Source organism: Streptomyces sp. NPDC037401 (assembly GCF_055602345.1).
The window spans coordinates 1-45,359 of record NZ_JBVJWO010000017.1 but is presented as its reverse complement, the minus strand read 5'-3'; the positions used below and the strand labels follow the sequence as shown (position 1 = coordinate 45,359).

Sequence of the window (45,359 nt, the reverse complement as noted above, 5' to 3'; positions counted from 1 at the left end):
CTCTTTTGCGCAACCCCGCCCCCCCATCCCCCTCCCCCCCCCCTTGCCCCCCCCCCCCCCCCCCCCCCCTCTTCCCCTTCCCCCCCCCCCCCCCCCCCCCCCCCCCCCCCCCCCCGACGCCGTCACGTCACGCGTTCCGTACGGCGCCGGGGTCAGGCGCCGCAGAACGGCATCGCCCGTACGTACCCGCCGAAGTTCTCGTCGTCGGTGCCCAGGAGGGCGTCGGTGGATCCGGGCAGGCACTCCACCGCCTCGATCTTGTACCGCGGGAAGGTCCCGAGCAGCACCGGGGCCGCCGCGAGCGTGACGCGTACGCGGCCCTCGGCCGACACGGTCACCCGGCCCGCGTCGCTCACCGCGGAGTCGAACGGCCCGTCGTCCCCCGCGTCCGCCGCCGAACTCACCACGATCCGGCCGGAGCCGGTCACCGAGATGTCGGAGATGTGCCGCGTGCCGCCGTCGACCGGGTACGGCGCCCGGTAGGCGCGGCGCGTGACGGCGCCGAACTGCGGCTGCCCCCACGGCGCGAACGCGAGCGGCGCCGCGTACAGCGTCACGGGACGGTCCGCGCCCGCTCCCCGGTCCGCCCACAGCGCGGCGAGCTTCCCGTTCTGGGAGACGAGCGCGAAGCTCTCGAAATCGTCTCCCTCGCCGATCGCCGGCAGCGGCGCGTAGTCGACGACCGTCGCGGTGGCTCCGTCGACCTTCAGGCGGTAGACGATCCCGCGGCCCACGACCGCCAGGTACTCCCCCGGCAGCCCGGGGATGGCCTCGATGGCCTCCAGGTCGACGGGTTCCGCCCCGTCCCACGTGATCGGGGAGATTCCGTCGGCCCCGTCCCAGTGGGTGATCCGGGACAGCCGCTGCTGGCCGGTGCGCTTGTTGTCGTGCACGGCCAGGACGTTCACCCCCGATCCGTCCCGGGTACGGCCCTCGAACGCCAGGCCGCTGACACCGCTGCGGGCGTCGCCGCCCACCTTCTGCCATGTGCTGTCCGCACCGGCCGGGGCGGCGCCGAGCGCCGTCAGCAAGGCGGTCGCCGCTGCGAACCAGGCCGTGCGCTGCACCATCGGGAGTCTCATCGGGCCGCTCGCCTTCTCTGTCCGGCAGACGCGAGGTCACGCGCCGGGCGCCACGCTATTGATCAACGGTCACCGCATCCCATCGCCGGTTACGCCGTTCGCCGGAGCGCGCGGGCGGATTCGACAGGCGCGCGGCCGGGCGAATCGCGAAGGGCTTCGACTGATGGCCGTACCCCTGTCCGCCGGTTGGACTACCTTTCTCCCGTGGACCAGTTGATCGCCGAAGACCCGCACCACATAGGCCCGTACCGGCTGATCGCCCGGCTGGGCGAGGGCGGCATGGGTCTCGTCTACCTGGGCCGTTCCGAGGCCGGGCGCACCGTGGCCGTGAAGGTCGTGCAGGCCGCGCACGCCGGGCACCCGGACTTCCGCAGGCGCTTCGCCCGCGAGGTGGATGCCGCGCGGCGGGTGGGCGGGAGCTGGACGGCGGCCGTGCTCGACGCCGATCACGAGGCGGACGTGCCCTGGGTGGCGACCCAGTACATCCCGGGGCCCGACCTGCACACCGTCGTCGCCAAGGACTTCGGGCCGCTGCCCGAGCACTCGGTGCACACCCTGGCCAACCGCCTCGCCCTCGCCCTGCAGGCCGTGCACGGGGCGGGGCTGATCCACCGCGACCTCAAGCCGTCCAACGTCCTGGTGACCGTCGACGGCCCCCGTGTCATCGACTTCGGCATCGCGCGGGCGATGGACAGCCTCACCACCGGGGACAGCCTCCTCACCCGCACCGGAACGCTCATCGGCTCGGCCGGGTTCATGTCGCCGGAGCAGGCCCGCGGCCTCGAACTCACCCCCGCCAGCGATGTCTTCTGCCTGGGTGCGGTCCTCGTCTACGCCGCCACCGGGCGGCTCCTCTTCGGGGCGGCGGACACCGGCCTGAACGCCCACCTCTTCCGGGTCGCCGAGGAGGAGCCGGACCTGACCGGCGTACCGGAGTCACTGCTCGGTCTCGTGCGCGCCTGCCTGCAGAAGAACCCGGCCGAGCGGCCCACCCCCGAACAGGTCGCCGCGTACACGGCGACGGATCGGGCACCGGAGTGGCTGCCGGGTGCGGTCCTGGCCCAACTCGGCCGTCATGCCGCCCAGTTGCTGGACTTCGCCCCTGCAGCACCGCCGGCGCCCGCTGGAGCCCCTGCCGGCGCGCCGGCCGCGCGGCCGCCGGACCCGCGGGTCTCGTCCGACAGGCCGGCGCCCCCGCCGCCCGCGTACGCCCCGACGGCCCCGGCGCACTTCGGCCCCATGCCGGCATTCGGACCGCCGCCGGGCACGCCGTCCGTGCCCCCGCCCCCGGCCTCCCCGGAGGACTCGGCGCCCCCGCACCCCAGACGCTGGTGGGGCCTGGTGGTCATCGCCCTGGCGCAACTGCTGGTGCTGTTCGGAACGACGACCTTCAACCAGGCCGTTCCGGTCTTCCAGGCCGACCTGGGCCTGTCCGCGGACACCCTGAACCCGATGTTCCGGGCCTACATGCTCGCCTTCGGCGGACTGCTGCTGCTCGGCGGGCACCTCGCCGACCTCGTCGGGCGCAGACGCACGCTCGTCGCCGGCCTGGCCGGATTCGCAGCGGCGGCCGCGCTCGCCGGCTCTGCCGGAGATGCCGACATGCTGATCTGGGCCCGCGCCCTGCAGGGCGTCTTCGGCGCGCTGGTCACGTCGTCCGCGCTGTCCCTGGTGGTCGCCGGCTTCACCGACCCGAAGGAACGCTCCCGGGCCCTCGGGGTGTACACCGCGGTGACCGCCGGCGGTTCCGCACTGGGGCTGCTGACCGGCGGATACGTCCTCGCGACGCTGAACTGGCGCTGGGCCCTGTACGCCGCCATCCCCGTTGCCGTGATCGCCCTGATCGGCGCGCCGGCCCTGCTGCCCGGCCGGCAGCGCGGCGCGGGTGCGCGCCTCGACGTGCCCGGCGTGCTGCTCGGCTGCGGGGGGCTCGCCGCGCTCACGTACGGCCTCGTCGAAGCCGAGCCGCGCGGCTGGACCGACCCCCAGGTGCTGGGCCTGACGGCGGCGGGCGTCCTCCTGCTCGCGGTCTTCCTGTGGTGGCAGACCATGGCGTCGAGCCCCCTGCTCCCGCCGTACGCCTTCAAGGACCGCAACCGTGTCGGCTGTTACCTCGCCCTGGTCCTGGCCTGCACCGGGATGCTCGCCCTGTTCCCGGCCCTCGCCTACTACCTGGGGAGCGTGCTCGGCTACGACCTGACCACGACCGGGCTGGCGTTCCTGCCCATGGTCGCCGCGATCGCCGTCGGCTCCACCCAGGTCTCCGCGCGCCTGATGCACCGGGCGCCGCCGCGCCTGCTGATCGTGGCGGGCCTGCTCACCGCGGCGCTCGGGCTGCTGCTCCTGGCGGGCCTCACGGTCGACGGCGCGTACACCACCCACGTGCTGCCCGGCATGCTCCTCACCGGCTTCGGCACCGGTACGGCCTTCATGCCGGTCTTCTCCACCGTGACCGCCGCCGTGGCGCCGCAGCACGCCGGTGCGGCCTCGGCCGCGGCCGTCACGGCCCAGCAAGTGGGCACGACGACCGGAGTGGCACTGCTCGGCGGCGTCATCACCGCCCACTTGCGCGATGCGGCACCGCCGGCCCACCTGCTGGCCGCAGAGCTGCTGCGCGCCTACACCACCACGCTGTGGTGGGGGGTCGGCAGCCTCGTCCTCGCAAGCCTGATCGCCGCCCTGCTGATCACGGCGAAAGCCCCGGGGGCAAGACCCCGCCCGTGACCGCCTGGACACCCACGCGATGCGCGCGCGGGGCGTACGGTGGTGCCGATCGTCCGCCCGACGAGCGAGGGGGCGCCATGCGGCCGTCCGATTCTGCCCAACGACCGGGACGGCGCGGCCCGTTCGCGGCGACCCGTGCGCGCTCCGGGTCCCGCGCCCGCGGCCGTACGGCCCTGGCCGGGTTGCTGACCGGTCTTGCGCTGACGCTCGGCGTCGCCGCGGCGCCCGGCGCGCCGCAGGCCGAGGCCGGGCCCGCTGCCGCCCCCGCCGCCCCTGCCGCGCCCGCGCTGAAGCTGTCGACGACCGCCGGGCCGGCCGGCACCGGGGTACGGGTCACGTCCACGGCAGCCTGCCCGCCCACGCCGCCCGGCGGCACCCAGGACGTGTACTTGACGTTCACCGATGCCGCCGGGAAGGTCGCCGGCAACGGCGCCGTGGGGTCCGTGCCGGCGGACGGCTCCTGGGAGTACCTCTACGACACCGTCCTCGGCCCGCGGGCCACGTCCCGCTTCCCCGACAAGCCCGTCCTCACCCAGGGCGCCGCCACCGGGCGGGGCCGGTTCGACGTGTACTGCCTCGCGTCCGACGGAAGGCGTACGGACTACCGGTCGGCCGTCTTCGAAGTCACCGGCCCCGCACCGGTGTTCGCGATCTCCGCCAAGCGCGCGGTCCCCGGCACCAAGGTGACCTTCGCTCCCCTGGCGGGCAGCCCCTGCCCGAAGGGAACGCTCGAGGCACACGCGGGGATCGGCAGGAAGCCGGCGGCCAACCGAAGCGAGTCCCTCGCAGTGCCGCTGCGCCCGAACCCCGCCACCGGCGCATGGACGGCGGCTTCCCTCACCGTCCCGCGCAGCTTCGGGGCGCCCTGGTACGTGGCGTTCGTCTACTGCGTGCTCGCACGTTCGCCCGAGCGCGGCAACGAACGCGTCAGCCACTACGCGAACGTCGTCCTCGACGGCGTACCGGCCGCAGGAGGCTCCCTCTACTACAACCCGTACGAGGGCGCGGTCATCAAGTACCCCGGCGTCCCCGCCGGAATCAAGGCGCCGTCCCCGGCGACCCTCACCCTCGCACGCAGCACGTGGACCTCGAAGACCGCCCGGTGCGACGGGTCCAGGGCGGTCCCCGCGGACGACCTGCTCCACGGACGCCGGGGCAGGCAGCTCACCACGCTCGCGGGCTGGAGCGCCGGCCGGCTGGGCCCCGTGTACTTCCTGGCGTCGGCCTCCCCCTGGAAGAGCCGCATCCGCCACATCGTGCTCATCGATCCGGGCTCGTCCGACTACCTGGACAAGAGCCCCGGCTCCTGCGACGCGCGCTACGACCAGTCCCGCCTGTTCGCGGAGTGGCTGGCCCGTTCCCCGCACAACCGGCTCACGATCCTGGCGGGCAACGTCACGGCCCACTGCAAGCGCGGCACCTGCGATTTCGCGGGCATCCGGGGCAAGCTCTTCCCCAAGATCGTCGCCCACCCGAAGGTGGCCGGGCGCAGCATCCGTCAGCAGGTCACCGTCTGCCACTACACCGGCCTGGGGCACGAGGACGCCTGGATCCTGCTGCGCGGCAGCATGCTGGCGCCGCCCCCCAAGCCTTCCACCTGCCCGGCAGCCCGGGGGCACGCGGTACGCGGCTGGCAGCCGTAGCCGGTGTCCGCGCAGAGTGCGGCCCCCTCGGCCGGGGTCCGGCGGAGCCGTCCGATTCGTTCAAGACCGCGCGCGGGCCGGAGGTCTAGCCTGCCGCCATGACCGTACGACTCGACATGATCGGCCTCGTCGTCTCCGACATGGCCGCCTCGCTCGCCTTCTACCGCCGCCTCGGCCTGGACGTCCCGGCAGAGGCCTACTCGGCGCCGCACGTCGAGGCCTCCCTCCCCGGAGGGCTGCGCATCGGCTGGGACACCGAGGAGGTCATCCGCTCCTTCGACCCGTCCTGGACCCGCCCCGCGAGCGGCGGCGACCGGATCGGGCTCGCCTTCCTGTGTGAGAGCCCCGCAGCGGTGGACACCCTGTACGCCGAGCTCACGGAAGCGGGCTACCAGGGCCACCTGAAGCCGTGGGACGCCGTCTGGGGCCAGCGCTACGCCGTCGTGCTCGACCCGGACGGGTGCGGAGTCTCGCTGTTCGCGCCCGCCGCGTAGCCGGTGAGGGAGGTCCCGGTCAGGGCGCGCATGTCGCGGGCGAGGTGCGCCTGGTCGGCGTACCCTGCCCCGGCCACTGACGGGGAGTCCCGCTCCTCGTACCCGGCCGTCACCGCACCGCCGTATCCCCGAGCAGCCGCAGCTGCGCCCGCACGGCCGGTGCAGCGCCCCGGTCCGGGCCTGCGCTCCGGGTCGGCCGGTGGGGCGCTGAGCGCCTCACCCGCCCCTCCTCACCGGTCCTCGGGGCCTTCCCACCGGGTGCCTCGCTTGCCGGGACGGTCCGGGTCCGCCGGGCGGTCGAGGCGGCTGGCCTCGTCCGTGTCCGCGGCGCGCGTCCCGCCGGGTGCCACGCGGGGAGGACGGGGGTGTGGCTTGCGGCGCCGCGCTTGCTCGTCGTCGCCGTGGAGCGGCGCGCCTCCGGCGCCTCCTTGCTCGTCCATGACGTGCCTCCTTCGTACGAGTGGCGGCTCTCGCAGGACAACGCGTCCGCGCAGGCCGCGGGGCTTGTGAAGCGGTCAGTGGGCCGGCTCCGCCCTGGTTTCGTTTGCCTCGCGCACCCGCTCGGGGTCCGCCACGGGCGAGGAGTTGCCGGTACCGGTGCGTGACGCGACCCCGGGGCGGCGGCCGTGTTCGTCCACCATCTCGCCCTCGTGCTGGAGCGCAGCACGGCGAGGTGCCGCCGGCTCCCGGGCCTGCTGCTCACGCTCGCTCACGCTCACCACTCCCTTCCCGTCCGTCCTCACCTGAGGCAAGGCGCCTGCCCGCCCCCGCCGGGCTCACACCTCGCCGGTCTCAGCGTCCTTCCTCGAGGACGGTGCGGATCAGCTCCCTCTGCTCCTCGGTGAGGCCGGGGTCCTGGAGGTCGATCATCTGGTGGTCGACGGTGATGCGGTAGTGGTAGGCGTCCGGCACGGAGGAGAGGGCCCGCCCGGCGAGTTCCTCCAGCTCGACGGCGTCCGTGCGGCCCGCGGTGTCGAGTTCGCGGGTCTTCTCCAGGCCTGCGAAGCCTCCGGAGCGCGTGACGGTGATCAGCATGGTCGTTTCCCTTCGGGGCTCGTGTGCTGCCGCAGGCCCCGGCATCAGCCACGGGCCGCGGTGGCGGAGCGCTGCCGCCAGGCTCGCGCCTGCCCCGGCCCGGCCGCCCCTCACCCGGCGAGGCCGCCACGGTCCGTGAACGACCGGATACCGCCGCTCCGTGGCGAAATCCGCGAGGCGTGGGGTGTCACGCGGGCCGCGATGAACCGCCGATTTTCAACTGTGCTGCCACTGGTCGATCTCGGTCCTGATCTGCGCCTGCAGGTCCGCCGGGGCGAAGCCGGCCGCCACCGAGGCACGGGCCAGGTCCGCCAGCTCGGCATCGCCGTACCCGAAGACCTGCCGGGCGTGCTCGTACTCCCGCGTCAGCGTCGTCTCCCCGTCGGTGTTCAAGGTGACCGTCAGCCCGGCCTCGACCAGGCGCGGCAGCGGGTGGTCGGCCAGCGACGGCACCAGCCCCAGCAGGACGTTCGAGGAGGGGCAGACCTCCAGCGGTACGGCGCGGGCGCGCAGTTCGGCCACCAGGTCCGGGTCCTCCAGGACGCGGATGCCGTGCCCGATCCGCTCGGCGTGCCCCACGGTGAGGGCCTCCCGGACGCTGGCCGGGCCGGCCGCCTCTCCCGCGTGGTGGACCAGGTGCAGGCCCGCCTCGCGGGCGGACTCCAGCACCTCGGCGAAGGGGGCCGCCGGGTAGGCCTCGTCCCCCGCCAGGCCGATGGCGATCACCTGCGGGTACCGGGTGGCCAGCTCGACGGTGTGCCGCAGCCGATCGACGGAACGGCGGCGCGAATGGTCCAGGACGACCCGGGTCCGGATGCCGTACCGCTGCTCGCCTGCGGACAGTCCCTCCAGCACCGCTTCCAGCGGCATCCGGGGATCACCGACGCGTTCGCCGTGGGCTGCCGCCGTGAAGGTGACCTCCGCGTAGCGCACGCCCTGCGCCGCCTCGTCCTGGCAGAACTCCTCCGCGATGCGCCGGAAGTGCCCGGGCTCGCGCAGCAGGGCGCGTACGGCGCCGCGCTGGTCGGCGAACTCCCGGAAGCTGGTGAACGGGCCGTCCTGGACGGGCGGTTCGCCCCCGAGATCACGAACCGTACCGGCGCGTACGGCGCTTTCCAGGTGAGTGTGCAGATGGGCCTTGGGCAAGCGGCGGAGATCTCTCACCCGGCGACTGTACTCGGGCCGAACTCCCGGCCGGGCAGCGGTTGTCGGAGGCGCACGCTCCGGTTTCGCCGGCGGTCACGGGCGGCCGGCGGCGGCCAGTTCCCGCCCCGCGAGCACCAGCAGCGCCGCGTCGGCCCCGGCCAGCAGCAGGACGACGCGGAAGGGCAGCCGGCTGCGTACGAGCGCGGGCGGACCGGCCACCGCCGGAAGGCACAGGGCCGCCGTCACCCCCGTCAGGACCCAGCCCGCGGGGGTCACGGGACCGGCCGGTCCGGCCGTCACGATGGCGCAGGAGGCGAAGGCCAGGATCGCGGCCAGCGCGGTCGAGCCGCGCCGCCCCAGTCGCTGCGGAAGCCCCAGCACACCGCCCGCAATGTCGTCGTCGATGTCGGGCAGGGCGTTCGCGCAGTGCGCGCCGGTGCCCAGCAGTGCGGCCGCGGCCGTCAGCCACAGCGGCGGCCACCCGCCCGGCCCGGCCAGCGTGACGAACGCCGGCAGCAGCCCGAAGGCCACGGCGTACGGCAGCCACGAGGCCGCCGTGTGCTTGAACCACAGGTTGTACGACCAGGCGGCGGCGACGCAGACGAGGTGCACCGAGCCCGCGCGGGCCCCGCAGGCCAGTGACAGCGGGATGCAGGCGAGCAGGGCCGCACCGGCGGCCGCGCCCACGGCTCCCGGCCGCACCGCGCCCGCGGCCAGCGGCTTGTCCCGGCGCCCGGCCGCCCGGTCGCGGCGAAGGTCCAGCCGGTCGTTGCTCCATCCGATCGACAGCTGACCGGCGGCAACCGCCGCCACCACGGTGGTGCCGACGGCGGCGCCGAGGCCGACGGCAGCGGCGAGCAGGGCCGTCAGGACGGTCACGGCGGCCGCCGGAAGCGGGTGACTGGCCTTCACAAGGCCCTGGAGCAGGGATGGTTGGGCCGGTGCGGTTTCCGCGGGCGCGGCGGTCGCAGCGGCTCCTTCGTCGGTGGTGGCGGGCACCGTCCCACGCTATGCGACGGCGCGCCCGCGGTGCCCGGGGTCAGGGCGGCGGCGTCCCGCTGTCCCTATGTTGGAGCAATGACACGCGTTCTTGCGGTGAGCACGGTCTTCCCGCCGCACCGCTACCGGCAGCAGGACATCACCGACGCCCTCGTTTCGTGTCTGCCCTCCGGTGCCGACAGCGGCCTGCTGCGCCGGCTGCACGCGTCGGCGCAGGTGGAGACGCGGCACCTGGTCCTGCCCCTCGACCGCTACCGGAGCCTCGGCGGCTTCGGCGAGACCAACCGCCTGTACGTCGAACTGGCCGTGGACCTGGGCGCCCGGGCGGTCGAGGAGGCGCTCGGCGAGGCGGGAGTGGCCGCCGAGGAGATCGACCTCGTCGTCTCGACGACCGTGACGGGCATCGCGGTCCCTTCGCTGGAAGCCCGGCTGGCCTCCCGGGTCGGCCTGCGTCCCGACGTCAAACGGGTCCCGCTGTTCGGACTGGGCTGCGCCGCGGGTGCCGCGGGGCTGGCCCGGCTGCACGACCACCTCACCGGACGGCCCGGCTGCACCGCCCTCCTGCTGGCCACCGAGCTGTGCTCGCTCGCCTTGCAGCCCGCGGACGTGTCGCCGGCGAACCTCGTGGCCGGGGGCCTGTTCGGGGACGGAGCCGCCGCGCTGGTGGCCGTGGGCGACGACCGCGCCCCCGCGCCACCGGACGGCACACCGGCACCGCCGGACCGTACGCCCGCCCCCGCCCCCGCCGCTGCGCCCGGACCCGGACCCGGACCCGGACCGACGGTCGTGGCGGCCCGCAGCCGCCTCTACCCGGGGACCGAGCACTTGCTCGGCTGGGACGTCGGCGACTGGGGCTTCCGGATGGTCCTCGGCCGGGAGGTCCCCGACCTCGTCCGGCTCCACGTCGCCGAGGAGATCGAGTCCTTCCTCGCCGCACACGACCTCAAGCCGCGGGACGTCTCGGCGTGGATCTGCCACCCGGGCGGCCCCAGGATCATGGACGCGCTCGCCGGACAGCTCGGCCTGCCGGAATCCGCCCTCGCCCCTTCGCGCCGCGCCCTGGCCGCTGCGGGAAACCTTTCCTCGGCCTCCGTGCTGCAGATCCTGCGCGACACCCGGGCCGCGGCGCCCGCGCCTGGATCCTTCGGCCTGATGATCGCCGTCGGGCCCGGTTTCGCCTCCGAACTCGTACTCCTGGCCTGGTGATCCCGTGATGACGCCGTACACCCTCCTGGTCCTGCTGGTCGTCGCCGAGCGGTTCGCCGAGCTCGCCGTGGCCCGCCGCAACGGCGCATGGAGCCACGCCCGGGGCGGCCTCGAACACGGAGCCGGGCACTACCCGGCGATGGTCGCCCTGCACACCGCACTGCTGTTCGGCTGTCTCGTGGAACCCGCGCTGGCCGGCCGGCCGTTCCTGCCCCTGCTCGGCTGGCCCGCCCTCGTCCTCGCGCTGGCCGCCCAGGGGCTGCGCTGGTGGTGCATCGGCACGCTCGGGTTCCGCTGGCACACGCGCGTACTGATCGTCCCCGGCCTTCCGCTGGTCGCCTCCGGCCCCTACCGCTACCTGCGCCACCCCAACTACCTGGCGGTCGCCGTCGAGGGCCTGGCGCTGCCCCTCGTGCACACGGCCTGGCTGACCGCCGTGGGCTTCACCGTGCTGAACGCCGCGCTCCTGACGGTGCGGATCCGGTGCGAGGACGCCGCGTTGGCCGCCGCACGTCCGCTCGTCGCCTCCGGCGCGGTGCGGTGATCGATCTCCTGGTCGTCGGCGGCGGACCGGCGGGCCTGGCCACGGCCATCCACGCGGCACTCGCCGGTTTCGACGTCGCGATCGCAGAGCCGCGCCCCGCCCCCGTCGACAAGGCCTGCGGCGAGGGGCTGATGCCCGGGGCGGTGCGCGCCTTGCGCGCCCTCGAGGTGGAGGTGCCCGGCCGCCAACTGCGCGGGATCCGGTACGTGGACGCTGCCGGCGGCCACCGCGCCGAGGCGCTCTTCCGGGCAGGACACGGCCTCGGTGCGCGGCGCACCGTGCTGCACGAGGCGCTCTCCGCCCGGGCGGCCGAGCTCGGCGTACCCGTCCTCGCGCGCCGCGTCGGCCGGGTGGTCCAGCACGACGGGCACGTGACGGCCGACGGGACGGCCGCCCGCTACCTCGTGGCGGCCGACGGGCTGCACTCGCCGACCCGGCGGTCGCTGGGGCTGGCCGTACGGCCGGCTGCTCCGCGGCAGCCGCCGCGGTACGGGCTGCGGCGCCACTACGCCGTCGAACCGTGGAGCGACCTGGTCGAGGTCCACTGGTCGGCCGGGTGCGAGGCGTACGTCACGCCGCTGGGTCCGCAGCAGGTCGGGGTGGCCGTCCTCACCTCCGAACAGCTGCCCTACGATGCCCAGCTGGCCCGGTTCCCGCTGCTGGCCTCGCGGCTCCGCACGGCCGGCGCGACGCCCGTCCGGGGCGCGGGCCCGCTGCGCCAGGAGGCCCGTACCCGGGTGGCGGGCCGGGTGCTGTTCGTCGGGGACGCCGCCGGGTACGTCGACGCGCTGACGGGCGAGGGAATCACCCTCGCCCTGACGGCCGCCGGGGAACTGGTCCGGTGCCTGCGCGCGGGCCGGCCCCGGGAGTACGAGCGCGCGTGGTGCAGGCTGTCCCGCAGCTACCGGCTCCTGACGAGGTCGCTGCTGTGGGTCCGCAACCGGCCCGGCCTGGCACCGCTGATCACCCCGGCGGCGGCCCGCTTCCCCGGGCTCTTCCAGCACGCCGTCGACCTGCTGGCCTGACCGGACGTCAGGCCGGGGGGCGGGTAGGCGGAGCTGCGGTCTCCGCGGGAATGCGGGTGCCGCGGGGGCGGCGGGTCCAGCGGTGCCACCAGTGGCGGCGGCGCCGGTGGACGGCACGGCTCATGCGGCGGCCGACGAAGAGGTATCCGAGCAGCGCGCCCGCGGTATTGAGGATGACGTCGTCGATGTCGAACGCGCGTCCGGTGACCAGGGCGCCCTGGATCAGTTCGACGAGCGTCATCACCACGGCAGTGGGCACCGTCACGCGCAGCAGCCCCCGGGTCTGCGGCAGCAGGACGGGAAGCAGGATCCCGAACGGCACGCCCAGCAGGAGGTTGCCGCCGAGCTGTTTGGCGGCGTCCTTGACGGACGTGCCGTCGAGGTAGGCGTCGATCGAGGCGCCCGGCCGGACGTTGCTGTGCACCAGCTCGGCGGAGGCCGCGGACGGCTCCAGGGTGACGCGGGCCAGGACGATGCTGAACAGGACGAGTCCGACCAGGCCGGCCAGCATCGCCAGGGCGCGGAGGGCCGGATGCACCGGATGCACCGGCCGTTGCGACGGGTCCGGCGCCGGCCGGCGGGGCTCCGCCGTGCCCCCGGACCCGTCGGGGGCGGCGGGCTTGGCGGGGGCGGCGGGCTTGGCGGGCGCGAGGGGATCAACGGGGTCGGGCGGAGAAGCAGGGGGCTTGGGGGCAGGGGGCTTCTTTCGCTTGTCCATGGGTCACTCCTTCGGGACCGCTCGAACGTCTAGCGCAGCACTCCCGTGGCCGCGAGCGTGAAGGAGTGGCCCGCGGGGTCGCTGAAGAGGCGTGCGGTGCCCGGTCCGGCCTCACTGTCGGACGACACCGGACGGGCGCCGAGCGAGACGGCTTCCCGCTCGGCCTCGTCGAGGTCGGCCTCGTCGACCAGGATCCGCAGGTGTGCCTGCTGCGAGTCCTCGGGGCGCGGCCAGCTCGGCGGGGCGTAGCCGTGGTCGCGCCGGATGGCGAGTTGCACGCCGCCGGCCGCGACGACCTCGACGAGGTCCGGTTCCCGTCCGGCGGCCGTCTCGGCGCCGAGCAGTTGTGCGTAGAAGTGGGCCAGGGCCTCGGGCTCTGCGCAGTCCAGTACGAGGATGCTCGTCTTCTTGACCGTCATGGCCCGCGCCTACCCCGCCGGTTCGGGCGCATTCCCCCTCCGCGCCCGCCCGTTGATACGACTACTGGTCGATCTCCTTGCCCTCGCCGGTCTCCCCGCGCAGCAGGACCCCCGGGGCCGGCACCGGCGAACACCAGGAGGGCGGCCGCCACGAGCGCGCCGGTCACGATGTCGACGTCCGGCTCCTCCATCCCCCGGCGCGCGGGCCGCGCCCGATGCGCCCCGCAGGGCGCCCGCGGCCACCGCAAGCGAATTCCGGCGCCCCTCCCCGCCACCGGCCGGTTCCGGCCAACCTCCCCTCCCGGAGCACGGCCGACGCCGGGTGCGCGGGCCCCTCGGGCCGGAGTCGCCGCCGGCTCCGAGTCGGCCAGATCGCACTGCTCCTCCCTGCGGGCTGCTGTGTACTCGTCCCTCCGGTTCCCTCCCGCAGACGCCGACCCTCCCCGCCCCGGGGACGGGTTCCTTCGTCGTGCCGTCCGGCGTCGCGGGTGCGTACCGGTCTTCCCTCACCGACGAGTTGGAGGAGCAGCATGGCCCAGACACCGGCAGCAGAACCGAAAGCCGCCGCACCGCCGGCGCCCCCGGAGCTCAAGTACACCTGGGGACAGCACAACAAGACGATGGAGCAGCTCTCGCTGGCGCAGATGGCGCGGCGGGTGCCGTCCGCGCTCGCCCAGACCGCCCGGCTGGCCTGGGCGGTGAACCGGACCGCCTTCGTCTGGCTCGTGTCCGCCCAAGTCCTCGGCGGCATCTGTACGGCAGGCGCGCTCGCCGCCGTGTCCAGGGCCATGGGGCCCCTGCTGGCCGACGGCACCGTGGAGCAGCGCATCTCGGGCGCCGCCTGGCCGCTGTTCGCCACGGCGGCCATGACGGCCCTGGCGTCCATCGTCTCCGGGAGCGCCGCCCGCCGGCTCAACCCCGGCATGTCGACCATCGCGGACCTCGCCATGGTGGACGCCCACATGGACGTCGAGCTCGCCGCCTACGACGCCCCCGACTTCACCGAGCGCTCGGAGGCCGCCGAGACCGGATCGGCCCGCTCCGGCATGCTGCTCCAGGACGCCCTCGGCTTCACCGGCGGCCTGATCGACATGGTCGCGGTGGCCTCGGTACTGTCCGTCGTCCACCCCGTGCTGCTGCCGCTCCTGCTGCTGTCCGTGGTCCCGCGCGGCCTGGGCTCCGTATTCGCCGCGCGGCTCGACTACCGCCTCCACAACGAGACGATCGCCTCCCGCAACATCCGCAACATGATGCGCTGGCACCTGACCACGCCCAAGCTCGCGGACGAACTGCGCGGCAACAGCATGCGGCCCTACGCCCACCACTGGTACGCGGCGGTCTGCGGCCGCATCGACGCCAGGATGGTCGGTTCCGCCCCGCGCTATCTGGCCGTGTACCTGGTCGCAGCCGTCGTCTCGGGCCTGTTCATCGTGCTCACCTGGGTCTCGCTCGCCGCGCTGGCGACGGGCGGGTACATGGCCCTCGGCGCCGCCGGCACCGCCATCGTCGCCATGCGGACCTCCACCGCGGCCCTGTCCCAGCTGGTCGTGTACGGGGCGGCGATGTTCCAGCACGCCCTGTACCTCGGTGACTACAGCTCCTTCATCGCGCAGGCCGCGGAGCAGTCCGGGCCGCGCGGTCCGCAGCAGCCGCAGGCTCCCGCGAAGATCCGCTTCGAGGCGGCCTCGTACACCTATCCGGGCAAGGACACCGCGGCGCTCGGCCCGGTGGACCTCACGCTGAACCGCGGGGAGGTCATCGCGCTGGTCGGCGAGAACGGCGCGGGGAAGTCCACGTTCATCCGCCTGCTCACCTCCCTGACGGCCCCGACCACGGGATCGGTGTCCTGGGACGGCGTGCCGACCTCCGAGTCGGACCAGCGCGCCGCCTGGAGGCACGTGGGGCTCGTCACGCAGTCCTACGGGCACTGGCCCTTCTCCGCCCGCGAGAACATCACGCTCGGGCAGCCGGACGCGCGCGGCGAGGAAGCGGTGTGGGACGCCCTGCGGTCGGTGGGCATGAAGGAGACGGTCGAGGAGTTCCCCCACGGCCTGGACACGCTCCTGGCCCGCTCGCTGTGGGGCGGGCACGAGCCCTCGGGCGGGCAGTGGCAGCGCCTGGCCTGCGGACGGGTCTTCCACCGCCGCCCGGCGCTGCTCGTCATGGACGAGCCGACCTCCGCCATGGACCCGCGCGGCGAGCACATGGTCTTCTCCGGGCTGCGCGACATGAAGGAGGAGCGCATCACGGTGATCGTCACCCACCGGATGGAGAACTGCCGCCTCGCCGACCGGATCATCGTTCTCGACCGCGGCAGGATCGCCGAGCAGGGTACGTACGACCAGCTGTCGCGGCTGGAGGGCGGGACGTTCGCCGAGCTGGTCCGGCTCTCCCTGGACCGGTAGGCGATGGCCTTCGCGGGTGGGGCGGCCGGGTCCCGGCGCTCCGCCCGCGAGCGGTTCGGACGGCCGCACAAGACCGATACGACTTCAGCTTTGGTTGATACACCATCACCTACGGTTGATATCTGTCGGCCGAGCGGCTAGCGTCTCCCTCGGAAGATCACCACCAACGGAGAGCAAGCGGGGGCTTGGGTGGGCAGGGCTGTCTCGGAGCCGATGGAGACGGCCGGACGCATCGTGGCGTTGCTGGAGCGCGCCGGACTGACTCGCGGAGACGTGTTGCGCGTCCAGGGCGAGGGCGGACTGTCGTTCGCGTCCGGCGTGCCGGTCGCGGACGTGGAACGCCTGCTGCGGGGGGAAGCCGTACCGGCCGTCGCGGATCCGGTGGAGCAGCGCCACCGGCAGGTCCGCGACCGGATCCTCTTCCTGCGGGCCACCCGGCTGTGGACGTCCCCCACCGGCATCCGCCGCACGTACTCGCTGGCCGAGATCGCGGCCGGAGCGGGCACGAGCGCCCAGTGGCTCGACAAGATGATCAAGACCGGCAAGGCCCCGAACCTCGACCACGCCGCCGGGATCGCCGCCTTCTTCGGCGAAGGGATCGAGTTCCTCATGGACCCGCCCGCCGACGCGCTGGACCGGGTCCTCCAGGAGATCCACAAGGACCTGCTCGAACGCATCGTGAAGCGCCAGGACGAAGACCTCCAGCGCCTCGAGCGCCGCAACGGGCGGGCACCGGACGGCGGGCTGAGCGCCTTCGGCCACGCTGCACGGGCACTGGCGGACGTACCCGAGGACACGGCGCAGCCGATCATCGCGCTGCTCGAGTCCATCACGAAACGATCGCGGGCCCCCGACAGCGGGTGAAGGGAGCCGCGCGTCCGCCGTTCCGCGTCACCCTGTCCGCGTCGTCCCGTTCACGTCATCCGACACGGTCGGGCTCGGCCGTACGCTCACGCGGGTGGGCGGACGTCCCGCGGCCGGGGGCCTCAGGCGTACGCCCGTACGGATCGGCGCGACCGGCACGGTCCGACACGTACGGCAGGGCCCTGGAGATCCACACCAGGAGGTCGCCGTTCTCCTCCTCGGCCGCGCGCACCGCACCTGCGGCCAGGACGCGCTGCTGCTCGTCGGCCGGCGCGGCGTGCGAGCGGGCCGCGGCCGCCGCCGTGAGCATCGCGGCGATGCCGATGGCGACCGCCTGACGCTCCTCGGCGCCGCGCTCGCGGGCTTCGCGGTGCGCCAGCTCGCGCACCTCGTCCGAGCAGTACGCGTACAGCCCGAGCATCCAGTCGTGAACGGCCGTGATCCGGTGCATCAGCAGGTTCTCGGGACCGAGGTGCCAGGGTGCGGCGGTGAACAGCGCGGGCCGGCCGGAGGCGGCCGGGGAGCTGGCCATGCGCCACAGCGGCCTCAGGGCGAGGACCTTCAGGAGCGGGCGCCAGGCGCGCTCGGTCAGCCTGGGCCCGAAGACCGGCGCGAGGAATCCGATGCCGACCGCCACGCCGCACAGCGACATGAAGGGCGCCATGCTCTCGTTGAGCGCGTCCCAGTTGCGGCCGGTCCAGCGGGCCGCGATGGCGGTGAGCTTGAACACGCCGTACACGATGTTGGCGAGGGAGCCGAAGACGAGCGTGTACAGCCCGACCTTCAGCCAGGTGACGACCGTCGAGTTCGCCCGCGCGTTCACCCGCGCGCCCGTCGTCACGCTCGCCGCCTTCGCCCTGCTCCGGTCCCTGCCGAGGTCGACGATCCAGTTCCAGCACATGACGGCCGTGGCGACGGCCGCCACTACGTAGCCGAGCAGGTAGAGCACGAGCATCTCGCGGATGAGCGGCGTGGTGGCGTAGTAGGTGTCGAAGTCCAGGGGCCGCTCGACGGGTGACTCCCCGAAAACGAAAAGGACCACGACGGACGCGATCACGAGGCCGTAGCCCACGATCCAGGCCCTCACGCGGCGCCGGAGCCCGGCATCCGCGCCCGAGTCCGCGCGCCAGTACTCGACGAGCACCACGGAGGCGCACGAGAAGGCGGAGAGGACGCAGTGGATGAAGAGGGCCGAGAAGTTGCTGATGCCGGTGACCCGGTTGACCTGGACGACCGTGAGCGGAGCGGAGAAGAAGAAGGTGATGAACGGCAGGAAGAGCATGGCGTTCACGGTGCGGACCATGGGGCTGCGCCAGCCCCGCACGAGGCCGGGAAGTTTCGCCAGCACGGCGATGCCCAGCACCGCGGCGGGTATGTGGTAGGTGGGTTCTACGTGCACGGTCAGCCTTCCAGGCAGGCCCAGATCCGGCCGACCGCCTCATCGGTGGGTGTTCCCTTGTGGGTGCCGTCCAGGTACGGACGGAACTTGGTCGCCAGCAGGCGGCCGAACTTCTCCGCGCGCCGCTCCTCGTCGAGGTCCGCGCCGGTGCGCGCGGCGACGTACGCGACCGCCTCGTCGATGCTCCACCGGTCGCCGAGCATGCGGGCCGCGGCCGATGCGCCGGCAGCGCTGCCGTGGTGGCCGCAGCCGCCCTCCTTGCGGTGCCACAGCTCGTGACCCATGATCACCATCTGGTGCAGCGGCGAGGTGTTCGCCTCCACGGCGATCAGGTCGTGGTCCCCCAGGTCGAGCCAGAGCCCGCTCACGGTGTTCGCGGGGAAGGGCTCCATCATCAGGCGTACTTCACGCCCGCTGCTCTGCGTCAGGTAGCGGCAGATCGACCGGAAGAGTTCGAGCGGCTTGTCGGGAACGGGGCTCCCGACGCCCGCGAACAGTTCGTCGCGATGCCGCTTCATATCGCGGGAGACGCCCACGGCGTCCCACCAGGCTTTCCCCACTGGACGCACCGGTCCCCCAAACATTCGTAGTCCCCCCTGCATTCGTTCCCCGCCGCCGGTCAGTCCGCTTCCCCCGCAGCGCGGGCCTCCCGCGCCCGGTCCTCCCGCGAGCGCCTGGCGATCGACTCGATCAGCGCGATGATCGGCTGAGCGGTGTCCTCGGGCACCTCGGTGAGGGCACGGGCCGCGTATCCGACCACGCCGACCTCGGACTTCAGATACGCGTCCGGGTCGTGCAGCCGGAGGCGCTGGAGGTCCTCGTCCTGGCGCTGGACGGTGCGCTCGAGCAGGTCCTTGTGGATCTTCTGGAGGACGCGGTCGAGCGCTTCGGCGGGCGGATCGACCAGGAACTCGATCCCTTCGCCGAAGAACGCGGCGATCCCGGCGGCGTGGTCGAGGTTCGGGGCCTTGCCGGTCTTGATCATCTTGTCGAGCCACTGCGCGCTCGTGCCCGCTCCGGCCGCGATCTCGGCCAGCGAGTACGTGCGGCGGGTGCCGTCCGCCGACGACCGCATGCGGGTGGCCCGCAGGAAGAGGATCCGGTCGAGGACCTGCCGGTGGCGCGCCGCCACCGGATCGGAGGCGGCCGGCAGCTGCTCGCCCCGCAGCAGGCGTTCCACGTCCGCTGCCGGCACGCCGGACGCGAACGACAGTCCGCCCTCGCCCTGGACGCGCAGCACGTCCCCGCGGCCGAGCCCGGCCCGGTCCAGCAACGCCACGATGCGCCCGGCCGTCTTCGCCGGGTCCGAGACAGCCCTGCCCACGTGAACCCCCACTGACCGTGTCGACATGACCGGATGCTTCTTCGACCGGGTGAGCGTAGCGACTCAACCCTGCCCCATCAAACGCACCTTACGACATCGGCCCAGGTGACAGGCCCGTGACGGGGGAAGCGGCTGCCGGGGCGCGGCCGACGGGGCGGTCGGGGCCGCGGCGGCTCCGACATCCGGACTCTGGCGGCCTGGGGTCTAGACCGGCTCGGGGACGAACGGCAGGTAGTCCTCCTCGCCCGAGGGGATGACCGCGTAGCTGCCCTCGGGGAGCTCGTTCCACACTCCGTGCAGGTCGCCGAGGGGCTCGGAGACGATCAGGCGGGTGGCGTCCGAGACCCCCCGCAGGAACTCCAGCTCGGGGTGCAGCTGCCGTACCGTTTCCGCGCGCGTGCTGTAGAAGAGCGACCTGGACTTCCCGACGCTGGAGTAGCGGAACGCCCAGACGCGCTCGCCGTCGGAGACGGCGATGGTCATCTGCAGCGGGTTCGCCACCCCGTGCTCCTTGCCGAGACGTTCCACCAGGCCCGCCATCCGGGCCACCGCGCCCGGCACGTCCTGGTCGAGGCCGTAGGTGACCGCCAGATAGAACATCACCTCGGAGTCCGTGGACCCCTCGATCGCCGGGTAGATCGCCGGGTCCACGGCCATGCTGAGGTCCCGCCGCAGCCGGTGGAAGTCCGCGATGGCGCCGTTGTGCATCCACAGCCAGCGGCCGTGACGGAAGGGGTGGCAGTTGCTCTGCTGGATCGCCGTGCCCGTGGAGGCCCGGACGTGCGCGAAGAACAGGCGCGAGCGGACGTGGGCGGCGAGCTCCATCAGGTTGCGGTTGTTCCAGGCGGGCCCCACGTCCCGGAAGACCGCCGGGGTGCCGTCACCCTCGGCGCTGTACCAGCCGACGCCGAAGCCGTCGCCATTCGTGGCCTCTACACCCATCCTGGAGCGCAGGCTCTGGTCGATCAGCGAGTGCTCCGGACGGTAGAGGACCGAGTCGAGCAGGATCGGCGATCCCGAGTAGGCGAGCCAGCGGCACATGAGCGGTCATCCTTTCCCCGCCCCCGTACGAGGGTAGCTCCGGGCGCGGTCCCAGCAGCTCCGACAGCTCCGGGAGCCGGGGCGTGTCCGCAGATCACGGGGCCGCCGACCGGTCCGCGGCGCGTCATACGCCCTGAGCGGGGAAGGGAAGCAGGTATGCCGGAAGCGATCATTCCCTTCGTCCGCCTGCTCCGCCGCTACCGCGAGCCCGTGGCCGTCCAGGCCCTGCGCTCGACCGCCGCGGCCGTCCTGAGCTATGTCATCGCCCTGCAGCTCAGCAGCGAGCCGGCGCCCCTGACCGCGCCGCTGACCGCGCTGCTCGTCGTGCAGGTCACGCTCTACTCGACGCTCACCACGAGCGTGCGCCGGGTGAACTCGGTCATCGCCGGCGTGCTGATCGCGATCGGCTTCAGCGCGCTGGTCGGGCTCACCTGGTGGAGCCTCGGCCTCGTGATCCTCGCGTCGCTCGTCGTGGGGCACCTGGTGCGCGTCGACGAGTTCGTACCGGAGGTGGCCATCAGCGCCATGCTCGTCCTCGGGGTCACCCGCATCGCGGACACCGCCTGGGACCGGGTGCTGGAGACCCTGATCGGTGCCGCCGTCGGGCTGCTGGTCAACCTGCTCGTCGCGCCGCCGGTCTGGGTCGGGTCGGCCAGCAGCGCCATCGACGGGCTGGCCGGGCGCATGCGCGGACTGCTCGTCCACCTCGCCCGCACGCCCGAGGGGCATGCGCCCGCGGCCGTGGAGGATGCCGTCGCCCGCCTGCACGAGGCCCGGCGCCTCGACAACGACATCGCGCAGGTCGACGCCGCGCTGCGGCAGGCCGAGGACAGCCTGCGGCTCAACCCGAGGGTGAAGGAGGGCCTGCTCTTCCGCCTGCTGCTGCGCACCGGCCTCGACACCCTGGAGATCTGCGCGGTGGTGCTCCGCGTGTGCTGCCGCACCGTGACCGACCTCGCCACGGCCCGCCCGGACGGCCCGCTGTTCCCGCCCCCGGTCAAGGGCGTGCTGCGGGAGCTGTGCGACCACCTGGCCGTCGCCGTGGAGAGCTTCGCCCAGCTGATCACCGCGCAGGTCAGCGCCAATGCCGAGGAGGCCGAGGCCCGGCTGACGCGGGAGCTGGCCACGGCCCGCGCCAGCCGCGACCGCCTCGCGCCGCTGCTGCTGGAGCACGTACGGGCTCACCCCGCCCACTGGCAGCTGTACGGGGCCCTGCTCGCGGACCTCGACCGGGTGCTCGACGAGCTCAGCGTGGAGAAGCGCTCGCAGCGGCTGATGGAGGAGCTGGACCGGCACTCCCGCGCGCGCAGGGCCCGCCGACCCCGGCTGGAGCGCTTCACCGGCCGTCGCGCCCGCAAGTGAACTCGTGCGTATCGCACGGTCCATCGGTGACAGCTGTGACTGTCGCAGCCCCGAGGCCGCGTGACACCGTCGTGTTCGTCGCCGACCGAGGGAGCTGGGGTGAACAAGGGATACGCCGCCTTCTGCGACGCCGACCGCTGGTTCTACGACGCGCCGTACCGGCGTGCGGAGGGCGGCCGGTACGCCGCAGGGCTCGCACCCGCACCGCAGGGCTGGGGCTCGCACCGCAGCGGAGACTGGCTCGCACTGCGCCCCGCCGGGCTCGAACTGCCCTCCCAGGGCTGGAAGATCCACGTGTCGGCCACGCTCGACAACGCCGAGTCGGTCCTCGACCGGGTGTACGCGTACTGCCTGGAGCGGGGGATCGCGTTCAAGTTCGTACCGAGCAGGTACCTGCTGCACACCCGGAACGCCAAGTACGCCGACCGGGCCGGCAGCGGGAAGTTCCTCACCGTCTACCCCGCCGACGAGGAGCAGTGCCGCGCCGTCGCGGAGGACCTCGACCGGCTGCTCGCGGGCGAGGCCGGCCCCTACGTCCTCAGCGACCTGCGCTGGGGGAACGGGCCCGTGTACCTGCGCTGGGGCAGTTTCACCCTGCGCCACTGCTACGACGGCAACGGCGAGCTGTGTCCCGCGGTCGAGGACCCGGACGGGCGCCTGGTGCCCGACCTGCGCGGGCCGGTCTTCCGGTTGCCCGAGTGGGTGCCGCTCCCGGACTTCCTCGCGCCCCATCTCGACGCCCGCGCGGCGCTCACGCTGGCGGACATGCCGTACGCCGTCGAGAGCGCCCTGCACTTCTCCAACGGCGGGGGCGTCTATCTCGCCCGGGACGGCCGAACCGGCGAGCGCGTCGTACTCAAGGAGGGCCGGCCGCACGCCGGTCTCGCGGCGGACGGCGCCGACGCGGTGGCCCGGCTGCGGCGCGAGCAGACCGCCCTGGAGCTGCTGGCCGGCCTCGACTGCGTGCCTGCGGTACGCGGCGCGTTCACGGTCGGCGACCACCGCTTCCTGGCGCTGGAACACCTGGAAGGCAAGCCGCTCAACACCTACTTCGCCCGCAGACACCCGCTGATCGAGGCGGACCCGGACCCGGCCGCACTGCTCGCGTACACCGAGTGGGCCATGAAGATCCACGCGCAGGTGACGGAGGCGGTCGGGGCCGTGCACGCCCGCGGGGTGGTCTTCAACGACCTGCACCTCTTCAACATCATGGTGTCCGAGGACGAGACCGGCGAACCGTCCGTCGCCCTGCTGGACTTCGAGGCGGCCGCGCACGTCGACGAGGGACTGCGGCAGACCGTCGCCAACCCGGCGTTCGTCGCCCCGGCGGACCGGCGGGGGTTCGCGGTGGACCGGTACGCGCTGGCGTGCCTGCGGCTCGCCCTCTTCCTCCCGCTGACGAGCCTGCTGGCGCTGGACCGGGGGAAGGCGGCCCACCTGGCGGAGGTCGCGGCCGCGCAGTTCCCCGTACCGCGCCGCTATCTGGACGAGGCGGTCGAGGAGATCCTCGCCGGGCCCGATCCCGCATCGCAGCGCGGGCGGGTGGCCCGGCCCCCGGCGCCGTACCTCCCGGTGGAGCCGGGCGACTGGCCGGCGAGCCGCGCCTCGCTGACCGCCGCGCTGCGCGCCTCGGCCACACCGGAACGGGAGGATCGTTTCTTTCCCGGGGACGCCGCCCAGTTCGCCGGGCCGGCCGGGGGGCTGTGCTTCGGCTTCGGCGCCGCCGGGGTGCTCCACGCGCTGGCGGAGACGGGCGCGGAGCCCTGGCCCGAGGCGGAGGAATGGCTGCTGGCGCGCACGAAGGACCCCGCTTCCGGCACACCGCTCGGCTTCTACGACGGGCTGGCGGGCCTGGCGTGGACGCTGGACCGGCTGGGCCACCCCGGCCGGGCCCTCGAACTGGCCGAACTCGTCGTGCGCCAGCCCTGGCAGAACATCGGGCCCGATCTGCACGGCGGGCTCGCGGGGGTCGGCCTGGCCCTGGACGCGCTGGCCGCGTCCACGGGAGACGATGCGCTGCACGCCGCGGCGCGGCGCTGCGCCGAGCAGGTCGCGCTCACCGCTCCCGACCTCACCCGGGCCGGGCTGCTGCACGGTTCCTCGGGTCCCGCGCTGCTGTTCCTGCGGCTGTACGAGCGGACGGGCGAGCCGCGGCTGCGCGACCTCGCGGCCGATGCCCTGCGCCGCGACCTGTCCCACTGCGTGCCGAGCGTGTACGGCACGCTCCAGGTGAACGAGGGCCGGCGGACGATGCCCTACCTCGGAGCGGGCAGCGTCGGCATCGGAATGGTGCTCGACGACTACCTCGCACATGCCGCGGACGAGCAGTTCGAGGAGGCGCGCGGGCAGATCGTGCAGGCCGCGCAGGCGACGTTCTACGCGCAGCCCGGCCTCTTCCGCGGCGCCGCGGGCATGGTGCTGCACCTGGCCCGCACGACGGCACCCGGCCCGGGCACCGGGCCCGCCGACGTCGGGCGCCAGATCGACGCCCTCGCCCGGCACGCCGTGCCCTACCAGGAGCAACTGGCCTTCCCCGGCGAGCAGATGATGCGGCTGTCCATGGACCTGTCCACGGGGACGGCGGGCGTCCTGCTCGCACTCGGTGCGGCGGCGTCCGGCGGGCGCGCGCACCTGCCCTTCCTGCCGCCCCCCGGGCGGCCCCAGAGCCGGTCCCTGACGGGACCGTGACCCACCGCACCACCGGCACGAAGCGCACCACCCGCACCACCCGCGGTACCGATCCACGCCCATCCATGCGAAGTACCCATCGAAGAAACGGAGACGGACATGTCGCTTCTCGACCTGCAGTCGCTGGAGACGCCGAAGGAAGAGGCCACGGAGGCCACCGGCGGCGGTGGCGGCGGCAGCCGGGCCAGCCTGCTGCTCTGCGGCGACAGCAGCCTGAGCCTCACCACGTGTAACTGACCCGGGTAGGCACCCCGGCACTCCGGACCCGGGGGGGGGAGGAGGCCAGGGGCGGGCCACACCCCCCCCAGGACGGGACCGGGGGGGGACGACCACACCCCCCCCCCCCACCCCCTCCCCCCCCCACCCCCCCCCGTACCCCCCCCCCCCCCCCCCCCCCCCCTCCCCCCCCCCCCTCCCCCCCCCCTCCCCCCCCCCCCCCCCCCCGGTCCCGCACCACACCCTCCGGAGGACGTACCGGGATGACGACCCCCGACCTCACCCTCGCCGCGGCCGCCAGGCACAGCGCGGGCCGCACCACGGCCGCCTTCGTCTGCTCGGTGGCGGCGGCGGCCACCGCCCTCGTCGAACCGGCCGTCCTCGGCCACACCCTCGAACTGCTCCTGGCGCGCGACCGTGACGCCTCCGCCTGGGTCGCGCTCTGCACGGCGCTCGTGACGGCCGAGGTGTTCCTCGACTCCGGCACCACCGCGCTCTCCGGGACGATCGGCGCCCGCTCCACCGCCTGGCTGCGGCGCCGTGCACTGTCCCGGCTGCTCGGGTCCGCGCCGCACCACGCCGCCCGCTTCGCACCCGGGGACCTGACCGCCCGTATCACCGCCCACACCGCCGACGCCGCCACCGTGCCCGCGACGGCCGCGACCGGGCTGGCCGCACTGCTGCCGCCGCTGGGCGGGCTGATCGCCCTCTTCGTCATCGACGTCTGGACCGCGCTCGCCTTCCTGGCCGGACTGCCCCTGCTGCTGGTACTCCTGCGGGCCTTCGCCCGGGACTCCTCGGCGAGCGTCTCGTCCTACCAGCAGGCCCAACTGGGCATAGCCGAACGGCTCGTGGAGGCGATGGCCGGAGCCCGCACGATCGCCGCCGCCGGCACCGCCGACCGCGAGCGCCGGCGCATCCTGGCCGGACTCGGCCAACTCGCCGCCGAGGGACGGCGCATGTGGCGCGTCTACGGAGCAACGGTCGCGCGCAGCAGCGCCCTGATGCCGCTGCTGCTCTACGCGGTCCTCGCCGTGGCCGGGCTCCGGCTGGCCGCCGGCGCACTGGGGGTCGGCGACGTCCTCGCGGCCTTCCGGTACGCGGCGCTGGCAGCCGGCGTGGGCGCGGTGACCGGACAGCTCGGCGCCCTGGTCCGCGGCCGTGCGGCCGCCCGGCGTACGCACGAACTCCTCGACCTCCCCCAACTGAACCAGGGCACGGCCCAGTTGCCGGACGGGGGCCCGGGGACCCTGGAACTGCGCGGGGTCACGGTCGTGCGGGACGGGAAGGCCGTGCTGCACGGTGTGGACCTGCTGGTCCCCGGCGGGAGCACGGCCGCGGTGGTCGGCCGCTCCGGATCCGGCAAGTCGCTGCTCGCCGCCGTAGCGGGACGGCTCACCGCTCCCGACGAGGGCACGGTGCTGCTCGACGGCGTCCCGCTCGAGGCCCTCGCACCCGGCCCGCTGCGGAGCGAGGCCGGGTACGCCTTCGACCGGCCGGCCCTGTTCGGGGCGACCGTCGGCCAGGCGATCGCGTTCGGCGCCGGACCGCCCCCGGACGCCGCTGCGGTCCGGGCGGCGGCGCGGGCGGCCGGTGCCGACGCCTTCGTCCGCCGGCTTGCCGACGGCTACGGCACCCGGCAGGCGCAGGCCCCGCTGTCGGGCGGCGAGTACCAACGGCTCGGACTGGCACGGGCGTTCTGTCACGCGGGGCGGCTCCTGATCCTCGACGACGCACTGTCCGGCCTGGATACGGTGACCGCGCACGAGGTGGAGCGCGCCCTCGCCCGGGACGTGCGGCCCGGCACCCGGCTGGTGGTCGCCCACCGGGTCTCGTCCGCTGCCCGGGCGGGGATGGTGATCTGGCTGGACGAGGGCCGCGTCCGGGCCACCGGAACCCATCGCGAGCTGTGGGGGGACCCCGCCTACCGCGCCGTGTTCACGGACGCGGCGGGCGCCCCGGACGGTCCCCCCGCGGCCGCGGAGGCACCGCTGCGGCGGCAGGCGGCACGATGAGCTCCCTGCGCGCGGACGCGGCGAAGGCCCACGCCGCGACCGGGGCCGGGGAGGGGCCCCCGGAGCGGGGAGCGCTGCGCCGGGTGGCGCCCGAGGCGCGCCGCTTCCTGCGGGGGCGCGGACGCACGGTCGCGGTGCTGGGCGGCTGGTCGCTCCTGGAGTCCGCCCACACCTTCCTGGGCGGATACGGGGTGGCCCGCGCGCTCGACGACGGATTCCTGGCCGGCCGGACCGGTACCGGACTCGCCTGGCTGGCGCTCGCCGGAGCGGCGGCGCTGCTGGGCGGCTTCGCGCTGCGCGGAGTGTTCGGCGCACTCGCGGGTCTGGTGGAGCCGCTGCGGGACGGTCTGGTGCGGCGGGCGGTGACGCGGGCGCTGGACGCGGCGGTGGCCGATCCGGCGCGCGCTGACTCGCGCGCAGTCTCACGCGTGACACAACAGTGTGAAATGGCACGCGATTCCTTCGCCGGACTGGTCCTGACGGCCCGTTCCTTCCTGTTCACCGCCGCCGGGGCGCTGCTGGGCATGGCCGCCCTCGCACCGCTCCTCCTGGCCGTCGTCCTGCCGCCGCTGCTGCTGGGGCTCGGCGTCTTCCTGGCCACGCTGGCCCCGATGGCCCGGGTCCAGCGGGCCTTCCTCGACACCGACGAGGAACTGTCCGCCCGGGTCGGGGCGCTGGGCGCCGGACTGCGCGACGTCGTCGCGTGCGGCGGGGAGCGGGCGGCAGGGGCCGGAGTGCGGTCGCTGATCACCTCCGAGGAACGTCTCTCCCGGGCGCTGGCCCGCTGGGCGGCCGTACGGACGCTGGCGCTCGGCCTGGCCGGCCGGCTGCCGGTGGCGGCCCTGCTGGCGGCCACGCCGTGGCTGCTGGCACGCGGGGTCACGGCGGGGACCCTGGTCGGCGCGCTGACGTACCTCATGCAGTCCCTGCTGCCCGCGCTGCACCAGCTGATGACGGCGCTGGGCGCGGCCGGGACCCGGCTGCTGGTGGTCCTGGAGCGGTTCTGCGACCCCGTACCGGCACCGCCGCCGCCCACGCCCCGCGAGCCCGCACCAGCAATCCGGACACCCGGGACGCGCAAAGCACCCGAGACGCCCGGGGCACCCGGCGCGCGCGAGACCCCCGCGGCCGAGCTGCGCGGCGTGGGTTTCGCGTACGGGCCCCGGGCGCGGCCGGTACTGGACGGGCTCGACCTCACGGTCCGGCACGGCGAGCACCTGGCGGTCGTCGGCCCCAGCGGCATCGGCAAGTCCACGCTCACCGCGCTGCTCGCGGGGATGCTAGCGCCGGACCGGGGCTCGGTCCTCGTCGCCGGCACTCCGGCCCTGCGGCCCGCCCGTACCGGCGGCCCCGCCGTACCCGACCCGCGCCGCACCCTGCTCCCCCAGCAGGCGTACGTCTTCACCGGAACCGTTCGCGAGAACCTGCTGCACCTGCATCCCGAGGCCACGGACGACCTGCTGCAGCGGACCCTGGCGGCGCTGGACCTCGGGGAGCTGGTCGGCCGGCTCGGCGGCCTGGACGCGGCGCTGGAGCCCGCGCGGCTGTCGCAGGGCGAGCGGCAACGGCTCGCGCTCGCCGCCGCCCACCTCTCCCCCGCTCCCCTGCTGCTGCTCGACGAGGCCACCTGCCACCTGGACCCGGACACCGAGGCGCGGGCCGAGCGGGCGCTCGCCGCCCGGCCCGGCACCCTGATCGTCGTGGCGCACCGCATCTCGTCGGCGGCCCGCGCGGACCGGGTGCTGGTGCTGGACGGGACCCGCGCGGTCTGCGGCACCCACGAGGACCTGCCCGGCCGCTCCCCGCTCTACCGGGACCTGGCCGGCCTGTGGGAGGCCCGCGAAGGCCGGTGACCGTGCGCCGCGCCGGCGCCGGGGTGCGAGGGCGGCCCGCTCACACCCACCCCGAGCGCCGCGAGATCCGGATCGCGTCGACGCGGTTGCGGGCGCCGGTCTTGCGGGTGACGGCGGCCAGGTAGTTGCGCACGGTGCCGCTGGCGAGGTGCAGCGCGCGGGCGATCTCGGCGATGGAGTCGCCTTCCGCGGCGCGGGCCAGCACGCTGAGCTCGCGCGGGCTCAGCGGCATGTGGTCGACCTCCATGAGCGCGGAGGCGAGCGAGGCGTCCACGAACCGCTCCCCTTCCGCGACCCGCTGGATGGCCCGGACGAGGCGTCCCGGCGAGCCGTCCTTGTCGACGTACCCCCGGGCCTTGGCGTCGAAGGCCTTGCGCAGGGAGCCGGGCGCGTTCGCGGTGGCCAGGACGAGGAGGGCGGGGGCGGGGCGGCGGCCGAAGACGTTCCGGCCGGGCCCGCCGTGCTCGCCCGCCAGCACCGCCACCGCCTCCGGACAGTCGACGTCCACCACGCAGACGTCGGGTTGTAAGGACTCCGCATGGCGTTTTGCCGTACGCCAGCCCGCCGACGAGACGTCGAAGGACGGTTCGGCTCTCAGCAGTGCGGCCAGGGCGGACCTGACCAGGTTGACGCTGTGCAGCACGAGAACGCTCGTCATCGCGTTTCCCTCCGGGCTCGGACTCGGACTCGACTGCATCCGGGTGCCCACGCTCACGCGTGGCGGAACGTACGGACGGGAGCGCAGGGGGCGCACGGAGTCCGCTTCCGGCCAAGGTCCACGCAGCACGGATCCGGCGGGGTTGCGGCCCGTGACGCCGTGCGGTCCGCGGCTCAGGCGTAGGTGACCGTGACGTGCCGGTAGCCGAGGGAGCGGAGCAGGCCCTCGAGCATGGCGGTGGTGTTCTTCTCGGCGCGCCGGGTGAGGCCGCTCTCGCGTGCCGCGCCGGAGATGTGCTGGACAGCGAGCTTCTGGACGGCCTGCTCACCGGCGGGATTGCCGGAGAAGAGGTCGCCCAGCCGGTCGAGCAGGCCGCGCTGTTTGGACACGGCGTACGAACGGCCCGGGTCGAGTGCGGGGGCGCCGAGGGTGGCGTGCGGCAGCCGCAGTACGGCCTCGGTGCGGTCGGCGTTCACGGTGAGGTCTTCCGCGCCGATCCGGCCGAAATCGACGTACGCACCGACCGTTCCGGCGCCGACGTACAGGGTGCGGGTGCCGCGGATGGCGTCGGGCAGCAGCTTGGCGTCCTTCTCCAGGTCGACCACGACCTGGAAGTTCCCGACGGCTCCCTCGTAACGGCTCATGTTCTGGATCGACTCGAGGACGGCGGGGCCGGAGCGGTCGCGGGTCTCGTCGCCGAAGAGCCCGCCGAGGCCGGGGAGCAGGCTGAGGCGACCGGCGAGGACGAGGAACGCGGCCAGCGCCACGAGGACGGCGGCCGCCGTCACCGTCCGGCGGGAGAGGCTCCTCCCCGACTCCTTTGCCCGTGAAGGTGGTTGCGTGGAAGTCTCCATACCGTGCGGATGCCCCGGGGGCCTGCGCCGAACCCGTTCGGGCCAGCGCCCGCTTCCGCAGCCGCCGCCCCGGGTAGTGCGGGTGCGTGACCTACGTACACCCCGGCGAGGAGTACTCGCGCGACAGCCGGTACCTCACCACCCGGATCACGGCCGACGGGCGCGACGGGTTCCCCGTGGAACCCGGCCGCTACCGGCTGGTGGTCAGCCGGGCCTGCCCGTGGGCGAGCCGGGCGGTGATCGTACGCCGCCTCCTCGGGCTGGAGGAGGCGCTGCCGATGGCCGTCGCCGGACCGGTGCACGACGAGCGCAGCTGGACCTTCGACCTCGACCCGGGCGGGCGGGACCCGGTGCTGGGCTACGAGCGGCTCCAGGAGGCGTACTTCGCCCGCGATCCCGGCTACGACCGGGGCATCACGGTGCCGGCGGTCGTCGACGTGCCGACCGGCCGGGTGGTCACGAACGACTTCCCGCGGATCACGCTCGACATGTCTCTGGAGTGGACGCCGTACCACCGGGAGGGGGCACCGGAGCTCTACCCGCCCGCGCTGCGGCCGGCGATCGACGCGGTGAACGACATCGTGTACGCGGACGTGAACAACGGCGTGTACCGGGCGGGGTTCGCCGGGTCCCAGGAGTCGTACGCACGGGCGTACGGGCGGCTGTTCGCCCGGCTCGACTGGCTGTCGCAGCGGCTCGCGACCTCGCGCTACCTCGTCGGCAACACGGTCACCGAGGCGGACGTACGGCTGTTCACCACGCTCGTGCGCTTCGACGCCGTCTACCACGGCCACTTCAAGTGCAACCGGAACAAGCTGACCGAGATGCCGGTGCTGTGGGCGTACGCGCGCGACCTGTTCCAGACGCCCGGGTTCGGCGACACGGTCGACTTCGACCACATCAAACGGCACTACTACCTCGTGCACTCCGACATCAACCCGACCGCGATCGTGCCGTCGGGACCGGACCTGTCGGGGTGGCTCGCGCCGCACGGCCGCGCCGCGCTGGGCGGGCGGCCGTTCGGCGACGGCACGCCCCCCGGGCCGGTGGACCCCGCGGAGGCCGTACCGGCGGACCACGGTCCCGGGGCGGCGTGAGGCGCGTCAGACGACCGGACCGCCGAACGGGCCCATCCCGCCGTAGTACTTGCTGATCGCCAGCCGGTAGTCCGGGTCGCGCAGGTGGTTGTCGCGGTGGAATTCCGGAGCCGCCTTGATCTGGTCCTTGGTCCGGTCGACGTGGACCGTCCTTGCCTCCCGGTCCACCCCGGTGATGGTCCCGGCGGGGATCAGCACCTCCTTGCCGAAGATCCACACTCCGGTGTCGACCACGAGATAGGCGTCGGCTACCTCGCTCGAATGCCGGTCGACCTTGCCGATGTGCCCGTCGGCGGCTTCCACGCGGAACCCGGTCAGGTCCTCGCCCGTCGGGTGGACGATGCCGGAACGGTAAACCCACATGTCGTCGGTCATGTCACAACTCCTCTGTTTCGGCTCTACGGCAGAACACTTGCGTAAACGTCCGCTCAGACGGCGGCGGGCGGCGCTTCGGCGGTCCGACCCGGCAGATGGGAGCAGAGCCCGCCCGCGGTGGCCGTCGGAATGCGCAGCCGGCGCAGGAGGTCGCGGGTGGCGCGCAGCGTGAGCGTGCTGTGCCAGGCGATGTCCGGGTGGCAGGACCTCAGGTGCGACAGGGCCCTGGTGCCCAGGCCGGTGTCGCGCAGGCGACGGTCGATGTCGACGCCGGTGATCACTCCCTCGCCGCAGCGCGTGCAGATCCGGTAGTGGACCTGGCCGACGACCTTGCGGATGTGGACGAGCAGGAGGCATTCCTCGCCGGGGCCGGGATCGCCGGGGATGTGGGCGGGCAGGAAGTCGACCGCCCGGTAGGCGAAGATCCTGCGGCGCATCCGGCCGGTGGTCCGCCCGCGGCGGGAGTGCCTCGCATGTCGTCGGTGCATGAAGGTGCGTGTGCCCGGAAGGCTGCCGTTGATGCGGCAGGTCGTGCACGAATGCGGGCGAATGCGGGTGAATGAGGCCACATCCCACAGTGCCGGCCGGCCGGGAGATCCCCGGTCGGCCGGCGCTGGGATCCTTCGCGGCGCGGTCAGTTCCGCCGTGCCCGCCGTACCACGACGGCGGTGAGGGCCGCGGCGCCCACGAGCAGCGCGGCGGGGTGACGGCGCACGGTCTGCGCCGCACGGCGGGTCGTGCGGCGCGCCGGTTCGGGCGTGCTGTCGTGGAGTCTCGCAGCGGCGCCGGAGGCCGCTGCCGCGACCTGTTTTCCGGCGTGCACGGCCTTGTCCCGTACGGGCTCGGGAATCCGGGCCGTCAATTCGTTCGGCTTCTTCAGCTGATCGGTCATGGGTGTGCCTTTCCTTTTCCTTGACGTCGGCCGCGGAATTCGGCGGCCGCGGAAGTTCGGCGGCTCCGCTACCACCGGTACCAGCGGCCGCTGCCACCGGCCGGGCGGGCGACGAAGCCGAGCAGCCAGAGGACCAGGACCGCGATGGCGATCCACCAGAGGATCTTTGCCGCGAAGCCCAGGCCGAAGAGAAGCAGGACCAGGAGAAGGACGAGAAGCAGGGGGACCATGGATATCAACCTCCGAAGCACCGCTTGCCCTGGAATTCCGCAGCGACACGCACGACTGCGGATTCCACGGGCCCTCTACGGGCCTTCGTCGTACGTCCCCGCCTCCACTTCGAGCGCGAGCTGCTGGAGGACTTCGAGCGAGGAGACGTCCGTACGGCCGTCGTCGTGCACCATGGCCAGGCTCGTGAAGGCGAGGCTGAAACCGGAGACCATCGTGTGCAGGGCCGGACCGAGGGCCGCTGCGACCAGGCGGGCCACCTGCTGGGGGGAGGAATCGGCCGGGACGCTGATCGACGGCAGCATCTCGTTCAGCAGGTGCGTGACGATCCCCGCTGCCGCGCCGTCGTCGCCGTCGTCCGCCTCGTCCGCTTCCACCGCCCGGCGGATCTCCTGGGCTTCGGTGAGAATGCCGATGACTCGCTTGAGCACCTCTGCGCGTTCCATGGTCGGAGGGTAGCCCCGGGACCGGCCGGCCGATCCGGATCGCGCAGGAGGACCCGGGTCCCGCCCCGGGTCGTCCCCGGCCGGTACCCAGGTCCTCGGTGGCTCCTGCGCGCCGGGCTCAGCGGTCCCGCATGCGCCCGACCGCCTTCAGGGTCCGGACCGCCGTGCCCGCGAGGTGCGGGCGGTCGCGTACGAAGCGGCGGGCGGCGCGGACCGGTTCGCGGCTGAGCCAGTGCAGCGCGGCCCCCGGCCCGGGCCGGACGAGGGCTCCCTCGTGCACGGTCAGCTCCCTCGTCATCAGGGTGTTCTTGTACGCCGCCTCGCCCCGTCCGAGGTCGAGCAAGCCGATCCCGGCGGCCGCCGCAGCCTCGATCATCCGCAGGTAGAGGACGAGACCGGGTGAGAACTTGCCGAACGCCGGTTCGTAGGCGGGGAACCAGCAGGACAGGACGGTGCGCGAGCGGAGGCCGAAGTGCGCGGCGACGGGCCTGTCGGCCGCGTAGAGCACCGAGAGCAGGCCCGAGCAGTCGGGTGCGGTGGTGTCGGCGAGCTCGCGCACCAGGCCGGAGATCCACTCCTGGGCGAACCGGTCGCGCCGGCCCGTACGGCGGTACTGGGCGGACTTCCACCCCATGAGCGTGCGCAGGACCTCCGGATCGCGTTCGTCGAACACGAACCTCAGGGGGCCGACGTTCCGGCTCAGTCGGCGCTCCTGCGCGCGCGTGGACTTCAGGAACTTCCGCGACCGTGCGCGCAGCAGGTTCTCGTAGCCCGCGAAGCCGTCCGCGACGTCGATGACGGGCGACGCGAACTGCTCGACGGCATACGGGATGAAGAGGTCCTGGCCGTGTTCCAGGTGGTTGAACTCCCACACGCTCAGGGAGCAGGCGTGCAGCAGGCCCTGGGGGTCGAGGCGCACGTCGGGGCGCAGGACGGCGCCCTGGCAGTCGGAGACGCCCAGTCCGATCGCGCGGCCGCGGCCCCAGCGGTCGCGTTCGAACGGGAAGAAGCCGGCCGGCTCGCCGCCCTGGTGCACCACCGCGACCCTGGTGCCGGGCCGGACGCGGCCGACCGCCCGGCAGAACTGCGGGCTCATGAAGGGGTTGGCCACGGGCGCCGTCGCCGTCCGCAACTCGCTCCACAGGTCCAGGTCGCGGGGCGTCATGTCGCCGGGGTGCATCACGTCGATGCGGCTGTCGTTCACTCGGGCTCCTGGTGTGGCAACGGGGCTCACGCGGACAGACCGGTGCACCGGCCCGTACGCGTGGTGTGGCGCGGGCAGCCGGAGGGGCTGCCGGGCGCGTGGACGCCGGGGTGCCGTACGCCGCCGCCCGGTGAAGCGTCAGACGGCGGCGTACGGCTGTACCCGCGGGGGCCCACGGCGCACCACCGTGTCGGCGAGGAGCACTTCGCAGGGGAACACGTCGCCCTGGCTTCGGCGGAGCCAGACGGACCGCCCGGTGTCCCGTGAGCCGGTCGGGACGCTGCACGGGTGGAAGAGCCCGCGCAGGCGTACGGCCAAGGAGTCCAGCTCCTCCTGTACCGCGGTGAACAGGCAGGCGCAGGCGCGGTCGGCCGCGTGCAGGACCCCGGCCACGACGGGAGTCACGACGGGATAGGAGACGCCCCACGAACCCTCGAGGGACGAGGTGGCCCAGGAGACGTCCCCCTCGGCGAGGTGGACGAAGCACCAGCAGGCGGCGGCCTGGGCGACCACCATGGCGGCGAGGTCGTCCCTGAGCGAGCCCGGGCTCCCGGCCCGGGTGAGGGCGCCGGCGATCAGTCCCAGTGCGGCGAGCAGGCACCAGGTCGTGCTGGACGTGCCTCCGAGGACCAGGTGGTGGCCGACGGCTGCCAGTACCGTCGCGAGGAGGACGGACGAGGCAGCCCGTGCCGCTCCTCCGCCGGCCGCCGGAACGAGGCGGGAGAGGCGGGAAGGCGGAGCCGGGGGAGGAAGGACAGAGCACGCCGTCATGACGAGGTCCATCCTCGGCGAGGAGACGGGGCCTCCACCGCCGAATGAGGAGGCTCGCCCATCCGAACCTTCGAGCTAGAGGGCCTCCTTACGGGTGGGTGAAGAGGCGGCGGCGATGGGGTGGCCGTCCTCGTACGCCGGGGCGGGCTCCCGCGTCGTCCCGCCCCGCGCGTACCGCCGTACGTTCCGGTCCCCGGGTCCTGAGCCGGGTCCCGCCAGGGGTGTGTGAACCGTTTCGGCCGCCGGTTCGCACCCGGAACCGGAAGCTCCTCAAGCGTGCGGGTAGCCTGCTTGGCATTTGTCGGTCGGCCGCAGACGGCCGCTGTCGTGGCTCCGGCCGTGGCGGCCGCTGCCTGGAGCGAGTGAGGCGGGGGACGATGGCGAAGCATGCGGAAGCTGCTGCCGAGGGACCTGGAGCGGCCGTGGGCGAGCAGGATCTGCGGCAGTTGCTCGCGGGTTTGACGGCCGTCCGGGACGGCGACTTCGGCATCCGGCTCCCGGACGGGTCCGAGGGGCTGCTCGGAGAGATCGCCACCGTCTTCAACGGCATGCTCGACCAGCTGTCGCTCGTCACCTCCGAAGTGACCCGGGTGGCCCGCGAGGTGGGCACCGAGGGCACGCTCGGCGGGCAGGCGCGCGTCCCCGGCGTTTCCGGTACGTGGGCCGACCTGACCGACTCGGTGAACGCGATGGCGGGGAACCTCACGACGCAGGTGCGGGACATCGCGCAGGTGGCGACCGCGGTGGCGCGCGGAGACCTGTCGCAGAAGATCGACGTGGCGGCCAAGGGCGAGATCCTGGAGCTGAAGGAGACCGTCAACACGATGGTCGACCAGCTCTCCTCCTTCGCGGACGAGGTCACCCGGGTGGCCCGCGAGGTGGGCAGCGAGGGCCGGCTCGGCGGCCAGGCCGACGTCAAGGGCGTCTCCGGCACCTGGCGCGACCTGACCCATTCGGTCAACTTCATGGCGGGCAACCTCACCGACCAGGTCCGCAACATCGCCCAGGTGACGACGGCCGTCGCCAAGGGCGACCTGTCGCAGAAGATCACCGTCGACGCCCGCGGAGAGATCCTCGAGCTCAAGAACACCATCAACACGATGGTCGACCAGCTCTCCTCCTTCGCCGACGAAGTCACCCGCATGGCCCGCGAGGTGGGCAGCGAGGGCCGGCTCGGCGGCCAGGCCGACGTCAAGGGCGTCTCCGGCACCTGGCGCGACCTCACGGGCTCCGTCAACTCCATGGCCGACAACCTCACCGACCAGGTCCGCTCGATCGCGCAGGTCGCCACGGCCGTCGCGAAGGGCGACCTGTCGCAGAAGATCACCGTCGACGCCCGCGGAGAGATCCTCGAGCTGAAGGAGACCATCAACACGATGGTCGACCAGCTCTCCTCCTTCGCGGACGAAGTCACCCGCGTGGCCCGCGAGGTGGGGACCGAGGGCCGGCTCGGCGGCCAGGCGCGCGTCCCCAACGTGGCCGGCACGTGGAAGGACCTGACCGACAACGTCAACTCGATGGCGAACAACCTGACCGGACAGGTCCGCAACATCGCCCTGGTCACCACCGCCGTCGCCAACGGCGACCTGTCGAAGAAGATCGACGTCGACGCCCGCGGAGAGATCCTCGAACTCAAGACGACCATCAACACGATGGTCGACCAGCTCTCCTCCTTCGCCGCGGAAGTGACCCGCGTGGCCCGGGAGGTGGGAAGCGAGGGCCGGCTCGGCGGCCAGGCCGAGGTGGAGGGCGTGTCCGGCACCTGGAAGCGGCTGACGGAGAACGTCAACGAGCTGGCCGGCAACCTGACCCGGCAGGTGCGGGCCATCGGCGAGGTCGCCAGCGCCGTGGCCGAGGGCGACCTGACCCGCTCCATCACCGTGGACGCGTCGGGCGAGGTCGCCGAACTCAAGGACAACATCAACTCGATGGTCGGCTCCCTGCGCGAGACGACGCGGGCCAACCAGGAGCAGGACTGGCTCAAGTCGAACCTCGCCCGCTTCTCCGGCCTGATGCAGGGCCGGCGCGACCTGGCCGTGGTCGCCGAGCTCGTCATGGACGAGCTCGCCCCGCTGGTCGACGCGGGATACGGCGGCTTCTACCTCGCCGAGGAGACGGACGGGGCCACCTGGCTGACGCTGCTGGGCTCGTACGGGCGCCCTACGGATTCCCCCGACCCCGTCCGCTTCCGGCTCGGCGTCTCGCTGGTCGGCCAGGCGGCCCGCAGCCGGCGCGTCATCGCCACCGACAACGTGCCCGCCGGGTACCTCATCTCCTCGGGACTGGGCGAGGCGGCCCCGGCGAGCCTGATCGTGCTGCCGATCAGCGTGGAGGACCAGGTGCTCGGCGTGATCGAGCTGGCGGCGTTCACGCCGTTCACCTCCGTCCACCGGGACTTCCTGGAACAGCTGATGGAGACCATCGGCGCCAACGTCAGCACCATCATCGCCAACGCGCGCACCGACGAGCTGCTCGGCGAGTCCCAGCGCCTGACCGCCGAACTGCAGGCCCGGTCGGCGGAGTTGCAGATCCAGCAGGACGAACTCCAGCGTTCCAACGCCGAACTGGAGGAGAAGGCGGCGCTGCTGGCCTCGCAGAACAAGGACATCGAGACGAAGAACCTGGAGATCGAGCAGGCCCGTCAGGCGCTGGAGGAGCGCGCCCAGCAGCTGTCCCTCGCCTCGAAGTACAAGTCGGAGTTCCTGGCCAACATGAGCCACGAACTGCGCACTCCCCTCAACAGCCTGCTGATCCTGGCCCAGTTGCTCACGCAGAACCCGACGCGCAACCTGACCCCGAAGCAGGTCGAGTACGCCGGCATCATCCACTCCGCCGGCTCGGACCTGCTCCAGCTGATCAACGACATCCTGGACCTGTCCAAGGTCGAGGCCGGGAAGATGGACATCCACCCCGAGCGCGTGCCGCTGCGGCAGCTGCTCGACTACGTGGACGCCACCTTCCGCCCGCTGACCGGGCAGAAGAGCCTCGACTTCGAGATCTCGACCGCGCCCGGCGCCCCCGTCGACCTGCTCACGGACGACTCCCGGCTGCGGCAGGTCCTGCGCAACCTGCTGTCCAATGCCGTGAAGTTCACGGAGACGGGCCGGGTGGAGCTGCGCATCGAGCCCGCGGGCGCCGAGGAGCTGCCCGCCGGTGCGCAGGCAGGGGCCATGGTCGCCTTCCGGGTCAAGGACACCGGCATCGGCATCCCCGAACAGCAGCTGGAGACGATCTTCGCGGCGTTCCAGCAGGCGGACGGCACCACGAGCCGCAAGTACGGCGGAACCGGCCTGGGCCTGTCCATCAGCCGGGAGATCGCCCACCTCCTGGGCGGTGCCGTCACCGCCGGCAGCGTGGTGGGCGAAGGGTCCACCTTCACGCTCTACCTGCCGCTCACCGGGCCGGATCTCGCCGACCGGCCGCTCACGCCCCGCGTGCCCGCGCAGGCAGCGCCGCCCGCCGAGGCGGCGTCCGGGCAGCCGGAGCGGACCGCTGCGGCGGGCCCGCACCGGCGGCGGCTGCTCGTCATCGAGGAGCGGGCCAACGGCCTGCTGACCCTCGTCGCCGAGAGCGCCGCCAAGGACCTGACGGCGGGCAGGGCGCCGATGAGCTCCGACGACACCGTCGAAGTGGTCACCGCCGTCAGCCCCGAGGAGGCGGCCGCCGCCCTGGCGACCGACGCCGTGCACTGCATCGTGCTGGAACTGGGGCTGCCCGACAGCGCGGCCGACGACTTCCTGGAGGCGCTCGACGGGGACGCGGCCCTGTCGGGCCTGCCGGTGCTGGCCCACGAGAGCCGGCGGATGCCTCCGGCGCAGGAGGAGAGACTCCGGCGGCGGTCGACCAGCCAGCCCCTGGAAGTCATCTCCAGCCTGGACGAGCTGCGCGAACGGATCGCGCTGCACCTCACGGCGGACCAGCCCGGTGACGTGCTCCCCCTGGTGCGGGCCGACGAGCACGTGGCCGACCGGCACCGACCGGTCGACGAGGGCCTCGCGGGGCGCACCGTGCTCGTCGTCGACGACGACGCCCGCAACCTGTACGCGATCAGCGGCATCCTCGAACTGCACGGCGTCCGGGTCGTCCACGCGGAGAACGGCCTCAAGGGCATCGAGGCCCTGACGGCGACTCCCGCGATCGACCTGATCCTGATGGACGTGATGATGCCGGAGATGGACGGCTACACCGCGACCGCGCAGATCCGCAGCATGCCGCAGTACGCGGAGCTGCCGATCCTGACCGTGACCGCGAAGGCCATGCCGGGCGACCGCGAGAAGAGCTTCGCGGCGGGTGCCAGCGACTACGTCACCAAGCCGGTCGACGCCGGTGACCTCATCGCCCGCGTACGGCGGTGGCTCGTGCCGTAGGCGGTCCGGGCGCCGGGCGCCCACCGCCGCACCTGCCCGCCACACCCAAGGAGCCGGACCTCACGGTGAACAACTCCCAGCACTCGACAGGCCCGTACGACGCGGCCCGCGCGACCGGGCCCGCACTCGCGGGCGGCAGCGCAGGACCGCGCCCCTTCGTTCCCGCCCCCGCCCCCGCGACCGGCTCTCCGCCCGCCGGGGACGCCGCCGGGCAGGGGCAGGCGGCCGGCGCGGGCCTGCACGGCCCGGCCGGACGGCTCGCCGCCACCGTGTCGCGGCTGCGCGACGAGGTGCGCGCCGCACAGGAGGCTTTCGACGGCCGCGCGCTGGTCGAGATGGCCAAGGGCGTCCTCGTCGGACAGCTCGGCTGCAGCCCGACCGCCGCCGCCCAGCAGCTGACCTCGCTCGCGCAGCAGTCGCAGATCTCCCTGCTCGAGCTGTCGGTCGAGGTGATCAACCAGGCGGCGCGCGACCACGTCAGCGAGGTCGCCGAGGAGTTCCTGAAGCTGACCTCGCAGGACCGGCCCGGTCCCGGCGACGCGGACGGCACCAGCCGCTCGGCAGGGGCCACGGCGGTGCGGCTGCGCAGCGCCGAGAGCCGGCTGCTGGCCTCTTCCGACACCCAGTCGGTGGCGGCGGCCCTGCTGGAGACCGCCCTGCGGCCGCTGGGGGCGGCCGGGGTGGCGGTGTGGGTGGCGGGTCCGGACTCGTCGTTCACGCTGGCGGCCCAGGCCGGTTTCAGCGAGGAGGAGGCGGCCCGTTGGCGCTACGTACCACCGGAGGTGGCCACGTTCGGGCGGCTGGCGCTGACCGATCGCGGCCCGGCGTTCGTCTCGCGGCTGTCGGATGCCGGGCTTCCCTCGATCGGCCGGCAGCGGTACCCCGACGGCGGCCGGATCGCCGTGCCGGCCGGTACCGGCGGGCGCATCCAGGGCGTGGTGGAGGTGGTCTGGCCGCATCCGCTGGCACCCCAGCCGCACCAGGTCGTCCGGCAGATCGAGGCCCTCGCCGAACTGTGCGCCCACACGCTGGAGCACCCGGGGGCTGCGGACGAGGCCCCCGGGCCGCGGAACCGGCCCCCGCTGGCGGGTGCCGCAGAGCTCGTCGACCTGGCGGACAACCTGCACGATCCGGCGCTGATCCTGGCGCCCTACCGCGACTCGGCGGGCCGGCTGGCCGACTTCCGCATCCACCACGTCAACGCGCGGTTCGCCGACCCGGCCGGCCGGCCGCGCAGCTCGGTCAACGGCAGCCTCTTCCTGGAGGCCTATCCGCTGGCCGCGGACGACAACGGCCTCTTCGACAAGATCGAGCGGGTCCACGCGACCGGCGAGGCGTTCCGCACCCAGCGGCTGGCGCTGACCGCCATCGTGGACGAGGTTCCGCTGACGGCGGTCGCGGACGTCAGCATCAGCCGGCACGGCGACGCGGTGCTACTCATCTGGCGGATCGAGGACGAGGCGGCACGGCTGGCCAACCTGCTCCAGCACGCCCAGCGGCTGGGCCGCATCGGCGGCTTCGAGGAGAACGTCACCACCGGGCAGATCACCTGGAACGGCCAGCTGTTCGCGCTGTACGGGCTGCCCGGCGGCGCAGCGCCGGTGCCGCTGGAGCAACTGCCGCTCCACGCCCACCCGGACGACTCGATCGTCCTCAGCCGCTTCCTGCGCACCGTGCTGCACCACCACCGCGAGGCGGCTCTCGACTTCCGGCTGCAGCGCCCGGACGGCATCACCCGCCACATACGCGTCGTCGCCGAACCGGTCCTGGACGCGCAGGGTTCCCTGCACGCCATCCGGGGGGCGTACCAGGACATCTCATCCCAGCACTGGACGGAGGTCGCGCTCGCCGCGACCCGCGACCAGCTGGCCCACTCCGAGGCGGAATCCGCCGAGCAGGCTCGTCTCACGCTGCACCTGCAGCAGGCGATCATGCCGGCGGCCGAGCCCCTGGAGCTGCCCGGAATCCGCATCGCGGTGCGCTACCGGCCGGCCGAGTCGGAGGCGCTCGTCGGCGGCGACTGGTACGACGCGGTCGTCCTGCCCGACGATCGGATCCTGCTGTGCGTGGGCGACATCGCGGGTCATGGCATCGAGGCGGCGACCAGCATGGTCGTCCTCCGCAACGCGCTGCGGGGGCTCGCGGTCACCGGGGCGGGGCCCGCGCAGCTGCTGTCCTGGCTCAACGTCGTCGCCCACCACCTGACGGACCAGGTGACGGCGACCGCGGTCTGCGGGATCTACGACCCCGCCACGCGGTTGCTGCGCTGGGCCCGGGCCGGACACCTGCCCCCCGTGCTGATCCGCAAGGACGACGCGGAGGCCTTCCCTCTCCTGCCGGGGCTGCTGCTCGGCGCGCTTCCCGACGCGGCGTTCGAGGAGGGCGAGGCACTGCTGGAGCCCGAGGACACGCTGCTGATGTACACCGACGGGCTGGTGGAGCGGCGGGACGCCAGTGTCACGGACTCGCTGAACCAGCTGATCGCCCTGGCCGGGAAGCACGCGCCCAGTCTGGAGACCCGGCTCGACCGGCTCCTGACGCACAGCAGGTCCGACACGGACGACGACACGTGCCTCATCGGCGTCCAGGTCGTGTGAGGAGTTCCGGCGGGCCCCGGGGTCGGGCCCGGAGCCGGGATCAGTCGGAGCGCCGGGATCGGTCCGGGCTCGGCGCCGCGGCCCGGCCGTGCGCGGGCGGCGGCGGGCCGTTGCCCGTGCCGGGCCAGGTGACGGTCGCCGTGATCTGCTTGCCCTCGGGGCCCGCGCACACCTCGACGCGGGAGGTCAGGCGCTGGATCAGCGGCCAGCCGAACCCGCCGGGCTGCCAGGCGGGGGACGAGGCGTCGACGGGGGCGTCCGGGCTGCCGTCACCGACCGCCACGGTGACGCTCCGTCCGGATGCGGCCAGCCGGAAGCCCGTCACCCCGCCGGCGTGGCGCTGGGCGTTGGTGACCAGCTCGGTGACGACGAGCAGCAGCGCGTCGGCCTCGGCTCCGCCCGCCAGGCCGCGGGCGGCCAGGAAGTCGCGTACCTGCGCGCGCGCCGTCGCAGCCGTCGGCCCTCCCGGTGCCGCAGCCGGCGTCACCTTCGGAGCCTTCTCCATCCCCGCACACCTTTCCCGCCGCGCAGACCTGGTCCTGATCCAGCCTACGGCGTGGAACCACGGTGGGGTCAGGGGCATTCGGCACACCTCCGGCACGCGCCGGCTCCTCTCCCCCCGCGCTCCGGGGTGTTCCGTACGTCCGTCCCGCAGGTCCCTCGCGTACGTCCGTCGCACGCGTGTCGTCCCGCGCGTCCGTGGCTCGTATGGCCGGAACACGCGCTCCGAAACCCGTTCGTGCGGGCCTGCGCGCGGTGGATGTCCCCGGTCGCACGGGGTACACGAGGTGTGACGATGTCAGGCGAAGGGCCAGGTGAGGGCATTGGCAGTGCGCGCGGTGGGCTGGGCCCACTCGTTTCCGGTGGCGAACGGCGTACGGGCGGCCCGTGAGTGGACCGCCGAGCACCTGTCGGCCCTGGCCTGGACCCGCGGGGCCCCGGACACGGCCCACTCCGTCCTGCTGACGGTGTCCGAGCTGGTGACCAACGCCCACGTGCACGCGGCGAGCACGGCCCATCTGGTCCTCACGTGGGACGGCTGCTGCCTGCACGTGAGCGTCGCGGACTCCGATCCCCGGCTGCCGCGGCCGCGGGAGGCGGACGCGGGGGCGACGTCGGGGCGCGGCCTGGGGATCGTCGACGCGCTCGCGGACGCGGTCGACGTGCATTCCTTCCACGGCGGCAAGGCGATCACCGCGTGTTTCCGCCCGCCCGGAGCGGCCGATCCGCACGGCGGGACGCCGTGACGGGCGCGGGCCCGGCGGGCGGAGTCACCGGTCGCGGGGTGCGGGCACGGCCGGTGACGTGGCGATGCGCGGCAGGGCGTACGGGTGCTTCTCGGCGAGCCAGGCGACCAGTTGCTCGCGCACGGCGCAGCGGGCGGTCCACAGGTCGTCGGCGTCCTTCGCGGTGACGATCGCCCGGACGAGGACGGTGGTGGGGGTGGTGTCGGTGACCGCGAGGTCCCAGCCGCGGCCGTCCCAGGCCTCGCAGCCGTCCAGGATCTCCCTGAGCTTGTCGCGCATCAGGCCGAAGGGGGCGGCGTGGTCGCAGTGGAGGAAGACCGTGCCGGTCATCTGGATGCCGCCGCGCGACCAGTTCTCGAAGGGGCGCGAGGTGAAGTAGGAGACGGGCATGGTGATCCGGCGCTCGTCCCAGGTGCGGACGGCCAGGAAGGTGAGCGTCACTTCTTCGACCACGCCCCACTCTCCGTCGACGACGACGGTGTCGCCGATGCGCACCATGTCGCCGAACGCGATCTGGAACCCGGCGAAGAGGTTGCCGAGGGTGGACTGCGCGGCCACGCCGGCAACGACGCCGATGATGCCGGCCGAGGCGAGCAGGGAGGTGCCGACGGCGCGGAAGTCGGGGAAGGTGAGCAGCATCGCGGCTGCCGCGACGACGGCGACGACGGCGGTGACGATCCGCATGATGAGCGTCACCTGCGTACGGACCCGCCGGACCCGGGACGGGTCGCGGCTGCCGGTCGCGTACCGGGCGTAGGAGGACTCCACCACGGCGGACGTGACGTGGACGACCAGCCACGCGCTCGCGCCGATCAGAGTGAGTGACAGGCCCCGGCCCACGGCCTGTTCGTGCTCCCGCAGCGGCTCCCACGCGATCTGCCGGTACGACGCGCGGAGCAGCACCGCCAGCAGGAGCACGCGCACCGACCAGCCGCAACGGCGCAGCAGGCTCCACAGGGGCGTTTCGGGGTGTCGGGCGTCGGCGCGCCGCAGCAGGAGGTCGGCGAGCCAGCCGACGGTGAGGGTGAGGAGGACCGAGCCGCCCATGACGGTCAGCAGGCGGAGAAGGCTGTTCATGACACCTCGCATGGTCGGTAAGGGAACGGGATCCGTGCGCGGGTGCCCGACGAGCCTGCGGGCAAACGGAAGTCGGCGGCGGGGCCGCAGGGAGGCGGCGCCCTCGCCGTCCCGCTCCCGTTTTCCGTCTCACATCGCGGACAACTGGCGCCCCTAGTGACCGATTTAGCGCATATATGGCGATATCTGCACGTGGCCTGGGTCACCCGTGGGCAAGGAATCGGCGGGGAGCCGTGTAGGCACCCGGATGGGGGGCAGGGGGCTCGGGAAGCCATTCATCGCCGGGAGGAAAGGCCTGACCATGACCCGCTCCGCAGCAGTTGCCCCGACCGTCCGACCGACCGAGGCCGAGGCCGCCCCGGAAGCGTGCCCCGCAGCAGCGGGGGCCGCCGGCCTGCCCGGAGAACTGCCGAAGATCACCGAGGCCCGTGAGATGGCCCCGGCCGACGCGCGGGAGCTGTCGAAGACGTTCTTGCTGCGGCTGCGCTCCCTGGAGGAGGGCACCCGCGAGTACCAGTACGTCCGCAACACCCTGGTGGAGATGAACATCTCGCTGGTCCACTACGCGGCGCGGCGCTTCCGGGCGCGCACCGCCGGCGGCCGGGCGGAGATGGACGACATCATCCAGGTGGGCACGATCGGCCTGATCAAGGCGATCGACCGGTTCGACACCGACCGCGGCGTCGAATTCGTCACCCTCGCCGTACCGTTCATCACCGGCGAGATCAAGCGGTACTTCCGCGACACCACGTGGGCCGTGCACGTGCCGCGCCGGCTCCAGGAGCTGCGCGTCGAACTGGCCAAGAGCCAGCAGTCGCTGACCGACCTGTTCGGCCGGGCGCCCACCGTCAAGGAGCTCGCCGAAGACCTGGGCCTCACCACGGAGGAGGTACTGGAAGGCCTGGTCGCCGCCAACGGCTACGCCACGGACTCGCTCGACGCGAACGCCGACTCCGCGGAGCACGCGGCGCCGTCGCGCTCCCGCGGCCGCTCCCTCGCGGACACGATCGGCGAAGTGGATCCCGCCATGGAGCTCTTCGAGGAGTTCCACACCCTCGCGCCGCTGCTCGCAGAGCTCGACGAGCGCGACCGTCGCATCCTGCGGATGAGGTTCGGGGAGGAGAAGACGCAGGCCGAGATCGGGGCGGTGCTCGGCATCTCCCAGATGCAGGTCTCCCGGCTGCTCTCCCGCACCCTGGTGCGGCTGCGGGGCGGCATGCTGGCATCGTGACCACAGGCGGGCACCGGGCCCGGGGGGGGGGGGGGGGGGGGGGGGGGGGGGGGGGGGGGGGGGGGGGGGGGGGGGGGGGGGGGGGGGGGGGGGGGGGGGGGGGGGGGGGGGGG

The 45,359-nt window shown here is 73.6% G+C and carries 41 protein-coding genes; 18 read left to right on the top strand and 23 right to left on the bottom strand.

The features are described from left to right. Positions 1-152 precede the first annotated feature (152 nt). Positions 153-1,070 (bottom strand): hypothetical protein, encoded by a 918-nt coding sequence (locus ACZ7H1_RS19955; protein ID WP_470788287.1) that lies wholly within the window; start codon positions 1,068-1,070, stop codon positions 153-155. Positions 1,071-1,286: 216 nt separating this feature from the next. Here ACZ7H1_RS19955 and ACZ7H1_RS19950 point away from each other — a divergent pair, with 216 nt between their 5' ends. The 3 genes from ACZ7H1_RS19950 (at position 1,287) to ACZ7H1_RS19940 (ending at position 5,943) form a co-directional block, all read left to right on the top strand. After that, positions 1,287-3,806 carry an MDR family MFS transporter gene (locus ACZ7H1_RS19950; RefSeq protein WP_470788286.1) on the top strand — a complete coding sequence of 840 codons (2,520 nt, stop codon included), beginning with the start codon at positions 1,287-1,289 and terminating at the stop codon, positions 3,804-3,806. 77 nt (positions 3,807-3,883) lie between these two features. Beyond that, positions 3,884-5,449 (top strand): hypothetical protein, encoded by a 1,566-nt coding sequence (locus tag ACZ7H1_RS19945; RefSeq protein ID WP_470788285.1) that lies wholly within the window; start codon positions 3,884-3,886, stop codon positions 5,447-5,449. Between the two features lie 98 nt (positions 5,450-5,547). Continuing rightward, positions 5,548-5,943 (top strand): VOC family protein, encoded by a 396-nt coding sequence (locus ACZ7H1_RS19940; protein ID WP_470788283.1) that lies wholly within the window; start codon positions 5,548-5,550, stop codon positions 5,941-5,943. Between the two features lie 230 nt (positions 5,944-6,173). On the opposite strand, the gene ACZ7H1_RS19935 is transcribed toward ACZ7H1_RS19940, so the two are convergent. The 5 genes from ACZ7H1_RS19935 to ACZ7H1_RS19915 form a co-directional block, all read right to left on the bottom strand. Next, positions 6,174-6,383 (bottom strand): hypothetical protein, encoded by a 210-nt coding sequence (locus tag ACZ7H1_RS19935; protein WP_470788282.1) that lies wholly within the window; start codon positions 6,381-6,383, stop codon positions 6,174-6,176. A gap of 75 nt (positions 6,384-6,458) precedes the next feature. Beyond that, the gene (locus tag ACZ7H1_RS19930; protein WP_470788280.1) at positions 6,459-6,656 is read right to left on the bottom strand and encodes a hypothetical protein; all 198 of its coding nucleotides are present in this window, start codon (positions 6,654-6,656) and stop codon (positions 6,459-6,461) included. Positions 6,657-6,735: 79 nt separating this feature from the next. Then, entirely contained in the window at positions 6,736-6,978 is a 243-nt protein-coding gene (locus tag ACZ7H1_RS19925; RefSeq protein ID WP_470788278.1) for a protealysin inhibitor emfourin, read from the bottom strand. A 216-nt stretch (positions 6,979-7,194) separates the two neighbouring features. Further along, positions 7,195-8,142, bottom strand: a complete 948-nt coding sequence (gene add, locus ACZ7H1_RS19920; RefSeq protein WP_470788277.1) for an adenosine deaminase — start codon at positions 8,140-8,142, stop codon at positions 7,195-7,197. A gap of 75 nt (positions 8,143-8,217) precedes the next feature. Beyond that, positions 8,218-9,123 carry a UbiA family prenyltransferase gene (locus ACZ7H1_RS19915; RefSeq protein WP_470788276.1) on the bottom strand — a complete coding sequence of 302 codons (906 nt, stop codon included), beginning with the start codon at positions 9,121-9,123 and terminating at the stop codon, positions 8,218-8,220. Between the two features lie 78 nt (positions 9,124-9,201). On the opposite strand from ACZ7H1_RS19915, the gene ACZ7H1_RS19910 reads away from it, so the two are divergent. Genes ACZ7H1_RS19910 through ACZ7H1_RS19900 form a run of 3 tightly spaced genes read left to right on the top strand, consistent with a single transcriptional unit; the run spans position 9,202 to position 11,898 of the window. Beyond that, the gene (locus ACZ7H1_RS19910) at positions 9,202-10,329 is read left to right on the top strand and encodes a type III polyketide synthase (protein ID WP_470788274.1); all 1,128 of its coding nucleotides are present in this window, start codon (positions 9,202-9,204) and stop codon (positions 10,327-10,329) included. A gap of 7 nt (positions 10,330-10,336) precedes the next feature. Further along, on the top strand, positions 10,337-10,873 hold the full coding sequence (locus ACZ7H1_RS19905) for an isoprenylcysteine carboxyl methyltransferase family protein (protein ID WP_470788273.1): 537 nt from the start codon (positions 10,337-10,339) through the stop codon (positions 10,871-10,873). Beyond that, on the top strand, positions 10,870-11,898 hold the full coding sequence (locus tag ACZ7H1_RS19900) for an NAD(P)/FAD-dependent oxidoreductase (RefSeq protein ID WP_470788271.1): 1,029 nt from the start codon (positions 10,870-10,872) through the stop codon (positions 11,896-11,898). Before ACZ7H1_RS19905 ends, ACZ7H1_RS19900 begins: the two co-directional genes overlap by 4 nt. 7 nt (positions 11,899-11,905) lie before the next feature. On the opposite strand, the gene ACZ7H1_RS19895 is transcribed toward ACZ7H1_RS19900, so the two are convergent. Continuing rightward, on the bottom strand, positions 11,906-12,616 hold the full coding sequence (locus tag ACZ7H1_RS19895; protein ID WP_470788269.1) for a VanZ family protein: 711 nt from the start codon (positions 12,614-12,616) through the stop codon (positions 11,906-11,908). A gap of 29 nt (positions 12,617-12,645) precedes the next feature. Beyond that, positions 12,646-13,035 carry a VOC family protein gene (locus tag ACZ7H1_RS19890; RefSeq protein ID WP_470788267.1) on the bottom strand — a complete coding sequence of 130 codons (390 nt, stop codon included), beginning with the start codon at positions 13,033-13,035 and terminating at the stop codon, positions 12,646-12,648. Positions 13,036-13,565: 530 nt separating this feature from the next. Between ACZ7H1_RS19890 and ACZ7H1_RS19885 the strand changes: the two genes are divergently transcribed. Together ACZ7H1_RS19885 and ACZ7H1_RS19880 are read left to right on the top strand one after the other, a co-directional pair. Beyond that, positions 13,566-15,440 (top strand): ATP-binding cassette domain-containing protein, encoded by a 1,875-nt coding sequence (locus ACZ7H1_RS19885; RefSeq protein ID WP_470788266.1) that lies wholly within the window; start codon positions 13,566-13,568, stop codon positions 15,438-15,440. 213 nt (positions 15,441-15,653) lie between these two features. Further along, complete coding sequence (locus ACZ7H1_RS19880) at positions 15,654-16,304, top strand: hypothetical protein (RefSeq protein ID WP_470788264.1); 651 nt, start codon at positions 15,654-15,656, stop codon at positions 16,302-16,304. Between the two features lie 55 nt (positions 16,305-16,359). Here the strand turns inward: ACZ7H1_RS19880 and ACZ7H1_RS19875 are convergent, their stop codons facing one another. The 4 genes from ACZ7H1_RS19875 to ACZ7H1_RS19860 form a co-directional block, all read right to left on the bottom strand. Next, the gene (locus ACZ7H1_RS19875; RefSeq protein WP_470788262.1) at positions 16,360-17,703 is read right to left on the bottom strand and encodes a DUF6545 domain-containing protein; all 1,344 of its coding nucleotides are present in this window, start codon (positions 17,701-17,703) and stop codon (positions 16,360-16,362) included. Positions 17,704-17,705: 2 nt separating this feature from the next. Then, positions 17,706-18,221: a toxin-antitoxin system, toxin component gene (locus ACZ7H1_RS19870; protein WP_470788261.1), complete on the bottom strand. Its 516-nt coding sequence runs from the start codon at positions 18,219-18,221 to the stop codon at positions 17,706-17,708. Between the two features lie 101 nt (positions 18,222-18,322). Continuing rightward, positions 18,323-19,027, bottom strand: a complete 705-nt coding sequence (locus tag ACZ7H1_RS19865; RefSeq protein ID WP_470788259.1) for a hypothetical protein — start codon at positions 19,025-19,027, stop codon at positions 18,323-18,325. A gap of 204 nt (positions 19,028-19,231) precedes the next feature. Then, complete coding sequence (locus tag ACZ7H1_RS19860; protein ID WP_470788257.1) at positions 19,232-20,068, bottom strand: class II glutamine amidotransferase; 837 nt, start codon at positions 20,066-20,068, stop codon at positions 19,232-19,234. A gap of 156 nt (positions 20,069-20,224) precedes the next feature. On the opposite strand from ACZ7H1_RS19860, the gene ACZ7H1_RS19855 reads away from it, so the two are divergent. From ACZ7H1_RS19855 to ACZ7H1_RS19835, 5 genes are all read left to right on the top strand, one after another. Further along, the gene (locus tag ACZ7H1_RS19855; protein ID WP_470788255.1) at positions 20,225-21,430 is read left to right on the top strand and encodes an FUSC family protein; all 1,206 of its coding nucleotides are present in this window, start codon (positions 20,225-20,227) and stop codon (positions 21,428-21,430) included. A gap of 99 nt (positions 21,431-21,529) precedes the next feature. Beyond that, complete coding sequence (lanKC, locus tag ACZ7H1_RS19850; RefSeq protein WP_470788254.1) at positions 21,530-24,118, top strand: class III lanthionine synthetase LanKC; 2,589 nt, start codon at positions 21,530-21,532, stop codon at positions 24,116-24,118. A gap of 99 nt (positions 24,119-24,217) precedes the next feature. Further along, on the top strand, positions 24,218-24,355 hold the full coding sequence (locus tag ACZ7H1_RS19845) for a SapB/AmfS family lanthipeptide (protein ID WP_470788253.1): 138 nt from the start codon (positions 24,218-24,220) through the stop codon (positions 24,353-24,355). A 242-nt stretch (positions 24,356-24,597) separates the two neighbouring features. Next, positions 24,598-26,349, top strand: coding sequence for an ABC transporter transmembrane domain-containing protein (locus ACZ7H1_RS19840; RefSeq protein WP_470788252.1), 1,752 nt, complete (start codon positions 24,598-24,600; stop codon positions 26,347-26,349). After that, on the top strand, positions 26,346-28,202 hold the full coding sequence (locus ACZ7H1_RS19835) for an ATP-binding cassette domain-containing protein (RefSeq protein ID WP_470788251.1): 1,857 nt from the start codon (positions 26,346-26,348) through the stop codon (positions 28,200-28,202). Before ACZ7H1_RS19840 ends, ACZ7H1_RS19835 begins: the two co-directional genes overlap by 4 nt. A gap of 40 nt (positions 28,203-28,242) precedes the next feature. Here the strand turns inward: ACZ7H1_RS19835 and ACZ7H1_RS19830 are convergent, their stop codons facing one another. Both ACZ7H1_RS19830 and ACZ7H1_RS19825 read right to left on the bottom strand, forming a co-directional pair. Further along, the gene (locus tag ACZ7H1_RS19830; RefSeq protein WP_470788249.1) at positions 28,243-28,860 is read right to left on the bottom strand and encodes a response regulator transcription factor; all 618 of its coding nucleotides are present in this window, start codon (positions 28,858-28,860) and stop codon (positions 28,243-28,245) included. Between the two features lie 173 nt (positions 28,861-29,033). Continuing rightward, on the bottom strand, positions 29,034-29,714 hold the full coding sequence (locus ACZ7H1_RS19825) for a DUF4230 domain-containing protein (RefSeq protein ID WP_470788247.1): 681 nt from the start codon (positions 29,712-29,714) through the stop codon (positions 29,034-29,036). Positions 29,715-29,800: 86 nt separating this feature from the next. Here ACZ7H1_RS19825 and ACZ7H1_RS19820 point away from each other — a divergent pair, with 86 nt between their 5' ends. Further along, positions 29,801-30,811 carry a glutathione S-transferase family protein gene (locus ACZ7H1_RS19820; RefSeq protein ID WP_470788245.1) on the top strand — a complete coding sequence of 337 codons (1,011 nt, stop codon included), beginning with the start codon at positions 29,801-29,803 and terminating at the stop codon, positions 30,809-30,811. 6 nt (positions 30,812-30,817) lie between these two features. Here the strand turns inward: ACZ7H1_RS19820 and ACZ7H1_RS19815 are convergent, their stop codons facing one another. The 7 genes from ACZ7H1_RS19815 to ACZ7H1_RS19785 form a co-directional block, all read right to left on the bottom strand. Beyond that, complete coding sequence (locus ACZ7H1_RS19815) at positions 30,818-31,186, bottom strand: PRC-barrel domain containing protein (protein ID WP_470788244.1); 369 nt, start codon at positions 31,184-31,186, stop codon at positions 30,818-30,820. Positions 31,187-31,239: 53 nt separating this feature from the next. Continuing rightward, positions 31,240-31,623, bottom strand: coding sequence for a hypothetical protein (locus ACZ7H1_RS19810; RefSeq protein WP_470788242.1), 384 nt, complete (start codon positions 31,621-31,623; stop codon positions 31,240-31,242). A gap of 197 nt (positions 31,624-31,820) precedes the next feature. Beyond that, positions 31,821-32,078 carry a hypothetical protein gene (locus tag ACZ7H1_RS19805; protein WP_470788241.1) on the bottom strand — a complete coding sequence of 86 codons (258 nt, stop codon included), beginning with the start codon at positions 32,076-32,078 and terminating at the stop codon, positions 31,821-31,823. A gap of 68 nt (positions 32,079-32,146) precedes the next feature. After that, positions 32,147-32,308, bottom strand: a complete 162-nt coding sequence (locus ACZ7H1_RS19800; RefSeq protein WP_470788239.1) for a hydrophobic protein — start codon at positions 32,306-32,308, stop codon at positions 32,147-32,149. 75 nt (positions 32,309-32,383) lie between these two features. Continuing rightward, positions 32,384-32,752 carry a hypothetical protein gene (locus ACZ7H1_RS19795; RefSeq protein ID WP_470788237.1) on the bottom strand — a complete coding sequence of 123 codons (369 nt, stop codon included), beginning with the start codon at positions 32,750-32,752 and terminating at the stop codon, positions 32,384-32,386. A 118-nt stretch (positions 32,753-32,870) separates the two neighbouring features. Next, entirely contained in the window at positions 32,871-33,956 is a 1,086-nt protein-coding gene (locus ACZ7H1_RS19790) for a GNAT family N-acetyltransferase (protein WP_470788236.1), read from the bottom strand. 138 nt (positions 33,957-34,094) lie between these two features. Further along, positions 34,095-34,727 carry a hypothetical protein gene (locus ACZ7H1_RS19785; RefSeq protein ID WP_470788235.1) on the bottom strand — a complete coding sequence of 211 codons (633 nt, stop codon included), beginning with the start codon at positions 34,725-34,727 and terminating at the stop codon, positions 34,095-34,097. A gap of 377 nt (positions 34,728-35,104) precedes the next feature. On the opposite strand from ACZ7H1_RS19785, the gene ACZ7H1_RS19780 reads away from it, so the two are divergent. Next, the gene (locus ACZ7H1_RS19780; protein WP_470788233.1) at positions 35,105-39,094 is read left to right on the top strand and encodes a HAMP domain-containing protein; all 3,990 of its coding nucleotides are present in this window, start codon (positions 35,105-35,107) and stop codon (positions 39,092-39,094) included. 65 nt (positions 39,095-39,159) lie between these two features. Continuing rightward, entirely contained in the window at positions 39,160-41,691 is a 2,532-nt protein-coding gene (locus ACZ7H1_RS19775; RefSeq protein WP_470788231.1) for a SpoIIE family protein phosphatase, read from the top strand. 40 nt (positions 41,692-41,731) lie between these two features. Here the strand turns inward: ACZ7H1_RS19775 and ACZ7H1_RS19770 are convergent, their stop codons facing one another. Beyond that, positions 41,732-42,196 carry an ATP-binding protein gene (locus tag ACZ7H1_RS19770; RefSeq protein ID WP_470788229.1) on the bottom strand — a complete coding sequence of 155 codons (465 nt, stop codon included), beginning with the start codon at positions 42,194-42,196 and terminating at the stop codon, positions 41,732-41,734. Positions 42,197-42,515: 319 nt separating this feature from the next. Here ACZ7H1_RS19770 and ACZ7H1_RS19765 point away from each other — a divergent pair, with 319 nt between their 5' ends. Continuing rightward, positions 42,516-42,938, top strand: a complete 423-nt coding sequence (locus ACZ7H1_RS19765; protein WP_470788227.1) for an ATP-binding protein — start codon at positions 42,516-42,518, stop codon at positions 42,936-42,938. Positions 42,939-42,962: 24 nt separating this feature from the next. On the opposite strand, the gene ACZ7H1_RS19760 is transcribed toward ACZ7H1_RS19765, so the two are convergent. Beyond that, positions 42,963-44,015, bottom strand: coding sequence for a mechanosensitive ion channel family protein (locus ACZ7H1_RS19760; RefSeq protein ID WP_470788225.1), 1,053 nt, complete (start codon positions 44,013-44,015; stop codon positions 42,963-42,965). 301 nt (positions 44,016-44,316) lie between these two features. Between ACZ7H1_RS19760 and ACZ7H1_RS19755 the strand changes: the two genes are divergently transcribed. Further along, positions 44,317-45,246 (top strand): SigB/SigF/SigG family RNA polymerase sigma factor, encoded by a 930-nt coding sequence (locus ACZ7H1_RS19755; RefSeq protein WP_470788224.1) that lies wholly within the window; start codon positions 44,317-44,319, stop codon positions 45,244-45,246. The last annotated feature ends 113 nt before the right edge of the window (positions 45,247-45,359 follow it).

What these genes read in the sequence shown, in the direction of transcription:
- ACZ7H1_RS19910 (WP_470788274.1), top strand. Translation starts at nt 9,202, where the DNA reads ATGACACGCGTTCTTGCGGTGAGCACGGTCTTCCCGCCGCACCGCTAC.
- ACZ7H1_RS19770 (WP_470788229.1), bottom strand. Translation starts at nt 42,196, where the DNA reads ATGGAGAAGGCTCCGAAGGTGACGCCGGCTGCGGCACCGGGAGGGCCG.
- ACZ7H1_RS19845 (WP_470788253.1), top strand. Translation starts at nt 24,218, where the DNA reads ATGTCGCTTCTCGACCTGCAGTCGCTGGAGACGCCGAAGGAAGAGGCC.
- ACZ7H1_RS19810 (WP_470788242.1), bottom strand. Translation starts at nt 31,623, where the DNA reads ATGCGCCGCAGGATCTTCGCCTACCGGGCGGTCGACTTCCTGCCCGCC.
- ACZ7H1_RS19870 (WP_470788261.1), bottom strand. Translation starts at nt 18,221, where the DNA reads ATGAAGCGGCATCGCGACGAACTGTTCGCGGGCGTCGGGAGCCCCGTT.
- ACZ7H1_RS19755 (WP_470788224.1), top strand. Translation starts at nt 44,317, where the DNA reads ATGACCCGCTCCGCAGCAGTTGCCCCGACCGTCCGACCGACCGAGGCC.
- ACZ7H1_RS19855 (WP_470788255.1), top strand. Translation starts at nt 20,225, where the DNA reads ATGCCGGAAGCGATCATTCCCTTCGTCCGCCTGCTCCGCCGCTACCGC.
- ACZ7H1_RS19825 (WP_470788247.1), bottom strand. Translation starts at nt 29,714, where the DNA reads ATGGAGACTTCCACGCAACCACCTTCACGGGCAAAGGAGTCGGGGAGG.
- ACZ7H1_RS19830 (WP_470788249.1), bottom strand. Translation starts at nt 28,860, where the DNA reads ATGACGAGCGTTCTCGTGCTGCACAGCGTCAACCTGGTCAGGTCCGCC.
- ACZ7H1_RS19905 (WP_470788273.1), top strand. Translation starts at nt 10,337, where the DNA reads ATGACGCCGTACACCCTCCTGGTCCTGCTGGTCGTCGCCGAGCGGTTC.
- ACZ7H1_RS19890 (WP_470788267.1), bottom strand. Translation starts at nt 13,035, where the DNA reads ATGACGGTCAAGAAGACGAGCATCCTCGTACTGGACTGCGCAGAGCCC.
- ACZ7H1_RS19760 (WP_470788225.1), bottom strand. Translation starts at nt 44,015, where the DNA reads ATGAACAGCCTTCTCCGCCTGCTGACCGTCATGGGCGGCTCGGTCCTC.
- ACZ7H1_RS19800 (WP_470788239.1), bottom strand. Translation starts at nt 32,308, where the DNA reads ATGGTCCCCCTGCTTCTCGTCCTTCTCCTGGTCCTGCTTCTCTTCGGC.
- ACZ7H1_RS19935 (WP_470788282.1), bottom strand. Translation starts at nt 6,383, where the DNA reads ATGGACGAGCAAGGAGGCGCCGGAGGCGCGCCGCTCCACGGCGACGAC.
- ACZ7H1_RS19860 (WP_470788257.1), bottom strand. Translation starts at nt 20,068, where the DNA reads ATGTGCCGCTGGCTCGCCTACTCGGGATCGCCGATCCTGCTCGACTCG.
- ACZ7H1_RS19925 (WP_470788278.1), bottom strand. Translation starts at nt 6,978, where the DNA reads ATGCTGATCACCGTCACGCGCTCCGGAGGCTTCGCAGGCCTGGAGAAG.
- ACZ7H1_RS19895 (WP_470788269.1), bottom strand. Translation starts at nt 12,616, where the DNA reads ATGGACAAGCGAAAGAAGCCCCCTGCCCCCAAGCCCCCTGCTTCTCCG.
- ACZ7H1_RS19785 (WP_470788235.1), bottom strand. Translation starts at nt 34,727, where the DNA reads ATGACGGCGTGCTCTGTCCTTCCTCCCCCGGCTCCGCCTTCCCGCCTC.
- ACZ7H1_RS19885 (WP_470788266.1), top strand. Translation starts at nt 13,566, where the DNA reads ATGGCCCAGACACCGGCAGCAGAACCGAAAGCCGCCGCACCGCCGGCG.
- ACZ7H1_RS19815 (WP_470788244.1), bottom strand. Translation starts at nt 31,186, where the DNA reads ATGACCGACGACATGTGGGTTTACCGTTCCGGCATCGTCCACCCGACG.
- ACZ7H1_RS19955 (WP_470788287.1), bottom strand. Translation starts at nt 1,070, where the DNA reads ATGGTGCAGCGCACGGCCTGGTTCGCAGCGGCGACCGCCTTGCTGACG.
- ACZ7H1_RS19880 (WP_470788264.1), top strand. Translation starts at nt 15,654, where the DNA reads ATGGAGACGGCCGGACGCATCGTGGCGTTGCTGGAGCGCGCCGGACTG.
- ACZ7H1_RS19940 (WP_470788283.1), top strand. Translation starts at nt 5,548, where the DNA reads ATGACCGTACGACTCGACATGATCGGCCTCGTCGTCTCCGACATGGCC.
- ACZ7H1_RS19805 (WP_470788241.1), bottom strand. Translation starts at nt 32,078, where the DNA reads ATGACCGATCAGCTGAAGAAGCCGAACGAATTGACGGCCCGGATTCCC.
- ACZ7H1_RS19945 (WP_470788285.1), top strand. Translation starts at nt 3,884, where the DNA reads ATGCGGCCGTCCGATTCTGCCCAACGACCGGGACGGCGCGGCCCGTTC.
- ACZ7H1_RS19780 (WP_470788233.1), top strand. Translation starts at nt 35,105, where the DNA reads ATGGCGAAGCATGCGGAAGCTGCTGCCGAGGGACCTGGAGCGGCCGTG.
- ACZ7H1_RS19840 (WP_470788252.1), top strand. Translation starts at nt 24,598, where the DNA reads ATGACGACCCCCGACCTCACCCTCGCCGCGGCCGCCAGGCACAGCGCG.
- ACZ7H1_RS19795 (WP_470788237.1), bottom strand. Translation starts at nt 32,752, where the DNA reads ATGGAACGCGCAGAGGTGCTCAAGCGAGTCATCGGCATTCTCACCGAA.
- ACZ7H1_RS19835 (WP_470788251.1), top strand. Translation starts at nt 26,346, where the DNA reads ATGAGCTCCCTGCGCGCGGACGCGGCGAAGGCCCACGCCGCGACCGGG.